Annotated in this window: 58 protein-coding genes and 2 pseudogenes (2 of these 60 running past the window's edge); 5 read left to right on the top strand and 55 right to left on the bottom strand. The window is 63.2% G+C overall.

Features of this window, described 5'->3' with window-relative positions; all coding sequences use genetic code 11:
- The 13 genes from ACNQPL_RS08575 to ccmA form a co-directional block, all read right to left on the bottom strand.
- Nucleotides 1-132, bottom strand: partial view of an FKBP-type peptidyl-prolyl cis-trans isomerase gene (locus ACNQPL_RS08575; RefSeq protein WP_416466439.1) — the 5' portion only. Its footprint begins 207 nt before the window's first position; 132 of the gene's 339 nt are visible here — the first part of the coding sequence; its start codon is at nt 130-132; its stop codon lies off the left edge, out of view.
- A gap of 74 nt (nt 133-206) precedes the next feature.
- The gene (locus tag ACNQPL_RS08570; protein ID WP_387527737.1) at nt 207-614 is read right to left on the bottom strand and encodes a GFA family protein; all 408 of its coding nucleotides are present in this window, start codon (nt 612-614) and stop codon (nt 207-209) included.
- A gap of 102 nt (nt 615-716) precedes the next feature.
- Nucleotides 717-1,655 (bottom strand): 2-hydroxyacid dehydrogenase, encoded by a 939-nt coding sequence (locus ACNQPL_RS08565; protein ID WP_416466438.1) that lies wholly within the window; start codon nt 1,653-1,655, stop codon nt 717-719.
- 441 nt (nt 1,656-2,096) lie between these two features.
- Nucleotides 2,097-2,519 carry a hypothetical protein gene (locus tag ACNQPL_RS08560; protein WP_346614021.1) on the bottom strand — a complete coding sequence of 141 codons (423 nt, stop codon included), beginning with the start codon at nt 2,517-2,519 and terminating at the stop codon, nt 2,097-2,099.
- A 12-nt stretch (nt 2,520-2,531) separates the two neighbouring features.
- Nucleotides 2,532-3,722, bottom strand: a complete 1,191-nt coding sequence (gene ccmI, locus ACNQPL_RS08555) for a c-type cytochrome biogenesis protein CcmI (RefSeq protein ID WP_416466437.1) — start codon at nt 3,720-3,722, stop codon at nt 2,532-2,534.
- Nucleotides 3,715-4,191 carry a cytochrome c-type biogenesis protein gene (locus ACNQPL_RS08550; RefSeq protein ID WP_346614019.1) on the bottom strand — a complete coding sequence of 159 codons (477 nt, stop codon included), beginning with the start codon at nt 4,189-4,191 and terminating at the stop codon, nt 3,715-3,717. Before ACNQPL_RS08550 ends, ccmI begins: the two co-directional genes overlap by 8 nt.
- Nucleotides 4,188-4,724, bottom strand: a complete 537-nt coding sequence (locus ACNQPL_RS08545; protein WP_346614018.1) for a DsbE family thiol:disulfide interchange protein — start codon at nt 4,722-4,724, stop codon at nt 4,188-4,190. Before ACNQPL_RS08545 ends, ACNQPL_RS08550 begins: the two co-directional genes overlap by 4 nt.
- On the bottom strand, nt 4,721-6,709 hold the full coding sequence (locus tag ACNQPL_RS08540; protein WP_346614017.1) for a heme lyase CcmF/NrfE family subunit: 1,989 nt from the start codon (nt 6,707-6,709) through the stop codon (nt 4,721-4,723). Before ACNQPL_RS08540 ends, ACNQPL_RS08545 begins: the two co-directional genes overlap by 4 nt.
- Nucleotides 6,706-7,161 (bottom strand): cytochrome c maturation protein CcmE, encoded by a 456-nt coding sequence (ccmE, locus tag ACNQPL_RS08535; RefSeq protein WP_346614016.1) that lies wholly within the window; start codon nt 7,159-7,161, stop codon nt 6,706-6,708. Before ccmE ends, ACNQPL_RS08540 begins: the two co-directional genes overlap by 4 nt.
- Nucleotides 7,158-7,334 carry a heme exporter protein CcmD gene (gene ccmD / locus ACNQPL_RS08530; RefSeq protein ID WP_346614015.1) on the bottom strand — a complete coding sequence of 59 codons (177 nt, stop codon included), beginning with the start codon at nt 7,332-7,334 and terminating at the stop codon, nt 7,158-7,160. Before ccmD ends, ccmE begins: the two co-directional genes overlap by 4 nt.
- Nucleotides 7,334-8,098, bottom strand: coding sequence for a heme ABC transporter permease (locus ACNQPL_RS08525; RefSeq protein ID WP_346614014.1), 765 nt, complete (start codon nt 8,096-8,098; stop codon nt 7,334-7,336). Before ACNQPL_RS08525 ends, ccmD begins: the two co-directional genes overlap by 1 nt.
- 46 nt (nt 8,099-8,144) lie before the next feature.
- Nucleotides 8,145-8,822, bottom strand: coding sequence for a heme exporter protein CcmB (ccmB, locus tag ACNQPL_RS08520; RefSeq protein ID WP_013973563.1), 678 nt, complete (start codon nt 8,820-8,822; stop codon nt 8,145-8,147).
- Nucleotides 8,810-9,442 carry a cytochrome c biogenesis heme-transporting ATPase CcmA gene (gene ccmA / locus ACNQPL_RS08515; RefSeq protein WP_346614013.1) on the bottom strand — a complete coding sequence of 211 codons (633 nt, stop codon included), beginning with the start codon at nt 9,440-9,442 and terminating at the stop codon, nt 8,810-8,812. The genes ccmB and ccmA overlap by 13 nt, the downstream gene beginning before the upstream one ends.
- Nucleotides 9,443-9,711: 269 nt before the next feature.
- Between ccmA and ACNQPL_RS08510 the strand changes: the two genes are divergently transcribed.
- The 4 genes and pseudogenes from ACNQPL_RS08510 to ACNQPL_RS08495 all read left to right on the top strand — a co-directional run.
- Nucleotides 9,712-11,304 carry a hypothetical protein gene (locus ACNQPL_RS08510; protein WP_416466436.1) on the top strand — a complete coding sequence of 531 codons (1,593 nt, stop codon included), beginning with the start codon at nt 9,712-9,714 and terminating at the stop codon, nt 11,302-11,304.
- A gap of 126 nt (nt 11,305-11,430) precedes the next feature.
- A complete protein-coding gene (locus ACNQPL_RS08505; protein WP_416466435.1) occupies nt 11,431-12,987 on the top strand; it encodes a flagellar hook-length control protein FliK in 1,557 nt (518 codons plus the stop codon).
- Entirely contained in the window at nt 12,984-13,322 is a 339-nt protein-coding gene (locus ACNQPL_RS08500) for an EscU/YscU/HrcU family type III secretion system export apparatus switch protein (protein WP_346614010.1), read from the top strand. The genes ACNQPL_RS08505 and ACNQPL_RS08500 overlap by 4 nt, the downstream gene beginning before the upstream one ends.
- 66 nt (nt 13,323-13,388) lie before the next feature.
- A pseudogene (locus ACNQPL_RS08495) lies at nt 13,389-14,513 on the top strand (dermonecrotic toxin domain-containing protein); the annotation flags it as partial.
- Here the strand turns inward: ACNQPL_RS08495 and ACNQPL_RS08490 are convergent.
- Complete coding sequence (locus tag ACNQPL_RS08490; RefSeq protein ID WP_243567400.1) at nt 14,506-15,225, bottom strand: autoinducer binding domain-containing protein; 720 nt, start codon at nt 15,223-15,225, stop codon at nt 14,506-14,508. The pseudogene ACNQPL_RS08495 and the gene ACNQPL_RS08490 sit on opposite strands and share 8 nt — an antisense overlap.
- Here ACNQPL_RS08490 and ACNQPL_RS08485 point away from each other — a divergent pair.
- Nucleotides 15,224-16,858, top strand: a pseudogene (locus tag ACNQPL_RS08485) (glycosyltransferase); the annotation flags it as partial. The gene ACNQPL_RS08490 and the pseudogene ACNQPL_RS08485 overlap by 2 nt on opposite strands.
- A gap of 177 nt (nt 16,859-17,035) precedes the next feature.
- Here ACNQPL_RS08485 and ACNQPL_RS08480 read toward each other — a convergent pair.
- The 41 genes from ACNQPL_RS08480 to ACNQPL_RS08280 all read right to left on the bottom strand — a co-directional run.
- A complete protein-coding gene (locus ACNQPL_RS08480) occupies nt 17,036-17,431 on the bottom strand; it encodes a DUF2802 domain-containing protein (RefSeq protein WP_346614008.1) in 396 nt (131 codons plus the stop codon).
- A 1-nt stretch (nt 17,432) separates the two neighbouring features.
- Nucleotides 17,433-17,912, bottom strand: a complete 480-nt coding sequence (locus ACNQPL_RS08475; protein WP_003254393.1) for a chemotaxis protein CheW — start codon at nt 17,910-17,912, stop codon at nt 17,433-17,435.
- A gap of 42 nt (nt 17,913-17,954) precedes the next feature.
- Nucleotides 17,955-18,824: a CheW domain-containing protein gene (locus tag ACNQPL_RS08470; protein ID WP_416466433.1), complete on the bottom strand. Its 870-nt coding sequence runs from the start codon at nt 18,822-18,824 to the stop codon at nt 17,955-17,957.
- The gene (locus ACNQPL_RS08465) at nt 18,821-19,612 is read right to left on the bottom strand and encodes a ParA family protein (RefSeq protein WP_387527690.1); all 792 of its coding nucleotides are present in this window, start codon (nt 19,610-19,612) and stop codon (nt 18,821-18,823) included. The genes ACNQPL_RS08470 and ACNQPL_RS08465 overlap by 4 nt, the downstream gene beginning before the upstream one ends.
- A 148-nt stretch (nt 19,613-19,760) precedes the next feature.
- The gene (gene motD, locus ACNQPL_RS08460) at nt 19,761-20,618 is read right to left on the bottom strand and encodes a flagellar motor protein MotD (RefSeq protein ID WP_416466432.1); all 858 of its coding nucleotides are present in this window, start codon (nt 20,616-20,618) and stop codon (nt 19,761-19,763) included.
- Nucleotides 20,619-20,621: 3 nt separating this feature from the next.
- Nucleotides 20,622-21,362 (bottom strand): flagellar motor protein, encoded by a 741-nt coding sequence (locus ACNQPL_RS08455; RefSeq protein WP_346614004.1) that lies wholly within the window; start codon nt 21,360-21,362, stop codon nt 20,622-20,624.
- Nucleotides 21,362-22,501, bottom strand: coding sequence for a protein-glutamate methylesterase/protein-glutamine glutaminase (locus ACNQPL_RS08450; protein ID WP_416466431.1), 1,140 nt, complete (start codon nt 22,499-22,501; stop codon nt 21,362-21,364). The genes ACNQPL_RS08455 and ACNQPL_RS08450 overlap by 1 nt, the downstream gene beginning before the upstream one ends.
- Before the next feature lie 46 nt (nt 22,502-22,547).
- Nucleotides 22,548-24,761 carry a chemotaxis protein CheA gene (locus ACNQPL_RS08445; protein ID WP_416466430.1) on the bottom strand — a complete coding sequence of 738 codons (2,214 nt, stop codon included), beginning with the start codon at nt 24,759-24,761 and terminating at the stop codon, nt 22,548-22,550.
- Between the two features lie 12 nt (nt 24,762-24,773).
- A complete protein-coding gene (locus ACNQPL_RS08440) occupies nt 24,774-25,562 on the bottom strand; it encodes a protein phosphatase CheZ (protein WP_387527678.1) in 789 nt (262 codons plus the stop codon).
- An 18-nt stretch (nt 25,563-25,580) separates the two neighbouring features.
- Nucleotides 25,581-25,955, bottom strand: coding sequence for a chemotaxis response regulator CheY (locus ACNQPL_RS08435; protein ID WP_346614000.1), 375 nt, complete (start codon nt 25,953-25,955; stop codon nt 25,581-25,583).
- 104 nt (nt 25,956-26,059) lie between these two features.
- Nucleotides 26,060-26,800, bottom strand: a complete 741-nt coding sequence (gene fliA, locus ACNQPL_RS08430; RefSeq protein WP_346613999.1) for an RNA polymerase sigma factor FliA — start codon at nt 26,798-26,800, stop codon at nt 26,060-26,062.
- Nucleotides 26,797-27,630 (bottom strand): flagellar synthesis regulator FleN, encoded by an 834-nt coding sequence (gene fleN / locus ACNQPL_RS08425; RefSeq protein WP_054900044.1) that lies wholly within the window; start codon nt 27,628-27,630, stop codon nt 26,797-26,799. The genes fliA and fleN overlap by 4 nt, the downstream gene beginning before the upstream one ends.
- 93 nt (nt 27,631-27,723) lie before the next feature.
- A complete protein-coding gene (gene flhF, locus ACNQPL_RS08420) occupies nt 27,724-29,031 on the bottom strand; it encodes a flagellar biosynthesis protein FlhF (RefSeq protein WP_346613998.1) in 1,308 nt (435 codons plus the stop codon).
- 11 nt (nt 29,032-29,042) lie between these two features.
- Nucleotides 29,043-31,172 (bottom strand): flagellar biosynthesis protein FlhA, encoded by a 2,130-nt coding sequence (gene flhA / locus ACNQPL_RS08415; protein ID WP_346613997.1) that lies wholly within the window; start codon nt 31,170-31,172, stop codon nt 29,043-29,045.
- Between the two features lie 153 nt (nt 31,173-31,325).
- Complete coding sequence (gene flhB / locus ACNQPL_RS08410) at nt 31,326-32,468, bottom strand: flagellar biosynthesis protein FlhB (RefSeq protein ID WP_346613996.1); 1,143 nt, start codon at nt 32,466-32,468, stop codon at nt 31,326-31,328.
- Between the two features lie 2 nt (nt 32,469-32,470).
- Nucleotides 32,471-33,247 carry a flagellar biosynthetic protein FliR gene (fliR, locus tag ACNQPL_RS08405; RefSeq protein ID WP_346613995.1) on the bottom strand — a complete coding sequence of 259 codons (777 nt, stop codon included), beginning with the start codon at nt 33,245-33,247 and terminating at the stop codon, nt 32,471-32,473.
- 7 nt (nt 33,248-33,254) lie between these two features.
- On the bottom strand, nt 33,255-33,524 hold the full coding sequence (gene fliQ, locus ACNQPL_RS08400) for a flagellar biosynthesis protein FliQ (RefSeq protein ID WP_346613994.1): 270 nt from the start codon (nt 33,522-33,524) through the stop codon (nt 33,255-33,257).
- 21 nt (nt 33,525-33,545) lie between these two features.
- Nucleotides 33,546-34,301, bottom strand: coding sequence for a flagellar type III secretion system pore protein FliP (gene fliP / locus ACNQPL_RS08395; RefSeq protein ID WP_346613993.1), 756 nt, complete (start codon nt 34,299-34,301; stop codon nt 33,546-33,548).
- Nucleotides 34,301-34,744, bottom strand: a complete 444-nt coding sequence (gene fliO / locus ACNQPL_RS08390; protein ID WP_416466429.1) for a flagellar biosynthetic protein FliO — start codon at nt 34,742-34,744, stop codon at nt 34,301-34,303. Before fliO ends, fliP begins: the two co-directional genes overlap by 1 nt.
- Nucleotides 34,745-34,756: 12 nt before the next feature.
- Nucleotides 34,757-35,221, bottom strand: coding sequence for a flagellar motor switch protein FliN (gene fliN, locus ACNQPL_RS08385; protein ID WP_346613991.1), 465 nt, complete (start codon nt 35,219-35,221; stop codon nt 34,757-34,759).
- Between the two features lie 47 nt (nt 35,222-35,268).
- Complete coding sequence (gene fliM / locus ACNQPL_RS08380) at nt 35,269-36,237, bottom strand: flagellar motor switch protein FliM (RefSeq protein WP_054900051.1); 969 nt, start codon at nt 36,235-36,237, stop codon at nt 35,269-35,271.
- Nucleotides 36,238-36,246: 9 nt separating this feature from the next.
- Nucleotides 36,247-36,744 carry a flagellar basal body-associated protein FliL gene (fliL, locus tag ACNQPL_RS08375; RefSeq protein WP_346613990.1) on the bottom strand — a complete coding sequence of 166 codons (498 nt, stop codon included), beginning with the start codon at nt 36,742-36,744 and terminating at the stop codon, nt 36,247-36,249.
- Nucleotides 36,745-37,220: 476 nt separating this feature from the next.
- On the bottom strand, nt 37,221-38,513 hold the full coding sequence (locus tag ACNQPL_RS08370; RefSeq protein WP_346613989.1) for a flagellar hook-length control protein FliK: 1,293 nt from the start codon (nt 38,511-38,513) through the stop codon (nt 37,221-37,223).
- Between the two features lie 71 nt (nt 38,514-38,584).
- Complete coding sequence (locus ACNQPL_RS08365; protein ID WP_346613988.1) at nt 38,585-38,932, bottom strand: Hpt domain-containing protein; 348 nt, start codon at nt 38,930-38,932, stop codon at nt 38,585-38,587.
- Between the two features lie 60 nt (nt 38,933-38,992).
- The gene (locus ACNQPL_RS08360) at nt 38,993-40,684 is read right to left on the bottom strand and encodes a fused response regulator/phosphatase (protein WP_346613987.1); all 1,692 of its coding nucleotides are present in this window, start codon (nt 40,682-40,684) and stop codon (nt 38,993-38,995) included.
- An 8-nt stretch (nt 40,685-40,692) separates the two neighbouring features.
- Nucleotides 40,693-40,998 carry an STAS domain-containing protein gene (locus ACNQPL_RS08355; RefSeq protein ID WP_416466428.1) on the bottom strand — a complete coding sequence of 102 codons (306 nt, stop codon included), beginning with the start codon at nt 40,996-40,998 and terminating at the stop codon, nt 40,693-40,695.
- 76 nt (nt 40,999-41,074) lie between these two features.
- A complete protein-coding gene (gene fliJ / locus ACNQPL_RS08350; protein ID WP_346613985.1) occupies nt 41,075-41,527 on the bottom strand; it encodes a flagellar export protein FliJ in 453 nt (150 codons plus the stop codon).
- A gap of 3 nt (nt 41,528-41,530) precedes the next feature.
- Nucleotides 41,531-42,892 (bottom strand): flagellar protein export ATPase FliI, encoded by a 1,362-nt coding sequence (gene fliI, locus ACNQPL_RS08345; RefSeq protein ID WP_387527645.1) that lies wholly within the window; start codon nt 42,890-42,892, stop codon nt 41,531-41,533.
- Complete coding sequence (gene fliH, locus ACNQPL_RS08340; protein ID WP_416466427.1) at nt 42,882-43,646, bottom strand: flagellar assembly protein FliH; 765 nt, start codon at nt 43,644-43,646, stop codon at nt 42,882-42,884. The genes fliI and fliH overlap by 11 nt, the downstream gene beginning before the upstream one ends.
- 144 nt (nt 43,647-43,790) lie before the next feature.
- Nucleotides 43,791-44,810 (bottom strand): flagellar motor switch protein FliG, encoded by a 1,020-nt coding sequence (fliG, locus tag ACNQPL_RS08335; protein WP_346613982.1) that lies wholly within the window; start codon nt 44,808-44,810, stop codon nt 43,791-43,793.
- Entirely contained in the window at nt 44,803-46,581 is a 1,779-nt protein-coding gene (gene fliF, locus ACNQPL_RS08330; protein WP_346613981.1) for a flagellar basal-body MS-ring/collar protein FliF, read from the bottom strand. Before fliF ends, fliG begins: the two co-directional genes overlap by 8 nt.
- Nucleotides 46,582-46,596: 15 nt before the next feature.
- The gene (gene fliE / locus ACNQPL_RS08325) at nt 46,597-46,929 is read right to left on the bottom strand and encodes a flagellar hook-basal body complex protein FliE (RefSeq protein WP_346613980.1); all 333 of its coding nucleotides are present in this window, start codon (nt 46,927-46,929) and stop codon (nt 46,597-46,599) included.
- Nucleotides 46,930-47,035: 106 nt separating this feature from the next.
- Entirely contained in the window at nt 47,036-48,412 is a 1,377-nt protein-coding gene (locus tag ACNQPL_RS08320; protein ID WP_416466426.1) for a sigma-54-dependent transcriptional regulator, read from the bottom strand.
- A complete protein-coding gene (locus tag ACNQPL_RS08315) occupies nt 48,412-49,626 on the bottom strand; it encodes a sensor histidine kinase (RefSeq protein WP_416466425.1) in 1,215 nt (404 codons plus the stop codon). Before ACNQPL_RS08315 ends, ACNQPL_RS08320 begins: the two co-directional genes overlap by 1 nt.
- Nucleotides 49,627-49,818: 192 nt before the next feature.
- Nucleotides 49,819-51,294 carry a transcriptional regulator FleQ gene (fleQ, locus tag ACNQPL_RS08310; RefSeq protein ID WP_416466424.1) on the bottom strand — a complete coding sequence of 492 codons (1,476 nt, stop codon included), beginning with the start codon at nt 51,292-51,294 and terminating at the stop codon, nt 49,819-49,821.
- Between the two features lie 165 nt (nt 51,295-51,459).
- The gene (fliT, locus tag ACNQPL_RS08305; RefSeq protein ID WP_346615069.1) at nt 51,460-51,756 is read right to left on the bottom strand and encodes a flagellar protein FliT; all 297 of its coding nucleotides are present in this window, start codon (nt 51,754-51,756) and stop codon (nt 51,460-51,462) included.
- Nucleotides 51,757-51,770: 14 nt separating this feature from the next.
- Complete coding sequence (fliS, locus tag ACNQPL_RS08300) at nt 51,771-52,166, bottom strand: flagellar export chaperone FliS (protein WP_346615068.1); 396 nt, start codon at nt 52,164-52,166, stop codon at nt 51,771-51,773.
- 133 nt (nt 52,167-52,299) lie between these two features.
- Complete coding sequence (gene fliD / locus ACNQPL_RS08295; protein WP_346615067.1) at nt 52,300-53,709, bottom strand: flagellar filament capping protein FliD; 1,410 nt, start codon at nt 53,707-53,709, stop codon at nt 52,300-52,302.
- An 81-nt stretch (nt 53,710-53,790) separates the two neighbouring features.
- Entirely contained in the window at nt 53,791-54,150 is a 360-nt protein-coding gene (locus tag ACNQPL_RS08290; RefSeq protein ID WP_346615066.1) for a flagellar protein FlaG, read from the bottom strand.
- Nucleotides 54,151-54,220: 70 nt separating this feature from the next.
- Nucleotides 54,221-55,069, bottom strand: a complete 849-nt coding sequence (locus ACNQPL_RS08285) for a flagellin domain-containing protein (RefSeq protein WP_346615065.1) — start codon at nt 55,067-55,069, stop codon at nt 54,221-54,223.
- Nucleotides 55,070-55,317: 248 nt separating this feature from the next.
- A protein-coding gene (locus tag ACNQPL_RS08280) for a ketoacyl-ACP synthase III (RefSeq protein WP_346615064.1) crosses the window boundary here: on the bottom strand, nt 55,318-55,843 show its 3' portion. It continues 410 nt past the right edge of the window; only the last 526 of its 936 coding nucleotides appear in the window; the start codon falls outside the window, past its right edge; it ends in the stop codon at nt 55,318-55,320.

Here is a 55,843-nt window from a genome sequence, read left to right as displayed (position 1 = left end):
GCGCGACCAGGATGAATCGAACTCGCTGCCATCGGCCAGCCAGCCGGTGTACTGGGTGGTGATGAGGGCACCTTTGACGGCGGCTTTACCCTCGCCTTCGACGAGGTCGGTGATCTGCAGTTCGCTGCTCATGGGCATCCTCCAACGGTGAAAAATCATGGCCGCCCTTTTCTCAGGAATCCACGTGTTTGGCAAGCAGGCGCCGCTCAACCCAGCTGCTCGAACGCTTGCTCCCCGGTCAGCTCGGTGGTCTGGTTGGCGAAGCAGTACCAAGCGGGTTTCTGTTCGACGAAGATCTGCAAGTCGAAATCCCAGGCATCATCGCCGTCGAGCAGGCCCACCGGCACCGCATAGGCGTCATTGGCCTTGAGCCGGTAATAAAGGTGAGTACCGCAGCGCCCGCAGAAGCCGCGCTGGGCCCAGTCAGAGGAGTCATAGACGCTGGGCGTGCGTCCCTCGACCTGCGGCGGCTGGCTGCAATGGACGACCAGCAACGGCCCACCGGTCCATTTGCGGCACATGCTGCAATGGCAGGCACAGATGCGGGTGTTGTCGACAGTGACGTGCATCCGGGTGTCGCCGCAGAGGCAACTGCCGTGCTTTTCCAAGGTCATGGTGGGGCTCCTCGCGTTGGCTGGGAGGGCAAGTATAGATCGCCCCCGCACAACGGCTCGCAGCCCCGGCGGGCCAGCGCCGGCCTGGATCGAAAGCGAGGGTTACGATTTGACCGGGGTGAGCACCGGCTCGCCGGCAAAAAAGGCCTGCAGGTTACGCAGCACCAGGGCGACCGTGTCACGCGCAGCCTCCGGCGACTGGCCGGCGACATGGGGCGTGAGCACGGTGTTGTCGAGGGCCTTGAGGGCATCGGGGACGGCCGGTTCGTCATCGAACACGTCCAGTGCAGCGCCAGCCAGTTGGCCACGCTGCAATGCTTCGACCAGCGCCTGGGTGTCCACCACGCTGGCACGGGCGATATTCACCAGGTAGCCCTCGGTGCCCAACGCTTGCAGCACCTGCGCATCGACCAGATGACGCGTATTGGCACCGCCAGGGGTGGCCACAACCAAGATGTCGACGGCACCAGCCAGTTGCACAGGGCTCTCGTACCAGGCGTAGGGTACGTCCTGGCGTGGTGTGCGGCTGTGGTAACTGACGGTCATGTCGAAGCCGAGATTGGCACGTTTGGCAATGGCCAGGCCCACTGCGCCCAGGCCGAGAATGCCGAGCCGTTTGCCGCTCACAGAGGGGCTGATCACCCGGTTCCACTCGCCCCGCCGTGTGCTGGCATCGGCACGCGGGATGTCGCGCAGCAGCGCCAGCAGCATGGCCAGGGTGTGATCAGCCACAGCCGCGGCATTGGCGCCGGCGCCGTTGGTAACGGTGATGCCACGGGCAGCGGCGGCGGCCAGGTCTACTTGTTCGTAACCGGCGCCGATCACGCAGATGATCTGCAGCTTGGGCAAGGCTTCGATTTCGGCAGCGGTCAGGCCCAATGGGCCGCGAGTGAGCACGGCATCGATTTCGGCGGCATGGCGCTGGATGGCGTCGGCGCGCAGTTGCGGGGACGGGGCGCGTATCAGGCGGTAGCCGGCCTGTTCCAGCAGCGGCAGGTAATCGTCGACGGTCTCCACCAGTACCAGGACTGTTTTCCTCATGCTCACCCTCCGGCTCGAATTCGAAGGGGCATTATGGGGAGTCTGTGAGCGCTTGCCGATGTTTTTGTGTGGCCCTTGAGATCCAGCGCCGCCCGCGCGGCGCATCGCTAAGCGCTTGCCTTGGGATCTTCAGTGCTCTTGAGATCGAGCGCCGCCCGCGCGGCGCTTCGCGGGTCAAGCCCGCTCCCACATTTGTTGCAACGTGCCATGGCCTGATAGGCCATAGTTGTCAGCCTTGTTGGCATGACGCGATGTTTCGACTGGCGCTGCCGGCGCCCCGCCTGTCTTCAGCCATGCGCCAAGGCTGACAACCATGGCCTGACTGGAACGGCGCGTTGCAACAAATGTGGGAGCGGGCTTGCCCCGCGAAGCGCCGCGCGGGCGGCGCTCGATCTCAAGGGCCACACAAAAACATCGACGAGCACTTACAAGCCCACACGTTTACTGCGCGAACGCCCGCCCAAGCCCGCCCGGCACGCCACTGCTGTCGGTTTCCTGCCACGGGCCATCCGGGCTCAGCGACCAGCTCCAGCCACTGTTTTCATAGCGGTAATAGGTGCGCTGCCGGTAGAAGGTGTTGGGCTTTTTCTCCAGCACATACACACCCAGCTTAGGGTCCCAGTGGCTTGCCCCACCCGGTGGCGGGGCAAAGCTTGCGGACGTGCGCGGCATCGGTTTGGGGATCGCCGCAGGCTTGCTCGGCTGGGTGGAAGGCTGGCTGCCCGGCAACGGCTTGACCACCGGCCCCTTTTGCGGCGGCACCGTCTCGATCGGCGGTGCCGGCTGCTCGTACGGCTCACGCACCGTACACGCGGACAAACCCAAGGCCAGGGTGATCAGGGTCAGGCGGACGGCGTTTCGCATGGCAGTGTTCTCTTACGGGTCGGGGCTGTCGATGGTCAGGTGCTGAAGGGCCTGGGTAGTGTTGGCCAGCGGTGCGCCCTGGCCGATCCACTCGCCATGGGTGGGCTGGCCCGCGCGCGATACGCGTGCAACCAGTTGGACTTCGGCAAAGTCGGACAGTTTCATCTGCGGCATCATCGCATCGGCGTCGGACAACTCGACTTCCAGTGGCAACTGCGCCACGGTCACTCGCTTGGCCGCCAGCGGCATGGGCGGGCCGTTGCTGGCACGGGCGAAGATGAACACGGTGTCGTCGGGTTTGACCTTGTCCTTCAGGGCGGCTGCCAGTTCAACCCGCACTTTCAGGCGCGCAGCTACCGCTACCGAAGGCTTGGAACCGGTGCTGCCCAGGCGCTCAGCCGCGCGGTCGATGCCGCCTTGCAGCGCTGCCCGCGAGGCATCGCCTTCAGGCAATTGCGCCAGCAGGCGCTTCCAGTAATCGATAGCCTCCTGATAACGCTCGCCCTCGAATGCGGCGATGCCACGCAGGCCGAGGCTGGTGACTTCGTTCGGGTCGGCCTTGAGCGCCTCGTCGGTCAGCGCCTGCACCTGCGGGCTCCATTGCTTGTTGGCGGCAAAGTACTGAGCCTGGGCCCACTGGCCCAGCAACTCGGGCTGGCGGCCGGCCAGGGCGACGGCGCGCTCGTAGGCCTTGGCGGCATCTGCCGGGCGCTGCTCGGCCATGTAGGCGCGGCCAAGGAAGTACAGGCCTTCGGCGGAGTCCGGCTGGGCCTGGACGGCGCGCTCCAGGCGCGTGGTCATTTCTTCCATCGACTTGGGCGCTGCGGCGAACTCCTGCGTCAGCTCGACCTTGTCGGCGGCGCCAAAGTGCAGGTACAAGCCAAGCGCCATGGCTGGCACCAGCACCGCGGCCAACAGGGGCAGCACCTTGCCCAGGTGGCCCTGGCGCGGCGCCTCGGCACCCTCGGTGTCGGCCAGCAGCTCACGCGCAGCTTCATCGCGGCCGTTGGCCAGTTGCGTTGCGTCCAGTACACCAGCGGCCTGCTGGGCCGCCAATTCGGCGACACGCTCCTGATACAGGGCAACGTTCAATGCGGTGCGGTCTTCTTCCTGCTGGCGGCTCCGGCCACGCAGGATCGGGATCAGCAAAAAGCCGAGGGCGGCGAGCAGCAAGAGGCCCGCGCTTAGCCAGAATTCAGTCATGGTTCTGTTCTTTATCCAGCAGTTTGGCGAGACGCTCGCGTTCTTCGACGGACAGCTCATGCGAGCCTTGGGCAGCCGGCACGCGACGCCGACGGACAATGACCGCCAGCGCCACGAAGCCCCCCACCAGCAGAATGCCCGGGCCGAACCAGAGCAACCAGGTACGCCCACTGAGCGCCGGCTTGTAGCGCACGAAGTCGCCATAGCGGTCGACCATGAAGTCGACGATCTGCTGGTTGCTCTTGCCTTCGCCAAGCATGCGGAAGATCTCGCGGCGCAGGTCGGCGGCTATCGGCGCGTTGGAATCGGCGATGTCCTGGTTCTGGCATTTGGGGCAGCGCAGTTCCTTGGTCAATTGCTGATAGCGCTCGCGCTCGGCGTCGTCGCGGAACTGGTAGGTATCGATGGCTGCCCTGGCCATGCCAGCCACACTCAAGCCGAGCACGGCGGCAGCAAGCCAGCGCTTCATGGCTTGGCCTCGTCCACCAGGCCCTGGTACAGCGGCGCCAACTGCTCGCGCCACACCGTGGCATCGACGATGCCGACGTGCTTGTAGCGGATGATGCCCTTGGCGTCGATCAGGAAGGTTTCCGGCGCACCGTATACCCCCAGGTCCAGGCCCAGGCCGCCCTGCTCGTCGCGGATGTCCAGCTGGTACGGGTTGTGGAACTCGGCCAGCCACTTCACGGCGGCGGCGTTGTCGTCCTTGTAGTTGATGCCATGGATCACCACGCCCTGCTGGGCCAGTTGATTCAGGTACGGGTGCTCGACCTTGCACGACGGGCACCAGGTGGCCCATACGTTGACCAGCGCCGGGCGGCCGAGAAGGTCGGCCTGGGTCAGGTTGCGATCGCCTTGAGTCGAGGCGAGGGAGAACGCCGGGAACGGCTTGCCGATCATTGCCGACGGCAACTCATCCGGCTTGAGAAACAGCCCTTTGTAGAGGAAAACCGCCATCAGCAGGAATACTGCCAGTGGCACCACCATGATCCAACGCTTCATGCAGCTGCTCCAGACACGCCCAGGACATCACGCACCCGGGTCTTGACCTTGACGCGGTAGCGCCGGTCGAAGGCCGCCAGCAAACCGCCCAGGCCGGTCAGCAGACCACCCAGCCAGATCCAGCGGACATAAGGCTTGATATGCACACGTACGGCCCAGGCGCCGTTTTCAAGCGGCTCGCCAAGGGCGACGTACAGGTCACGGGTGAAGCCGGCATCGATGCCCGCCTCGGTCATCATCGACTGCTGCACGGTGTACAGGCGCTTTTCAGGGTGCAGCGTGGTCACTTCACGGCCGTCACGGCTGACTACAACGGTGCCCTTGTCGGAGATGAAGTTCGGGCCTTCGAAGTGCTTGGCCCCCTGGAACAGGAACTGGTAACCACCCAGCTCGACGCTTTCGCCCGGTGCCAGGCGCAGGTCACGCTCGGCACTGTTGTTGCTCGACAGCACCACGCCCAAGGCGCACACCGCCAGGCCCAGGTGCGCCAGCTGCATGCCCCAGTAGCTGCGGGTAAGGCCACGCACGCCCTTGGCCAGGCCCTTGTGGCGGGTTTTGTCGAGCACGTCGCGCAGCCCGCTGAGCACCACCCAGGCCGCCAAGGCGAAGGCGGTCAGGGTCGGCCAGTCGAAGTCATCGACGATGAAGCCTGCCACGGGCGCCAGCACGGCGCTGCCGATCAGCACCGGGGTCAGCATGCTGGCCAGCCATTTGCCGGGGGTGTCCTTCCAGCGCACCACCACACCCACGCCGAGCACGATCATCAGCAACGCCATCAGCGGCAGGAACAGCGCGTTGAAGTACGGCGGCCCCACCGACAGCTTGGCGCCGGTGAGCGCATCGAGCACCAACGGGTAGAGGGTGCCGAGCAGGATCATCGAAGCCGCCACCACCAGCACCAGGTTGTTGGCCAGCAGCAGCGTTTCGCGGGACCACAGGGCAAAGCCGACCTGGCTTTTCACCACCGGGGCGCGCAGGGCGAACAGGGTCAGCGAGCCGCCGACCACAAACAGCAGGAAAATCAGGATGAACACGCCGCGCGACGGGTCGGCAGCAAACGCATGCACCGAGGTCAGCACGCCGGAGCGCACCAGGAAGGTGCCCAGCAGGCTCAACGAGAACGCGGCAATCGCCAGCAGCACGGTCCAGCTCTTGAACACGCCGCGCTTTTCCGTCACCGCCAGCGAGTGGATCAGCGCCGTGCCCACCAGCCAAGGCATGAACGAGGCGTTTTCCACCGGGTCCCAGAACCACCAGCCGCCCCAGCCCAGCTCGTAATAGGCCCACCAGGAGCCCAAGGTGATGCCCACGCCGAGGAACGCCCAGGCGACGATGGTCCACGGCCGCGACCAGCGGGCCCAGGCCGCATCCAGGCGCCCGCCCAGCAAGGCGGCGATGGCGAAGGCGAAGGCGACGGAAAAACCCACGTAGCCCATGTACAGCATCGGCGGGTGGACGATCAGGCCGAAGTCCTGCAGCAATGGGTTGAGGTCGCGGCCATCGGTCGGCACTTGCGGCAACAGGCGCTGAAAGGGGTTGGAGGTGATGATCAGAAAGCTCAGGAACCCCACGCTGATCATGCCCATCACCGCCAGCACCCGCGCCAGCATCACTTGCGGCAACTGGCGCGAGAACACCGAGACGGCGAAGGTCCAGCCACCCAGGATCAACGCCCAGAGCAGCAACGACCCCTCGTGCGCGCCCCACACGGCGCTGAACTTGTAGTACCAGGGCAAGGCGCTGTTGGAGTTGCTGGCCACATAGGCGACCGAGAAGTTGTCGGTCATGAAGGCGTGGGTGAGGCAGGCGAAGGCAAACGCCAGGAAGGCAAATTGCCCCCAGGCGGCCGGGCGTGCCAGGCTCATCCACAGGCTGTCGCCACGCCATGCGCCGAGCAACGGCACCGTGGCCTGAACCACGGCAAAGCAGATGGCCAGAATCATCGCCAACTGGCCGAGTTCAGGGATTACCAGCGCTGCGTTCATGGCTTGGCCTCCGTACCGGTGGCCGCCTGGCCGCTTTCCTTCAGGGCTTTGGTGACTTCCGGCGGCATGTACTTTTCATCGTGCTTGGCCAGCACTTCATCGGCCACCACCACGCCCTCGGCATTCAGCTTGCCCAGCGCGACGATGCCCTGCCCTTCGCGGAACAGGTCGGGGAGGATACCGCGGTAAGTGATCGGCACCGACTTGTTGAAGTCGGTGACCACGAAGCGCACATCGAGCGAATCGGCCGAGCGCTCGAGCGAGCCCTTCTCGACCATGCCACCGGCGCGAATGCGCGTGTCCAGCGGCGCTTCGCCATTGGCGATCTGCGTCGGGGTATAGAACAGGTTGATATTCTGCTGCAGGGCGCTCAAGGCAAAGCCGACGGCAACCGCGACCCCGACCAACAGGCCGAGAATCAGGAACAGGCGTTTCTTGCGCTGCGGATTCACTGGTTGTTCTCCCGGCGCAAACGGCGCGCCTCTTCTTGCAGATAGCGACGGCGGGCCAGCAATGGCGCGGCGACATTGAGCGCCAGCACCGCCAGGCAGATGCCGTAGGCCGACCAGACGTACAGGCCATGGTGGCCCATGGCGAGAAAATCGCCGAATGAAGAAAAGCTCATCACGCGGCCCTCCGACCCAGGCTGTTCAACACCTCTTCCCTGACCCAGCTGGCGCGCGCTTCGCGCTTGAGCACTTCAAGGCGCATGCGCAGCAGCAGCACGGCGCCGAAGAAGCAATAGAAGCCCAGCGCCGTGCACAACAACGGCAGCCACATCTCGGCGGGCATGGCGGGCTTTTCGGTCAGGGTGAAGGTGGCGCCCTGGTGCAGGGTGTTCCACCATTCAACCGAATACTTGATGATCGGAATGTTGATCACCCCGACGATGGCCAGCACCGCGCAGGCCTTGGCCGCGCTGTCACGGTTACTGATCGCCTGGCCCAGGGCGATGATGCCGAAGTACAGGAACAACAGGATCAGCATCGACGTCAGCCGCGCATCCCACACCCACCAGCTGCCCCAGGTCGGCTTGCCCCAGATGGCCCCCGTGACCAGCGCCACGGCGGTCATCCAGGCGCCAATGGGCGCAGCGCACTGCAGGGCAACATCGGCCAGCTTCATCTTCCACACCAGCCCCACCACCCCGGCGACCGCCAGCAGCACGTAGCAGGACTGCGCCAGCATGGCGGCCGGCACGTGAATATAGATGATGCGGAAACTGTTGCCCTGCTGGTAATCCTCAGGGGCAAACGCAAGGCCCCAGACCACCCCGGTGGCCAGCAGCAGGATGGCGGAGACGGTCAGCCACGGCAGCATGCGGCCGCTGATGGCATAGAACCATTTGGGGGAGCCCAGTTTGTGGAACCACGTCCAGCTCATTTTCATCAGGGTACATCCAGGGTATTAGCCGGGCTTGAGAGCCCGGGACTCGTTATTCACCGACGCTGATCTTCAGGCCGGCCGCTATCGCAAAGGGTGCCAGTGTGACTGCCAGGGCCGTGAGGCTGGCCAGCCAGAGCAGATGGCCGGTGGCCGGCATATTCTGCAATGCCGCCTGCAACGCACCACTGCCCAGGATCAACACAGGGATATATAACGGCAGAATCAGCAACGCCAGCAGCAACCCGCCGCGCTTCAGGCCCACCGTCAACGCCGCACCAACCGCGCCCAGCAGGCTCAACACCGGCGTGCCCAGCAGCAGCGAGCCGAGCAACACCGGCAGGCAATGGCTCGGCAGCCCCAGCATCAATGCCAGCAGTGGCGCCAACAATACCAGCGCCAGCCCGGAAAAGATCCAGTGTGCCAGGACCTTGGCCAGCACCAGCAGCGCCAGCGGGTGCGGTGACAACACCCATTGCTCCAGGGAGCCGTCCTCGAAATCGCTGCGGAACAGCCCGTCCAACGACAGCAGCACGGCCAGCAAGGCCGCGACCCAGACCAAGCCTGGCGACAAGGTTTGCAACAATTGGCTTTCCGGGCCAACCGCCAGCGGGAACAGCGCCACCACGATGGCGAAGAACACCAGTGGGTTGGCCAGCTCTGCCGGCCGGCGGAACAACAGCCGCGCTTCGCGGCGCAGCAACAGAATGAATACGCTCATGCCGCCCATTGCCCCAGGTTCAATTCGCGGTAGCCGGAAGGCTTGCGATCGAGACTGTGATGGGTGGTCAGCACCACGGTGCCGCCCTGCTCGCAATGGGCCGCCAGGTGCGCTTCGAGCTGAGCCACGCCCTGCTTGTCGAGGGCCGTGAACGGCTCGTCGAGAATCCACAGTGGCGGGCTGTCCAGGTACAGCCGGGCCAATGCCACCCGGCGCTGCTGGCCGGCAGACAGGGTATGGCAGGGTACGTCTTCGAAACCGCGCAGGCCGACGGCCGCCAGCGCAGCCCAGATCACCTCGGTGCTGGCCGGCTGGTGCAGCGCGCACAACCACGCCAGGTTTTCCTCGGCGGTGAGCAGGTCCTTGATGCCCGCAGCATGGCCGATCCACAGCAGGATGCTGGCCAAGGCATGCCGTTGTTCGGCCAATGGCTTGCCGCCCAGCAGGATCTGCCCGGCGGTCGGCTGCATCAGCCCGGCCAACAGGCGCAGCAGGCTGGTCTTGCCGCTGCCGTTGGGGCCACTGATCTGCAGCATGTCGCCCGGGCGCAACTCGAAATCGAGGTGCTCGAACAGCAGGCGCCAGTCGCGCTCGCAGGCCAGGCCTGCGGCTTGGAGGTGAAGGGTCACGGATTCGCCTTATGCAAATTGAACGAACGGTCGATGCATTTACCTGCGCTTGCTTCTGGGCTGAGAAGGGCAGCACGCATTATTACATCCATGGCAACGCTGCCAAGCGATAGATCCGCATGATTGTATACAGTCATGCCTGAGATCAACAAAACCATTCGTTGCACCAGGCATGCGCAACAAGCACAGCCTGACCTGACAATTCTGACAGTTGTGCCGTTTTTTTGCGCCGGTCATGCTCGAACTGGGCCATTCATCGGAGAGACGAAATGAACTCGGTACCTCAGCAGACTGCGGATGACATCATCAACTGGGCGCAGGGCCGTCCTTCGGAAGGAAGCTTTCTCAGGGGCAGTATGGCAATAGTTGCCTACGACACCGATACGCTTAACCTTCTACTGACAAGGCTCCAGGAATCCCAGCACGATTGGCCGGAAAAAGTGATCAACGGCATCGACACGATTACCCCAGGGCAAACCTGGCGAGCCGTTTCTTCGACGCTCGGCCGGGGCCGTCTGATCGTCGACAAAACGACGCTGGCGGACACCATACTGACCATACGCGAACCGATCACCTGGCGTATGGAGACGGAGCTGTCTCGATCGGATGGCCATCCTTTGCGAACCCCCTTCAAGATCACGATTCTTCCCAGCGGGGGTCAGTATCTCAATACCGAATACTACGCAGCTGAAAACAGCGCCATCCTTGCGGAGGATGGTGCCATAAGCCTGGGCTGGGGCCACGCACCACGTTTTTTCCTCAGCGATGCGCAAGGCAGTAATCGTGACGAGGAGGGTGCAAGGGGCCTGGCCACACACTTGCGCAATGCCCCTGACCAGACGTTCACGCTGAAGAAAGGCCGACCCTTTGCCGGCGTGAAACCCGTGAACCTTTTCATACGCACGCATCGGGCCAGCGCAGACGCCCACCAGACACTGGTACATGTGGCCGCACCCGACGCCAATCCCACGCTACCTGACCCTAACGGCCAGAAATACCTTATCGTTACCAAGAATCTCTTAATTCCATGGCGGCTCCCCTACCTGGCTACCACGTTTTTCTCCACGTCCCAGATGCGTGCGTCAGGTTTCAGCACGGAAGGTATTGAGTACCTGTGCGACCTGTTGGCTGGGGGCATGGTCGAGTCATTCAAGCTTGCTGAAAGGGATACCGCTGTTAGGCAAGAAAGTGTGGGCATTTACGCATATTCTGAGCCACTCCTTGAGAGTAACACCCGGCGGCGCGCGGATTATGCTGCCAATCCTGTCTTCATCGTACACAATGAAGGCGCCGGGGCCTATAAACTGGAGACTTTCCCTCCCACCGATTCAGCGACTTGGGAATTGCGCAATCCAGCAGTGGGAACCTTGCTGAATACTGATAAGCAATGGAAGTACGTTCCGCCTGCTCCCGACGCTTCGACGGCTTACGACGAGGGTAAAACCAACGTGCCCTGCGCACTTAAAGCCAGTCTCCCAGAGCTTCCCCTGAGCGTCGACACCCTGGTATGCAAAGTCGGCCAGGAGCCATCTCTTTGCTATCACACGGTGTTGCATACCGCACCGACCCACTTCTTTCAAGCCGACGAACATCAGGGCAACTTGCGTTTATCAATGTTCTATCACCCGCGCGGTGGGGGGAATCCAGTGGTGGTGGACCCCGCTACCATTGAATGGACGTTTCTCGTCGGTGAAGGCACAGTCGATGAACGAGGCGTCGTCATCCTTTCCGACAGCGCAGCTACTCGCTTGACGGTGCTGGCGGCCATTGAACCTGACGAACGTAAATGGTACTGGTGTTGGATAGTAATCCCGGCCCAGTTCAGCGTGAGTGAACTCATCGAACTGTACAAGGGATCGTGACCTATCATCACTCTCCCAAGCAACGCTTCAAGTCATCGATCTTGCTGCCGTTACCCTGACAAGAATGCTCCAGATTCGTGGGGTCGCCGCTTGGCCGCCCCACTCGACAAATTGCGGTAAGCAAAAATGACTGACATCAATGGCCTCAACGCATCAACCGCCATCGGTCACCAGGCGGTCAAGGTCGCAATGGCCGGTGAGTTGTTAAGGTTGTCCCAGGCCCAACCCGGCCTGCTGAAACCCGGTGAGACGGCGCAGGCCGAAGTGCTGACCTTGCGTCAGACCGGTAGCACCTTCCAGCTGGTGCTGCAGGTGATCCAGGCCAATGGCACCCAGACCCAGGTCCAGGCCAATGCCAGCCAGCCGATTGCGCCAGGCAGCCAGATCACCGTCAGCCAGCCGCAAAGCAACCGCCTGGCGGTGATGGTGCAACAGGCCAGTGCCAGCAATGTCGCCACCCTGGTCCAGCTCGATACCAGCAAGGTCCCAGTGGGCACCTTGCTGCAGGGCAAGGTCCTGACCAACCAGCCGTTGCCGCAAAACCCAGGGCAAGCTGCCAGCTTCCGCTCGCTGGTGAGCCTGCTCAACACCGCCCAGGCCGGCGCCACACTGACCATCGACAGCCCTCGCCCGCTGCCGGTCGGCAGCCTGCTCAGCGCCCTGGTGCAAGGCGACCAGTCGCTGCGCTTCATGCCGCTCAGTGGGCGCCAAGGCCAGTTGAACATCGCCCAGCAGTTGCTCACCCAGCAAGGCCGCCAGGCGTCCCTGCCCGGCCTGCTCAACGCCCTGCAGCAGCTTGCCAGCAGCGCGAGCAGCGATGGCGAAGTGCGCAGCAGCGCCAACAGCCTGCTGGCAAGCCTGCCGGATGCTCGCCAGCTCAGCGACGGTAGAGCACTCGCCCAGGCCCTGAACAACAGTGGCGTTTTCCTTGAGGCCAAGCTGCTCGGCGGCTTCAGCGCCGACATGGCCAGCGACCTCAAGTCTCAACTGCTGCGGCTGGTGGCCCAGGCCTCGGCGAACGCGCCGAGCAACCCGCTGACCGCCTCCGCCACCCTGGCCCAGGCCTTGCCGGCCATGGCCCGCAACGCGCTAGGCATGCTCGACCGGGTCAGCCCGCGGACACCGTCCGGGGCCTTTCCGCTGCCCTCGCGGCTGCTGCAGGCCATGGAATACGAAAGCGATCTGCAGCAACTGTTGCGCCTGGCCGCTGCTGCGATTTCGCGCCTGCAAAGCCACGCCCTGAGCAGCCTGCAGCAATCAGGCACGCTGGATAACGGCAATCTGCAGACTACCTGGCAGACGGAGATCCCGGTACGCCACGGCCAAGACTTCATCCCCTTGCAGATGAAGTTGCAGCGCGAACAAACGCCAGAGCAGCAGGCCGAGCGCAAGCGCGGGCGACAAGACCCACTGCAGGCGCTGTGGCGCATCGACCTTGCCTTCGACCTGGCTCCGCTTGGCCCCCTGCAAGTCCAGGCGCAACTGAGCCAAGGGCGGTTGTCGGGCCAGCTGTGGGCTGAACGTGAACAGACCGCGCAACTGATAGACAAACAGCTCGGTGAACTGCGTGGATGCCTGCTGGCTCGCGGCTTGGTTGTCGGTGACCTGGAGTGCCATGCAGGCATCCCACCGCAGGGCCCGCACACCCGGGTGGAACAACGCTGGGTGGACGAAACCGCATGAGTGACACCACACTGCGCCAGGCCATCGCCTTGAGCTACGACGGCCAACAGGCGCCAACGCTCACCGCCAAAGGCGACGACGATCTGGCCGAGGCCATCCTCGCGATCGCCCGAGAGCATGAAATTCCAATCTATGAAAACGCCGAGCTGGTTCGCCTGCTGGCGCGCCTTGAGCTGGGCGAGCAGATCCCCGAGGCACTGTACCTGACCATCGCCGAGATCATCGCCTTTGCCTGGCGACTGCGCGGCAAAGTGCCGGTCGGCTTCGACGATGCGCCTGCAGCCGAGCGCGATATCACCCCGGCACCGCCGCTGCTGCCTGGCGCTGGGCTTTAACTATCTACCGCCACCCGGCACTGCCATGCGCCCACCCTTGTCAGCCTCGCAAACAAGGTGACCGCCATGATCGACAGCAAAATCAACGCCGACGGCGTGCAGTTCGTAGTAGACCATCTGGCCAATGTGCCACGCCCGGACCGTGAAGCCAACCGCCTGATCCGCCAGTGGCTGGCCGGGCAAGGTGTGGATATCGACCCCGATCAGGTCGATGTGGTCACACTCCATTACCGGCCCGATGAACAGGGCTACCTGGCAACGGTCCAGCAGGCCCAGAGCATGACCCAGGCCCTGCTCGGCAACTGGCAGGGCGAATCCGCCAACAACCTGTTCGGCGCCTTGTTCGCAGCGCCGTGGGCTGGGGCTTTTCCGCAAGGGCCGCTGAGGCTGGTCGAGCGCCTGCCGGCGCCGAGCTTCAGCTATCAGGGTGCTGCATTCGAAGTCTACAACGGGCTGTTCAAGCGCACCGAGCCCGCCCGTTACGATGCCTCGACGCACGTGCAGATCCCGGCCGAAGCCTTCCAGCGCTTCATCGAGCAACTGGATTTTCATGGCCCGTTCAAAGCCATGCTCGACACCTACTGGCAGCAGCACCAGGACAATCATCGCCTGGCCGGTAAGCTCAATTTCATCGCGGCCTGCAACGCCCAGGTCAGCCAGGGCCGCCTCAGCGATGCCGCCCGCAAACTGGCCTGGCGAGCCGCCGGGCTCATGCCGCGACGCCGCAAAATTCGGTTGAGCACGCTGAACATCTATGGCTACGCGGCCACCGATCTGTTGTACATCAATGACCCCGACAGCGATCTGACCCTGCTGTACATGCCAGGTAACAGCTCGCCTTTGCTTGAATTCGAAAGCGAAAACCTACTCAAGGACTGGGTGGGCGATCAGTGCAAGGACCCTACCCGGCGCGAGGCACTCAAGCAGCACTTCAGGCTCGCCGACCGCCCCCCAGGCCTCGATTTCAGTGGTCTGGACACGGCCCTCGAGGGCCTTGGCGATTATCCAAACCGGCACCGACTGCCGCCTGAACATGGCTTTTTCAACGATGATGGCGTCTGGGCACCCAGAACCTATGTGAACTACAAACCTGGCAAATACAACCCCAAACTGACCGGGGATATGTTCGCGGCCTTGAGCGAGCGCCAGCGCCAGCGCAGTTACGACGATGCAGACTTTGTCATCAGAACATATCGATGAGCCCCGCCGAGACCGCCTTGACGACCGCCTGCACCTTGTTGGTCGCGCCAAGCTTCACGAGGACGTTGTTGACGTGAAAAGTCACCGTCCGCTCCGCGATGCCGAGGATCTGACCGATCTCGCATGCCGTCTTGCCTTCGGCGGTCCAGCACAGCACTTCGCGTTCCCGCGCCGTCAGCACGACGCTTGCCGCTGGCGCGAGCTTCGGCACCATGAAGCCGCTCATCAGCGAATGTGACAGGTTCGCGAGCCAGTGGGTCTGCAGCGTGAGCATGTCGATTTCGGCAGGCGTGAGGCGATCCGCATGGCGCGCGATGCTCAGCAGGCCGAACGCGCCGCGCGCGGCCCAGCTCGACTGCGCGATGCCGACCGACAACCCGGCCTCGCGCGCATCTTCCCACAACGGGCATGGCGCGACCTCGTCGACGTCCGGCCAGACGATCATGTTGGTGGTGAGCGCACCGTCGCGGACCGTCGAATCGATCTTGATGTAGTCCTGCGCCTGATAGTGCGCCATCCAGCCGTCCGGATAGGTGTCGAAGATCGCGACGGCCGATTTCGACACGGGCAGCGGCACCCGGATTCCGTAACAGCAGTATTCGAAGCCCAGGCGCTTCGAATACGCGGCGATCCGCTGGAAGAGCTGCTGCTCGTTCTCCGCGGCGCTGAATTGATGGTAGGCGTCCTGCCAGCGCAGCTCCATTACCACCGATAGCCAGGTAACCAAGGGCAAATGGCGTGGCTACCTCACCAATACCCTCAACCTGCTGGCACCCCTGTGCCTGGTAGTTCCAGGGCTGGCACCGCTGCTGGCGATCGGAGGCATTGCCCAGCTGGGCCTGGGCCTGGACCAGGTGATCAATGGCGGCAGCCTGAAAGCCAAGCAGGACGGTGTTGGCGACATAGCCTGGGGGCTGTTCAACGCCGCACCGCTGGCGATAGAAGGTACGGCAAGCATCAAGGCACTGTTCGAATTCAAAAGTGACGGTTTTGTCATGCCACGCGAGGTCAACGGGCAGTTCGGCTATCCGTTGAGCCCGACCAGTCCACCGCGGCTACCAGAGCCAGAGGGAGCGGTCTATTTTCACAACCACTACCCCATCGCGCCGCTTGCCGAAGGCGACCCGGATATTGCCGGAGCAGTGGTACGTGTACCGCGCTACGATGGCGAACTCGATACCCTCGACGCCAGCATCGAGGGCTACAACGCGCATGTGGTCTACGACCTGGAGCGGGATGCATTCATTCGCGAGGGCGACCTGAACGACGTCAACCCGCCAGCATTCATCGCCGTCCCCAACAGCCGCGACCTGGTCGCCCTCAAAATGCCCCGCCCAGTGACCGACGCCATGCGCACCCGCAGCCTGCGTGCCATGGGTATCGATTTGCCGCTGCCGGTGCATGTCCCGACACTGGCGCCAGAAAGCGCGCCAATTCCCAAACGGATATCCAGCCTGTGGGTCGGCGACAACGTCATCAGCGAACCATTACTGGCGAACCTTGCCGCCAACGCTGAGCGCCTCAGCGACAGTGAATACAGCCTACGGCTGTTCCTGTCGAAGGCCTCGCCTACAGCCTATGAACAAAATGCAAGCCTGCTGGCAGCCCGGGCGCCCGGCCTGCAGGTGCTTCCACTTGAAGAGCAGGCTTTCTTCCGAGCGTTCCGCCAGAGCCGCTATCACGCGCAATACGAGGCAGCACTGGATGGCAATGGGGGCATTGCGACCAACTACGCCTCGGCCTCCGATGTTCTGCGTTATCCGATGCTGCATCACGAAGGCGGTTTGTACATGGATGTCGACGATTCGTTGCTGGCAGCCGGGGAGCACCCCGAGATCATCAATGGACAGCCGGTAGGGCAGCCCAGCGAATCGATCGATCAGGTGGCGCTGCACACCGGGCCCAGTGGCCTGCTGCTGGCACCCCCCATGTCCAACGAGAAAATGAGCATGAACTGTCTGTACAACACCAGCCTCATCGGCAGTCACCCAGGCAACCCAGTGCTCGAGGCGATTTCCGAGGAAATGCTCGCACGTTATCAGACCGCCACAGACTTCTACGACAGCCGCCCGAGCCTGGCGCAGGACCCGGCGGGTTTTTACCGCTATGCCAGCAAACTCAGCTATATGACCGGCCCAGCGCTGGTCACCGAGGTCGTCGACCGCCACCTGCTGGGCCTGCGTACCCTGCGCCAGATCATCAACCTGCACACCATGCCGCGTATCAATACCTATAGCTTCATCGACGTTGCACAGGCCAACGCAGCGCTGAGAAAGCTCCTGCCCCTGAACCGTTTTGCCAAGGTCGGCGGCAACCACTCGTGGGTGAATAACTGAGATGACGTCCGTAACGCTTCCCTCCACCCCCTCGTCAGCGATTGGCCAGGCAGGCGTACGTCATGTCACGTCTCTGCTCAGCCGTGTGCCCCGTCCCGATCGTCAAGCCGGCGCTGCAATAGGCGCGGGGCACGACAGCAGAACCTCGACCTGGCCCCCGATACCTCCCAACCGCCGTCAAGGAGCCCGGTGCAGCTTGCTCATCAGCTCCGCCTCGGCCTGGGTCAGCCCGCAGGTTTCGGTCAGTTCCGAAATGCTCGCGCCCATGCCCACCAGCTTGGCTGCCTGGCTGAAGGTGACATTGCTCGGGTCACGTTGCTCCAGGCGCTCCAGCCGGTCGGGCACAGTGGCCACCTCGGTGCGCAATGCGTGGATGGCTTCGCCCATGCGCACGGTGCCGTTCTGGTAGTCATCCAGGCGCTTGGCCAGGTCCTTGATGCGCTGGTCACGCAGCGCATCACCCTGGGCCTGCTGGGCAGCCAGCTCGCGCTGGCGCTTGCTGTAGTTGAGGAAAAACCACAGGCTCAGCGCCCACAGCAGCGCCAGGAAGATGACAGCAACCTCGAAAATCAACTCAGATGTTCTCCAGCTCGGACCACTCTTCCTCGGTCATCATCTTGTCCAGCTCTACCAGGATCAGCAGCTCGCCGTTCTTGTTGCACACGCCCTGGATGAACTTGGCAGACTCTTCATTACCCACGTTCGGCGCAGTCTCGATCTCCGACTGGCGCAGGTAGACCACCTCGGCCACGCTGTCGACCAGGATGCCGACCACTTGCTTGTCGGCCTCGATGATGACGATACGGGTGTTGTCGGTCACCTCGGTGGGCATCAGGCCGAAGCGCTGACGGGTATCGATCACCGTCACCACGTTGCCACGCAGGTTGATGATGCCCAGCACGTAGCTGGGCGCGCCCGGTACCGGGGCGATCTCGGTGTAACGCAGCACTTCCTGCACCTGCATCACATTGATGCCGTAGGACTCGTTGTCCAGCCGGAAGGTTACCCACTGCAGGATCGGATCTTCAGAACCCTGTGCAGACGACTTTTTCATTCCCCTAGCCCTCAAAATCCGCCAATGGCGGTGTGTTCGCAGTTATTTGTGTTTGGCATGCAGCTGTTTGACCGCGCCACTGGCGATCAGCTCGGCCAGTTCGGCGACGTCCAGCAGCGCACACATGTGTTCGATCACCGTGCCGGCCAGCCACGGGCGCTGGCCACGCTGGCTGCGCCACTTGATCTCGGACGGGTCCAGGCGCAGCGAGCGGCTGACCTGGTGCACCGCCAGCCCCCATTCATAGCCCTGGACGGAAATCACGTAATGCAGGCCCTGGCGAAAATCGTCGCGGTAGCGGTCGGGCATCACCCAACGTGCGGTGTCCAGTACCTTCAGGTTGCCCGCCTGGCAGGTCAGGATGCCGAGAAACCAGTCAGGCTGGCCGAACAGCGGCGTCAGCTCCTGGCCTTGCAGGCTGTAGATCGAACCCAGGCACACCAGCGGCACCGCCAGGGTCAGCCCGGCGACGTCGAACAGCAGGCACTCGAACGGCTCGGCAGCCCAGGCCGGTCGACCGTCGAGCGTGGCGGGCGGTGCTGGCACATCCGGCGCAGGCAGGTACACTTCGACCAGCGGCGCGACCGGTTCAGGGGCCCGGACCTCAGTCAGGACGGGGATGCTGGCCTCGGCCACCACCTCGGCCTCGACCACCGCCACCACCGGCTCTTCGACAGGCAAAACCGTTGGCAGAACCTTCAGCTGCGGTTCGGCGAAAGGCTTCGCAACGCTGCTGGCAACAGGGGCCTGCTGGCGCACATCACGGGCCTGCTCCTCGCGCACGGCGGCGGCAAACTCGTCGCTCGCAGCGGGCAGATCAAGAATGTCCTCAGCCTCGGTGGCTTCCTGCAGCAGGCCATCGAGATACGACTGCAGCGCCAGTTGCGGCCGGGTGCCGGTCTTCACGGTCATGACGCCACCTGCACGGCAGTCTTGTAGGTGAGCAGGTGCTTGAGCAGCGCCCGGTAGGCGATCACGCCGCGGCTCTTGCCATCGAACTGTGACGGCGTGACGCCGTTGCGGCTGGCATCGCGCAAGCGTGTGTCGACCGGGATATAGCCCTGCCATACCTGCTGTTCATAGGTATCGCGCAGCACCTTGAGGGTGCCCAGCGAGGCCTGGGTACGGCGGTCGAACAGGGTCGGCACGATCTGGTACGGCAAGGCCTGCTTGCGCGAACGGTTGATCATGGCCAGCGTGCCGATCATCCGCTCCAGGCCCTTGACTGCCAGGAACTCGGTCTGCACCGGGATCACCAACTGCTGGCTGGCAGCCAGGGCATTGACCATCAGCACGCCGAGCAGCGGCGGGCTGTCGATCAAGGCAAAGTCGAAATCCTGCCACAACTGCGCCAGACTCTTGGCGACCACCAGGCCCAGGCCACTCTGCCCGGGCGACTGACGCTCCAGCACCGCCAGTGCGGTGCTCGACGGCAGCAGCGAGATGCGCTCGTGACTGGTAGGCAGCAGCAGTTGCCCGGGCAGGCCGTCAGGCACCTGGCCCTTGTGCAGGAACAAGTCGTAGCAGCTGTGCTCCAGGGCATCGGGGTTGTGCCCGAAATAGCTGGTCATCGAGCCGTGGGGGTCGAGGTCGACGACTACCACGCGCTTGCCCGCCTCGGCCAGCAGGCCGGCCAGGGCGATGGTGGTGGTGGTCTTGCCGACCCCGCCTTTTTGATTGGCTACTGCCCAGACTCTCATAGGACAACTCTTGATTCATTGATGCCGCGGCCCCCTGTGGGAGCCGGCTTGCCGGCGATCACCGGCAGCGCCGGTGCCACATACCGCGTTGCCTGCATCGCCGGCAAGCCGGCTCTCACCGGGTATGGGGCGACAGAGAATTGACGAGTCACTGCCCCGCCGTCGTTACTGGCGTTGCCGGTGCACTTTGTGTGCCAGCACGGCGCAAGGCGGCGTCCGGGGTGGCGTTGGCCGTGCCGGAGCCGGTCAAACTGCGGCGTACTTCGAGGTTGCGGGAAATCACCAGCACCACTCGGCGGTTGCGCGCACGGCCTTCGGCCGTGTCGTTGCTGGCCACCGGCTGATATTCGCCATAACCTACCGACGCCATGCGCCCGGGGTTCACCCCTTCCATCGCCAGCAGGCGCACGATGCTCGCTGCACGCGCCGACGACAACTCCCAGTTGGTCGGGTACTGCGCCGTGCGGATCGGCAGGTTGTCGGTAAAGCCCTCGACGTGCACCGGGTTGGCGAACGGTTTGAGGATGTTCGCGACCTTTTCGATGATGTCGAACGCCTTGTCGCTGGGCATGGCATCACCGCTGCCGAACAGCAACGACGAGTTGAGCTCGATCTCCACCCACAGCTCGTTGCCGCGCACGGTCATCTGGTCGGACTTGATCAAGTCGCCGAACGCATCGCGCACGTCGTCGCTGATGGTTTTCAGTGGGTCCACGCTGTTCTGCGCAAGGCCCGCATCAATCTGTTCGCTGTCCTTGATCAACGGCTCGGCCGGCTTGACGCTAAGCGGCTGCTCATCGCCGATGGGGATCGGCTTCATGCTCCGCTCAGGGTCGTTGAACACCCCCAGCAGCGCTTGCGAGATGACCTTGTACTTGCCCTCGTTGATCGAGGAAATCGAATACATGACCACGAAAAAGGCGAACAGCAAGGTGATGAAGTCGGCGTACGACACCAGCCAGCGCTCGTGGTTTTCGTGTTCCTCGGTATGACGACGGCGACGCATGGGTTACTCCATGAAGCCTTGCAGCTTCAGCTCGATCGAGCGCGGGTTTTCACCCTCGGCAATCGACAACAAGCCCTCAAGCAGCATCTCGCGGTAGCGCGACTGGCGAATGACGATGGCCTTGAGCTTGTTGGCGACGGGCAGCAGGATCAGGTTGGCGCTGGCTACGCCGTAAATGGTGGCAACGAAGGCCACGGCAATGCCGTTACCCAGCTGAGAAGGGTCGGCCAGGTTGCCCATCACATGGATCAGGCCCATGACCGCACCGATGATACCGATGGTCGGCGCGTAGCCGCCCATGCTTTCGAACACTTTGGCTGCCTGGATATCGCGGCCTTCCTGGGTGAGGAAATCCACCTCCAGGATGCTGCGGATCGATTCGGGTTCGGCGCCATCGACCAGCAACTGCAAGCCCTTGCGCGCGTACGGGTCGGGCTCGGCATCGGCCACGCCCTCCAGGCCCAGCAGGCCCTCCTTGCGTGCCGTCAGGCTCCAGTTCACCACGCGGTCGATGCCGCCAGCCAGGTCGACCCGCGGCGGGAAGATGATCCAGCGCAAGATCTGCAAGGCACGCTTGAACGACGCCAGCGGCGACTGCAACAGCGCCGCTGCAAGGGTACCGCCAAGCACGATCAACGCCGCCGGGCCATTGAGCAGCGCACCCACGTGCCCGCCTTCGAGGAAGTTGCCGCCGACAATGGCAACGAACGCCAGAATCAGGCCAATCAGGCTCAAAACATCCATCAGACGCAGGCCTCGACCAGGTGCTTGCCAATTTCATCCAGGCTGTACACCGCATCGGCCAGGTTGGCCTTGACGATGGCCATGGGCATGCCATAGATCACGCAGCTGGCTTCATCTTGGGCCCACACGGTGCTACCGCCTTGCTTGAGCAGGCGCGCGCCTTCCCGGCCGTCGGCACCCATGCCGGTGAGCACCACCGACAGTACCTTGTCGCCGTACGACTTGGCCGCCGAGCCGAAGGTGATGTCCACGCACGGCTTGTAGTTCAGGCGCTCGTCACCGGGCAGGATCTTCACCGTGCCACGCCCATCGATCATCATCTGCTTGCCGCCGGGCGCCAACAGGGCCAGGCCCGGGCGCAACACGTCGCCATCCTCGGCTTCCTTGACGCTGATCCTGCACAGCTTGTCGAGGCGCTCGGCAAATGCCTTGGTGAACGCCGCCGGCATGTGCTGGATGAGCACGATCGGCGCCGGGAAGTTGCCAGGCAGCTGCGTCAGCACCCGTTGCAGGGCGACCGGGCCGCCGGTGGACGTACCGATGGCCACCAGCTTGTAGGGCTTGCGCTTGGGCGCTGGCGAATGCGTTGGCGAGTGTGCGGGTGCCGGGGCCGTTGCACGGGCTGGCGCTGCCGCACGCGCCGGGGCGTGGCTGGCAAGGCTGCTGGCCGGGGCGTGGGCTACGCTGGCCGGGGCTGGCGCGGTGACCGGCGCGGGGCTTGCGTAACCGCCAAAGCGGCGGTTGCTGCGCGAAAGGGTATGTACCTTTTCGCACAGCATCTGCTTGACCTTTTCCGGGTTGCGCGAAATGTCTTCGAAGTTCTTCGGCAGGTAATCCACCGCACCGGCATCCAGCGCGTCGAGGGTTACCCGGGCGCCTTCGTGGGTCAGCGAGGAGAACATCAACACCGGCGTCGGGCAGCGCTGCATGATGTGCCGCACGGCGGTGATGCCATCCATCATGGGCATTTCGTAGTCCATGGTGATGACATCAGGTTTGAGCGCCAGTGCCTGGTCGATCGCTTCCCTGCCATTGGTCGCGGTACCCACGACCTGGATCGTCGGGTCCGCCGAGAGGATTTCCGAGACGCGGCGGCGGAAGAAACCGGAATCATCCACCACCAGGACCTTGACTGCCATAAACACTCCATTAGGTGGCGCAGCCCGCCAGGGCGCGCCACCGAAATCAAATACGCCGCGCCGCGTAACGCTTGAGCATGCTCGGTACGTCGAGGATCAGCGCAATGCGACCGTCACCGGTGATGGTGGCGCCGGACATGCCCGGGGTGCCCTGCAGCATCTTGCCCAGCGGCTTGATCACCACCTCTTCCTGGCCCACCAACTGGTCGACCACGAAGCCGATACGCTGGGTACCGACCGAGAGGATCACCACATGGCCCTCGCGCTGTTCTTCATGCACCTGGCCCTGGACCAGCCAGCGCTTGAGGTAGAACAGCGGCAGTGCCTTGTCGCGCACGATCACCACTTCCTGGCCGTCGACCACGTTGGTGCGCGACAGGTCGAGGTGGAAGATCTCGTTGACGTTGACCAGCGGGAAGGCGAACGCCTGGTTGCCCAGCATCACCATCAGGGTCGGCATGATCGCCAGGGTCAACGGCACCTTGATGACGATCTTCGAACCCTGGCCCTTGGCCGAGAAGATGTTGATCGAGCCGTTGAGCTGGGAAATCTTGGTCTTAACCACGTCCATGCCGACACCACGGCCGGACACGTCGGAAATTTCCGTTTTGGTCGAGAAGCCTGGGGCGAAGATCAGGTTGTAGCAGTCCGACTCGCTCAGGCGCTCGGCGGCGTCCTTGTCCATCAGGCCCTTTTCCACGGCCTTGGCACGCAGGATGTTCGGGTCCATGCCCTTGCCGTCGTCCGAGATCGACAACAGGATGTGATCGCCTTCCTGCTCGGCCGACAGCACCACACGGCCCGTGCGCGCCTTGCCCGAGGCTTCACGCTCGTCAGGCATTTCGATACCGTGGTCGACCGCGTTGCGCACCAAGTGCACCAGCGGGTCGGCCAGGGCCTCGACCAGGTTCTTGTCCAGGTCGGTTTCTTCACCGACCAGCTCCAGGTTGATCTCTTTCTTGAGCTGGCGAGCCAGGTCACGAACCAGGCGCGGGAAGCGGCCGAAAACTTTCTTGATCGGCTGCATGCGGGTTTTCATCACCGCGGTCTGCAGGTCGGCAGTGACCACGTCGAGGTTCGACACGGCCTTGGACATGGCCTCGTCGCCGCTGTTCAGGCCCAGGCGTACCAGGCGGTTACGCACCAGCACCAGTTCGCCGACCATGTTCATGATCTCGTCCAGGCGCGCGGTGTCGACGCGTACCGTGGTTTCCGCTTCGCTGACCGCATGCTTCTCGGCCGCCGGTGCCGGGGCACGGGCGGGTGCGGCGGGCTTGGCTGCAGCGGCAGGTGCCGGTTTGGCCACGGGCTGGCTTTGCGGCTTGGCAGCCACGGGCGCAACAACGGCAGCTGGCGCCTCGGAGGCGACGGTGTCGCCGGAGAACTTGCCTTTGCCGTGCAACTGATCGAGCAGCGCTTCGAACTCGTGCTCGCTGATTTCTTCGCTGCTGGCAGCCGCCGGCGCATCGCTTGCCACCGCTGGGCTGGCGGCCGGCAACGCATCGGCCTGGAACGTGCCTTTGCCATGCAGCTGGTCGAGCAGCGACTCGAATTCTTCGTCGGTGATCTCGTCACTTGCCGGGGCGCTGGCAGTGACCACCACCGGCTCGCTGGCGACGACCTCGGGCGAGAACTGGCCTTTGCCATGCAATTGGTCGAGCAGCGATTCGAACTCGGCGTCGGTGATCTCATCGCCGGCGCCGGTCAGGGTTTCGCCCTGCAGCTGCTGTTCGGCAGCGGCGGCTTCGGCCTTGACGGCGTCAAGCGAGTCGAGCAGCTGTTCGAATTCGGTATCGGTAATATCCGCCTCGGCGGCAGGCTCCGCCTGCACAGGTGCAGCCTCCACCACCGGCGCAGCGGCCTGGGCACTGCCCGGCTCGGCGAGCCGCGCCAGGGCTGCCAGCAACTCGGGCGTGGCCGGGGTCACTTCGCTGCGTTCGCGCACCTGGCCGAACATGCTGTTGACCGTGTCCAGTGCTTCGAGCACCACGTCCATCAGTTCAGCGTCAACCCGGCGCTCACCCTTGCGCAGGATGTCGAATACGTTCTCGGCGATATGGCAGCACTCCACCAGCTCGTTGAGCTGGAGGAAGCCGGCGCCCCCTTTTACAGTGTGGAAACCGCGAAAAATGGCATTGAGCAGGTCGGCATCGTCGGGCCGGCTTTCCAGCTCGACCAGTTGCTCGGACAGTTGCTCAAGTATTTCGCCGGCTTCTACCAGGAAATCCTGAAGGATTTCTTCATCGGCGCCGAAGCTCATCAAAGGTGCTCCTTAAAAACCCAGGCTGGACAGCAGATCATCGACATCGTCCTGACCGGACACGACGTCTTCACGCTTATCGGCATGAATCTGCGGACCTTCACCCCGAGCCGGATATTTTTCTTGATCTTTTTCAGCACGCAGCTGTTGGTGGTCATGTTCGATACCGGCAAAACGGTCGACCTGACTGGCCATCAGCACGAGCTTGAGCAGATTGCTTTCGACTTCGGTCACCAGCGCAGTCACGCGCTTGATCACCTGCCCGGTCAGGTCCTGATAGTCCTGGGCGAGCAGAATGTCATTGAGGTGGCCAGCGACCTTGCGGTTACCTTCGGCGCTGTGCGTCAGGAAACTGTCGACGCGTTTGACCAGCTCACGGAATTCCGGCGCGGCGACCTCGCGGCGCATGAAGCGCTGCCAGTCGACGCTCAGGCTCTGCGCCTCAGCGGCCAGGTCACCCAGCACCGGCGTACTTTCCTCCACCAGGTCCATGGTGCGGTTGGCAGCCCCTTCGGTGAGCTTGACCACATAGGACAAACGCTCGGTGGCGTCGGTAATCTGCGAAACTTCCTCGGCCTGCGGCATGTGCGGGTCGATCTGGAAGCTGACGATCGCGCTGTGCAGCTCGCGGGTCAGCTTGCCGACTTCCTGGTACAGGCCACGGTCGCGGGTCTGGTTGAGCTGATGAATCAGCTGCACCGCCTCGCCGAACCGCCCCTTCTCCAGGCTTTCGACCAACTCCTGGGCATGCTTCTTCAGGGTCGATTCGAACTCCCCCAAAGACGTTTGTGTTGATTCCATGGCGCCCCCTGACCGGACTCAGCCGTTGACGCGTTCGAAGATCTTCTCGATCTTTTCTTTGAGCACCTGAGCGGTGAACGGCTTGACCACGTAACCATTCACCCCGGCCTGGGCCGCTTCGATGATCTGGTCGCGCTTGGCTTCGGCAGTCACCATCAGCACTGGCATGGCCTTCAGGCGCTCGTCCGCGCGCACCTTGCGCAGCAGGTCAATGCCGGACATGCCAGGCATGTTCCAGTCGGTCACCAGGAAGTCGTAATGCCCGGCCTGCAGCATCGGCAGCGCCGTGGTGCCGTCATCGGCTTCGTCGGTATTGGTGAAGCCCAGATCACGCAGCAGGTTCTTGATGATCCGCCGCATCGTCGAAAAGTCGTCAACGATGAGGATTTTCATGTCTTTGTTCAATTAGACCTCCAAGCAGTCTCAAACGCGCTCGGCCCCGAGCGCGCATTCAATCAATTCGGTACAACGTGAAAACGACTGCAACGACCCCGGGCTCAGCGCGCCCGCCATTCCCCCAGGCGGCTGCGCAGGCGCGCGGCGCACTGGCTGTGCAGCTGGCTGACACGCGACTCGCTGACGCCCAGCACCTCACCGATTTCCTTGAGGTTCAGCTCTTCGTCGTAGTACAGCGCCAGGACCAGCCGCTCCCGCTCGGGCAGGTTGGCGATGGCATCGGTCAGGGCAGCCTGGAAGCGCTCGTCTTCCAGGTCGCGCGACGGCTCGACCTGGCCACTGGCGCCGTCCTCGTGCAACCCTTCATGCTCGCCGTCCTGCAACAGGTCGTCGAAACTGAACAGGCGGCTACCCAAGGTATCGTTCAAAATCCCGTAGTAATCATCGAGACTCAACTGGAGTTCGGCAGCAACTTCATGATCTTTAGCGTCGCGGCCGGTTCTGGATTCCACGGCGCGCATCGCGTCGCTGACCATGCGGGTGTTGCGGTGCACCGAACGCGGTGCCCAATCACCCTTGCGCACCTCATCGAGCATCGCCCCGCGGATGCGGATACCGGCGTAGGTCTCGAAGCTGGCGCCCTTGCTGGCGTCATACTTGTTGGCGACTTCCAGCAAACCGATCATGCCGGCCTGGATCAGGTCTTCGACCTGCACGTTGGCCGGCAAACGCGCCAGCAGGTGATAGGCAATGCGCTTGACCAGCGGGGCGTAGCGTTCGATCAGTTCGTACTGGGCGTCCTTGGACGCCTTGCTGTACATCTTGAAACCGCTCGCACTCATAGCACTGGCCCTGCACTGGTGGGTTGCACCAGGCGCTCGACGAAGAACTCCAGGTGCCCGCGCGGGTTGGCCGGCAATGGCCAGCTATCGACCTTCTGCGCAATGGCCTTGAAGGCCAGCGCGCACTTGGAACGCGGGAACGCCTCATAGACTGCCCGCTGCTTCTGCACCGCCTTGCGCACGCACTCGTCGTACGGCACGGCGCCGACATACTGCAGGGCGACGTCAAGAAAACGGTCGGTGACCTTGGTCAACTTGGCGAACAGGTTGCGCCCTTCCTGCGGGCTTTGCGCCATGTTGGCCAGCACGCGGAAACGGTTCATTCCATAGTCGCGGTTGAGCAGTTTGATCAACGCGTAGGCGTCGGTGATCGAGGTCGGCTCGTCACACACCACCAGCAGCACTTCCTGCGCCGCGCGGACGAAGCTGACCACCGAATCGCCAATGCCTGCCGCGGTGTCGATCACCAGCACATCGAGGTTGTCGCCGACTTCGCTGAATGCCTGGATCAGCCCGGCATGCTGGGCCGGGGCCAGGTGCACCATGCTCTGGGTGCCGGAGGCGGCCGGCACGATGCGCACACCGCCAGGCCCCTGCAACAGCACATCGCGAAGCTCGCAGCGCCCTTCGATGACATCGGCCAGGGTGCGTTTCGGGGTCAGGCCCAGCAACACGTCGACATTGGCCAGGCCCAGGTCAGCGTCCAGCAGCATGACCCGGCGGCCGAGTTCGGCCAGCGCCAGGGACAGGTTCACTGAAACGTTAGTCTTGCCGACGCCACCTTTACCACCGGTTACGGCGATCACCTGTACGGGATGCATGCTACCCATGTTCGTTGTTTACCTTGTCTCGCTTGGACCCAAGCCACACGAGGGGGATTACTGCAGCCCCCTTGGTGTAGGTATTTTGCAAACGCTTCATCATCAACCCGCTCGTCGTGGGTTGTGATAGAGATCAGCGAACATATCGGCCATGGCCTCTTCGCTGGGCTCGTCCTGCAACTGCACATTCACCGCCCGGGTCACCAACTGGTGCGCCCGCGGCAGGTGAAGGTCGTCAGGAATGCGCGGGCCATCGGTGAGATAGGCCACGGGCAGTTCATGACTGATGGCCAGGCTCAGCACATCGCCGAGGCTTGCCGTTTCATCGAGTTTACTCAGGATGCAACCGGCCAGGCCGCAGCGTTTGTAGCTGTGGTAGGCCGCGGTCAGCACCTGCTTCTGGCTGGTGGTGGCCAGCACGAGGTAATTCTTCGAGGCAATGCCTCGGCTGGCCAGGCTTTCCAGTTGCATGCGCAGGGCCGGGTCGCTGGCCTGAAGGCCTGCGGTATCGATCAGCACCACGCGCTTGCGCAGCAGCGGCTCGAGCGCCTGGGCCAGCGACTGGCCCGGGTCGACATAGGTCACCGGCACATTGAGGATGCGGCCCAGGGTCTTGAGCTGTTCCTGCGCGCCGATGCGGAAGCTGTCCATGCTCACCAGGGCCAGGTTCTGCGGGCCATACTTGAGCACATAACGCGCCGCCAGCTTGGCCAGGGTGGTGGTCTTGCCCATGCCGGCGGGGCCGACCATGGCGATCACACCACCCTCTTCGATCGGCTCGATCTCGGGCACTTCGATCATCCGCGCAAGGTGCGCCAGCAACATGCGCCAGGCCTGGCGCGGCTCTTCGATCTCGGCGGTGAGCTCGAGCAGTTCGCGGGCAATCGGCCCGGACAGGCCGATGCGCTGCAGCCGGCGCCAGAGGTTGGCCTGTGCCGGCTTGCTGCCTTGCAGCTGGTTCCAGGCCAGTGAGCCGAGCTGCACTTCGAGCAGTTCGCGCAGGCCCGACAGTTCAGAGCGCATGGCGTCGAACAGGCGCGGGTCGACCGGGGCCGGGGCAGCGGCAGCAGCAGCGGCCGGCGCCTCCACGTGCGGCTCGATCAATGGCTCCGAGGCGGTCAGCGATTGCCCGGCAAACAATTGGCGGTCGCCTTCACTGGCCTCGCTGCGGTTGTCCAGTTCGGCCTGGGCAGTGGCGATGCGAGTCTGGGTCTTGCGCAGCTCTTGTTCGAGCTCGGGGTTGGGCACGCGCGGGGCCAGGGCGGACAGCTTGTAGTCCAGCGCGGCCGTCAGCTCGACACCGCCGGCGATGCGGCGGTTACCGATGATGGCGGCGTCGGAGCCCAGCTCATCACGAACCAGCTTCATGGCCTGACGCATATCGGCGGCGAAAAAACGCTTAACTTGCATAACCCACTACCTCAGCCGTTGGGGCCCACGGTGGCAACGATGGTGACTTGCTTGTTATCCGGTATTTCCTGATACGCCAGAACATGCAAATTCGGTACAGCCAGGCGACCGAAGCGCGACAGCATGGCGCGGATCGGGCCTGCGACCAGGAGGATGGCCGGTTGGCCTTGCATCTCCTGGCGCTGGGCGGCTTCGATCAGCGAACGCTGCAGCTTTTCGGCCATGCTCGGTTCAAGAAGAACACCGTCTTCCTGACCTTGCCCGGCCCTTTGCAGACTATTGAGCAAAATCTGTTCCAACCTTGGCTCAAGGGTGATCACAGGCAGCTCGGACTCAACGCCGACAATGCTTTGCACGATGGCGCGACACAATCCGACGCGCACTGCCGCCACCAGCGCGGCGGTATCTTGACTCTTGCCGGCATTGTTAGCGATAGCCTCGGCAATGCTGCGGATGTCGCGCACCGGCACTTGCTCGGCAAGCAACGCTTGCAGGACCTTGAGCAGCCCCGACAAGGAAATGACACCCGGCACCAGCTCTTCAGCAAGTTTAGGCGATGCCTTGGACAGCACCTGCAGCAATTGCTGAACCTCTTCGTGGCCGATCAGCTCGTGACAGTGCTTCTGCAGGATCTGGTTGAGGTGCGTGGCGACCACAGTGCTGGCATCGACCACGGTATAGCCCAGCGACTGCGCCTGGGCACGCTGACCGATGTCGATCCACACCGCTTCCAGGCCGAACGCCGGGTCACGTGCAGCGATGCCGTTGAGGGTGCCAAACACCTGGCCTGGGTTGATCGCCAGCTCCCGGTCCGGGTAGATCTCGGCCTCAGCCAGGATCACGCCCATCAGCGTCAGGCGGTAGGCGCTGGGCTGCAGGTCGAGGTTGTCCCGAATGTGCACGGTGGGCATGAGGAAGCCCAGGTCCTGGGAGAGCTTCTTGCGCACCCCTTTGATCCGCGCCAGCAGTTGGCCACCCTGGTTGCGGTCGACCAGCGGGATCAGGCGGTAGCCGACTTCCAGGCCGATCATGTCGATCGGCGTCACGTCGTCCCAGCCCAGCTCCTTGGTGTCCATCGCGCGCTGTGGCGAGGGCAGCAGGTCCTGCTGGCGCTGCGCTTCCTGCAGCGCGTCGGCCTTGGCCTTCTGCTGCTTCTTCCACACCAGGTAGGCGCCACCACCAGCCAGCAGGCCGAGGCTGAGGAAGGCGACGTGCGGCATGCCCGGCACCAGCCCCATGACGATCATCAGCCCCGCCGACACCGCCAGCGCCTTGGGCGAGTCGAACATCTGCCGGTTGATCAGCTTGCCCATGTCTTCGGAGCCCGAAGCACGGGTGACCATGATTGCAGCGGCGGTAGACAGCAGCAGTGATGGCAATTGCGCCACCAAACCGTCACCGATGGTCAGCAGGGCATAGACCTTGCCCGCATCGCTGAACGACATATTGTGCTGCAGCATGCCGATGAGCATGCCGCCAATCAGGTTGATGAACAGGATCAGCAAGCCGGCGATGGCGTCGCCGCGCACGAACTTGCTGGCACCGTCCATCGAACCGTAGAACTCGGCCTCCTGGGCCACCTCGGCGCGGCGCGACTTTGCCTGCGCCTGGTCGATCAGGCCGGCATTGAGGTCGGCGTCGATGGCCATCTGCTTGCCGGGCATGGCGTCGAGGGTGAAGCGCGCGCTCACCTCGGAAATACGCCCGGCACCCTTGGTCACTACCACGAAGTTGATGATCATGAGGATGGCGAACACCACCGCACCGACGACGTAGTTACCGCCGATCACGACCTCACCGAAAGCCTGGATCACCTTACCTGCAGCGCCATGCCCCTCTTGACCGTGCAGCATGACCACCCGCGTGGACGCCACGTTCAGCGCCAGGCGCAGCAATGTTGCCACCAGCAGGATGGTCGGAAACGCGGCGAAATCGAGCGGGCGCAGTGCGTACACGCAGACCAGCAGGACCACGATCGACAGGGCGATGTTGAAGGTGAAGAACACGTCGAGCAGGAACGGCGGTATCGGCAACATCATCATTGCCAACATCACCAGCAGCAACAGCGGCACACCCAGGTTGCCCCGACCGAGGCCGGCCAGGTTATGGCGCGCGTTGCTGATTAACTGAGTGCGATCCACCGCGATTCCTCTTCATGCAAAACTTTGACGCCCAAGGGGCGCTTGGGCGTGGCTCTGCAAGAAGCTTTCCAACTTTGTGTATGGCTCGGAATCTTGGGTGTTCTTGCGATCGACATAGAACCACCGCCAGGCCCACAACATACACCGCAGCCCTCAACTATCACGCCGCAAATCCGGCGGAATCGGCAGTTCATCCTTCAACGGCTCCGGCCGCTTGCCCTTGCCCGCCCGGTACTGCCGGATCTGGAACACATACGCCAGCACCTGCGCCACCGCCAGGTAGAGCCCCGCGGGGATCTCCTGTTCAATTTCGGTGGAGTAGTAGATCGCCCGCGCCAGCGCCGGCGATTCGAGGATCTGCACCTTGTGCTCCACGCCGATCTCGCGAATCTTCAAGGCAATGAAGTCGGTACCCTTGGCCAGCAGCAACGGCGCCGCCCCACCCTTCTCGGGGTCGTACTGCAGGGCCACGGCATAGTGCGTCGGGTTGGTGATGATCACATCCGCCTCGGGCACTGCGGCCATCATGCGCCGCTGCGATACTTCGCGCTGCAGCTGACGAATACGTTGCTTGACCTCGGGCTTGCCCTCGCTGTCCTTGTACTCGTCCTTGACCTCCTGCTTGGTCATCTTCAGCTTCTTGTGGGTCTGATATAGCTGGAATGGCACATCTGCCGCCGCGATGATCAGCAGCCCTGCCGCCATCCACAGCGCACTCCAGCCCACCACCTGCACACTGTGGATGATCGCCTGCTCCAGCGGCTCGTTGGCGATGGCCAGCAATGCCTGGCGATCGTTGCTCAGCACAACCAGCGCAACGATCAGAATCATGAAGAACTTGGCCAGCGCCTTGAGCAGCTCGGTCAATGCGTTCATCGAAAACATCCGCTTGATCCCCGACAATGGGTTCATGCGGCTGAATTTTGGCTGCAGCAGGCTGCCCGAAAAGATGAACCCACCTAGCGCGATGGGCGAGATCAGCGCAATGAAGAACAGCAGCACCAGGATCGGCTGCGTTGCCCAGATCGCCATCTTGCCCGAGGCGAGCAGGAACTGGCCCATGGAGCGCTCATCGGTCAGCACCTCGCGGGTTAGCGAAAAGTTCAGGCGCATCAGCGCCAGCAGCGTCTCGGCCAAGTGCCCACCAAAGGCCAATAACGCACCCGCACCGGCCAGCGTCACTGCCACCGTATTCAGCTCCTTGGAGCGGGCAATCTCACCTTTTTCGCGCGCATCGCGCTTGCGCTTGTCGGTGGGGTCTTCCGTCTTGTCGGCACCGCTCTCGCTCTCTGCCATGTTCAGCGCGCCCTTGCCAGATCACGCAGCCATTGCAGCGCCTCACTGGCCAATGCCTGGTAGTGGGAAAGCACATCGGCCAGGCCCACCCAGAAAATGCCCAGGCCCAGCACCAGGGTCAGCGGGAAGCCGATGGAAAAGATGTTCAACTGCGGCGCGGCACGGGTCATCACGCCGAAGGCAATGTTCACCACCAGCAGCGCTGCAATCGCCGGCAGGATCAGCAGCAGACCGGCGCCGAACACCCAGCTCAGGCGCCCGGCCATCTCCCAGAAATGGTTGACCACCAGCGCATTGCCGACCGGCAAGGTGGTAAAGCTCTCGGTCAGTACCTCGAACGCCACCAGGTGGCCGTTCATGAGCAAGAACAGCACGCTGATCAGCATGGTCATGAACTGGCTGACCACCGCCACGTTGACACCGTTGGCCGGGTCGACCATCGAGGCGAAGGCCATGCCCATTTGAATCGCGACGATTTGCCCGGCGATGACAAAGGCCTGGAACAGTAACTGCAATGAGAAGCCGAACAATGCCCCGACAATTATCTGCTCGCCACACAACAACAGGCCGCGCAGGCTTAGCGGGTCGAACTCGGGCAATGGCGGCAAGGCCGGCACGATCACCACGGTGATAGCCACCGCCGCGTACAGGCGAATGCGCGCCGGCAGCATGCGGGTGCCAAAGATCGGCATGGTCATCAGCACCGCGGTCACCCGGAACAGCGGCAGCATGAAGGTGGCGACCCAGGTGCCGATCTGCGCGTCGGTCAGCTCCAGCATGGCTGCTTCAACCGATCAGCTGCGGGATGCTGGTGTACAGGCCGGTGATGTACTCCATGAACTTCTGCGTCAGCCACGGCCCGGCAACGATCAGCGTCACTAGCATCACCAGCAGGCGTGGCAGGAAGCTCAACGTCTGTTCGTTGATCTGCGTGGCGGCCTGGAACATCGCCACCACCAGGCCGACCAACAGGCTCGGCACCACCAGCACGGCCACCATCAGCGTGGTCAGCCAGAGGGCGTCGCGGAACAGGTCGACGGCTACTTCAGGTGTCATGCAAGGCTCTCCTTGGCAGCGTCAGACGCCGCCGAAACTGCCGGCCAAAGTGCCCATGATCAGCGCCCAGCCATCGACCAGGACGAACAGCATGATCTTGAACGGCAGCGAGATGATCAACGGCGACAGCATCATCATGCCCATGGCCATCAGCACGCTGGCGACCACCATGTCGATGATCAGGAACGGGATGAAGATCATGAAGCCGATCTGGAACGCGGTTTTCAGCTCCGAGGTGACGAACGCTGGCACCAGAATGGTCAGCGGCACCTGCTCGGGCCCGGCGATATCGGTGCGCTTGGACAGGCGCATGAACAGGTCCAGATCGCTCTGGCGGGTTTGTGCCAGCATGAAGTCCTTCAGCGGCCCCTGGGCCTTGTCGATGGCCTGCTGGGCCGTCATCTGCTCCTTCAAATACGGCTGCACGGCGTCCTGGTTCACCCGGTCGAACACCGGCGCCATGATGAACAGGGTCAGGAACAGCGCCATACCGGTCAACACCTGGTTCGACGGGGTCTGCTGCAGGCCCAGCGCCTGGCGCAGGATCGAGAAGACGATGATGATGCGGGTGAAGCTGGTCATCAGGATGACGAACGCTGGAATGAAACTCAGCGCCGTCATGATCATCAGGATCTGCAGGCTGACCGAGTATTCCTGCTGCCCGTCCGGCCCATTGGACAGGGTAATGGCCGGGATCGACAGCGGGTCGGCGCCCAGGGCCAACGGCGCGGCCAAGAGCAGCGCCAGGGTGAACATGATGCGCAGCGCGCCGATCATCACTTCTTGTCCTTCTGATCCTTGCCCATCAGCTCCATCAGCCGCTGGGCGAATTCCGGCGTCGCCTGACGGGCGCTGGCGGCTACTTCCACAGGTTCGGCCATGACGTGCAAGGCCTCGATGCTGCCAGGGGTATGGCCGATGAGGATCTGCTCGTTGCCGACCTGCACCAGCAACAGCCGGTCGCGCGGGCCAAGGGCGCGGCTACCGACGATCTCGATCACCTGGCCTCCCTTGGGCGCAGCGCCCTGCATGCGGCGCAGCAGCCAGGCCAGGAAGAAGATCAGGCCCACCACCAGCAGCAGGCCGAACACCATCTGCGCCAGCTGCCCACCCAGGCTGCCGGGTGTGCCTGGCGGTGGCGTTACCGGCACCGCCGGTGCGGCAGCGGCAATCACCGCTTCGCTGGCGAGCAGCGTGGCCAGGGCCGTCAGGGCCCGCATCGTACCCTTCACTCAGCGCAGCTTCTTGATACGTTCGCTGGGGCTGATCACGTCGGTCAGGCGGATGCCGAACTTCTCGTTGACCACCACCACTTCGCCATGGGCGATCAGCGTGCCGTTGACCAGCACGTCGAGCGGCTCACCGGCCAGGCGGTCGAGCTCGATGACCGAACCCTGGTTCAGCTGCAGCAGATTGCGGATGTTGATTTCGGTGCTGCCCACTTCCATGGAGATGTTCACCGGAATGTCCAGGATCACGTCCAGGTTCGGGCCTTCGAGGCTGACGTTTTCCTTCGGCCGCGGCGAGCTGGCGAACTCTTCCATCGGCAGCCGGCCAGCGCCGGCATTGCCGCTGTCGCCGCCCAGCAGCGCATCGATGTCAGCCTGGCCGGCATCACCGGTTTCTTCCAGCGCCGCGGCCCATTCGTCGGCCAGGGCCTGGTCTTCTGGGGAGGTGATCTCGTTTTCGTTAGCCATGATGTCCTCGACAGGCATTCAATTCGTAGTGAGCGACCGGCACGCCGTCAGCGGCGTTCGATCGGGTCGATGATCTGCAGCGCCAGGTTGCCCTTGTGCGAACCCAGGCGCGCCTTGAACGACGGCACGCCGTTGGCGCGCAGCACCAGGTGCTCCGGCAGCTCCACCGGGATCACGTCGCCAGGCTGCATGTGCAGCACATCGCGCAGTTTCAGCTGGCGGCGGGCAACCGTGGCGCTCAGCGGCACAGAGACGTCCAGCACGTCCTCGCGCAGGGCCTTGACCCAGCGCTCGTCCTGGTCGTCCAGGTCGGACTGGAAACCGGCATCGAGCATTTCGCGCACCGGCTCGATCATCGAGTACGGCATGGTCACGTGCAGGTCGCCGCCGCCGCCGTCCAGTTCGATATGGAAGGTTGACACCACCACCGCCTCGCTCGGCCCGACGATGTTGGCCATGGCCGGGTTGACCTCGGAGTTCATGTACTCGAAGTTGACCGGCATGATCGCCTGCCAGGCTTCCTTGAGGTCGACGAAGCACTGGTCCAGCACCATGCGCACCACCCGCAGCTCGGTGGGGGTGAATTCGCGGCCTTCGATCTTGGCGTGACGCCCGTCACCGCCGAAGAAGTTGTCCACCAGTTTGAACACCAGCTTGGCGTCGAGGATGAACAGCGAGGTGCCGCGTAGCGGCTTGATCTTGACCAGGTTGAGGCTGGTCGGCACGTACAGCGAATGCACGTACTCGCCGAACTTCATCACCTGCACGCCGCCAACCGCCACGTCCGCCGAGCGGCGCAGCAGGTTGAACATGCTGATGCGGGTATAGCGCGCGAAACGCTCGTTGATCATCTCGAGGGTCGGCATGCGACCGCGCACGATCCGATCCTGGCTGGTCAGGTCGTAGCTTTTGATGCTGCCAGGCTCGGCAGCGCTCTCGGTCTGTACCAGCCCATCATCGACGCCGTGCAACAGGGCATCGATCTCATCCTGGGACAGCAGGTCCTGTACGGCCATAACGGACTCCTACTGCAATACGAAATTGGTGAACAGCAGCTGGTCTACCACCGGCTTGCCGACTTCCTTCTGCGCCACTTCCTGCACCACTGCGGTGGCTTTCTGGCGCAGCATTTCCTGGCCCACGGGGCTGCTGGCCAAGGTGTCGAAGCCTTGCCCGGAGAACATCATCACCAGGTTGTTGCGAATCACCGGCATGTGCACCTTCAGGGCGTCCATGTCAGCCTGGCTGCGGCCTTGCAGGGTGATGCTCACCTGCATGTAGCGCTGGCGACCGTTCTGGTTGAAGTTGACCACAAACGCCGGGGACAGGGCCTCGTACAGCGCCGCTGGCTTGACGTTCGCTGCTGCCGGGTCGGTCTGTGTGGCGGGTTCGCTCTTGTGCATGAAGAACCAGGTAGCGCCCACCGACAGGCCGACCGCCAGCAACAGGGCCAGTACCAGCAGCAGGATCAGCTTGAGTTTGCCTTTAGTGGCGGGGTCTTTCACTGCGTCGCTCTTCGCCATGCCAATAATCCGTCGTCCATCTGGGTTTCAAAGGAGGATGACGTGGCTTGAGCAAGTGTTATGCCAGGTTTGTGGGCGCATGGCATGTATGTTGTGGCGACGGTGAGACGAGCGCCGCCCGCGAAGCGCTTGCCTTGAGATCTTTAGCGCCCTTGAGATCGAGCGCCGCCCGCGCGGCGCATCGCGGGCAAGCCCGCTCCTACATTTGTTGCAACGTGCCATTCCAGTCAGGCCATGGTTGTCCGCCTTGGCGCATGACTGTAGACAAATGGGGCGTCGGCAGCGCCAGCCGAAAAATTGGGTCATGCCAACAAGGCTGGCAACTATGGCCTCACAGGCCATGGCACGTTGCAACAAATGTAGGAGCGGGCTTGCCCGCGATGCGCCGCGCGGGCGGCGCTCGATCTCAAGGGCGCTGAAGATCCCAAGGCATGCGCTTCGCGAAGCGGCGCTCAATCTCAATCCCACCACACCCTTCAAGCGTAAAAATCTACCGCACTGTCACCAATCACCACCTGCTGCTCGACCGGACGGGCGGCATCGGCAAGCTCACCCTGCTCGCCACCGGCACCACCTTGGGCCCGCCGCGCCGCCACCCCGGACAACTGCGAGCCATCCGGCTGCGCCTGCTGCTGTTGCTGCCCGCGCGACTGGTCGGCGACGTTGACGTCCGGCTGCGCCAGCCCCTGCTGGGCGAACAGTTCGCGCAGGCGATGCACCTGGCTGTCCAGCGCATCACGCACACCGGCGTGGCCGCTGATGAAGGTCACCTGGGTTGCCTGGTCCGCCGCCAGGTTGACACGAATGTCCAGCCGCCCGAGCTCGGCCGGCTCCAGCTGGATGTCGGCCGACTTGAGGTTTTGGCTGGACAAGTACATGACCCGGTTGACCAGGCCTTCGGCCCAGGCGTTCTGGTTCATCGGCAACGGCTGATGCAACGGGTTGCTGCTCACCGGCACGGCATTGGCGGTCTTGGCCGTGGCAGCCTGGGTCAGGCTGGCCAGGCGGTTGGCGAAATCGTCGATACGGGTATCGCTGCCCGCGCTCTTGGTGTCTTTGAGGCCGTCGTCCAGCAGTGCACCGAATGCCTTGTCACCGGTCTCCGACTGCCCCGCCTCGGCTTCGATCTTGTCCATCAGGGTCGCCAATGGATTGACGGCGGCTTGGCCATCGTCGGCTTGCGCAGGGTCGGTGGCATGGGCCGAGGTCGTGCCTTTGGCCTGGGCGCTTTGCTCCAGCGCCAGGCGCAGGGCGGGCATATTGGCCAGGGCGTCTGCGTCGGGGTCGAAGGTTTGCGCCGCCGGTTCTTCCGGCAACGCCTCGCTGATGGGCTGCTGGACAGCCGCCAGCACTGGGGCTACCGCTTCGGCCTGAGCCTGCAGCAGTTGCGCCCCCGGCTGCGCATCAGTGACCTGCCCCGCCACCAGGTTGGCGTCGAGGGAAGTGGATTCTTCGCCCGCTGCAGCATCCGTGCTGGCCTGGGCCTGATCGTCTGCTGGCAATTTCTTGCCGTCATCGGCAACCGTCGGTTTGTCGACAGCCTCCTTCTTGCCGGCTTGGGCAACGTCGGGCTTGTCCTTGGGCTTGGCCTGAGCGACCTTGTCATCGCGCCCCACGCCTTTGTCACGCCCCTGCCCGGCCATGACCTGGTCGAAGCCGCCGCCCTGCCCGCCCGCCGCCTGCAGGGGCTTGTCCACCAGCGAGGAACCCGCACGCGACGGCTTGCTCAGCGTGTTGGCTTGCAGTAATGGATTGGGTGCGACAGGCATTGATGGGTCTCCGCGCCAGAAACTGGAATATCGTCTGGACACAGACAGGCAAAAGTCACGCCAACTACGCGTCAGCCTGCAGAAACCCGCGCGCGCTCACCCCGGTAGAACCGCTGTACCTCCAGGTATTCCTGGTCGATCCGGTTGATCAGGTCCTCGATGCCGTACAGTGGCCGCTCCTTGACCCGTTCTTCGAGCTGATGACACAGCTGCGCCAGGCCAACCGCACCCATGTTGCTGCTGCTGCCCTTGAAGCTGTGCGCGGCCATGCCGAGCTCATCGGCATTCCTGGCACCGTGCAACTGGCTCAGGCGCCGCTCGGAATCTTCCAGAAAGGTTTCCAGCAATTGCAGGTAGCCATCTTCCATGACCTCCTGCAGGTCACTGAGCACCTTGTGGTCAATATGCATGTCAGTCACTTGTTCACTCCTTGATCAAGCCGGATTATGCCTCAACCGCCAAACTGCCGGCCAGGCGGCCTACCAGTCGAACTGCACCCAGGCGCAACGGCCGCCTTCGCGCCAACCGGCATCGCTGCCAAGCTGCCCTACGAGTTTCAGGCCGCGACCGCTCAAGCCTTGCTCGCGGGCGGGACGCGACAGCACCTGCTGCACATCGAACCCCGCACCACTGTCGCGAACCTCGATGATCAGACGCCCACCTGAAGCCAGCGGTTCCACTTTCAGGTCGATGCGCACGAAACCGTCGACCAAGGCATCCAAACGCCGGGCGCGCTCCTGATAGTAGTCGGCAAAGCCATGCGCATCACGCTTGAGCCGCGAATCCAGGCCCAACACGCCATGTTCCAGGGCATTGGAGTACAACTCGCTGAGCACGCTGTGCAAGGCGCCGGTAAGCGGCCGCAGGCCATGGATTTCCTGCAGCAACTGCACAAGGTAAGGCACCGGGTTGAAGCGCTTCAGGCTTTCGCCGCGCAACGCGAACCCCAGCGACCAGTCCAGCGGACTGGAGCGCCCACTGTCAGAATAGAGGGTCGGCGCCGGCACGCGCTCCTCGACGGTGAACATGCGAATGTCGCACAGGCTGATGTCATCCCGCGGGGTCCCGCCAAAGCGTTCCAGCGCCTGCATCACCTCGTCGAACAGCTGCACCGGGTCGCGGTTGGCCGCCAGCACCGCGCGCAGGCGCTCGACACCGAACAGGCGCTCCTGTTCGTCCGCCGTATCCACAACACCGTCGGACAACAGCAACAGGCGCTCGCCCGCCGCCAGTGGCAGCACTTCGGTGCTGTCATCGAAGCGCTCCGCCGCCAGGACGCCCAACGGCAAATGGCGTGAGGCAAGGCTTGCAATCACTTCGCCGTCGGCCGACAGCCGGTAGCCATCCGGCATACCACCGTTCCACACCTCCACGGTGCCGCGCTGCACGCTCAAGTTGAGCAACAGCGCGCAGCAGAACATGTCCACCGGCAGGATGCGCTTGAGCTTGGCGTTCATCTCGCGAAGCATGTGCGCCAGGCCGTAGCCCTTTGCGGTCATGCCGTAGAACACCTCCGCCAGCGGCATGGCGCCGACTGCGGCCGGCAGCCCATGGCCGGTGAAATCCCCGAGCAGCACATGCATGTCGCCCGACGGGGTAAACGCCGCTAGCAGCAGGTCACCGTTGAACAAGGCATAGGGCGATTGCAGGTAACGAATGTTCGGCGCCGTGATGCAGCCAGAATGGGCGACCTTGTCGAACACCGCCTTGGCCACGCGCTGCTCGTTGAGCAGGTGATGGTGATGCCGGGTGATCAGGTCGCGCTGTGCCAGCACGGTCGCCTGCAGCCGCCGCAGGCGGTCCATGGCGCGAATCTTGGCGGCAAGAATCACCGCACTGTACGGCTTGGCCATGAAGTCGTCGCCGCCAGCCTCCAGGCAGCGCACCAAGGCCTCCTCTTCGTTCAGCGAGGTGAGGAAGATGATCGGCACCAGCGCTTCGCCGGCCAGTGCCTTGATCTGCCGCGCCGCTTCAAAACCGTCCATCACTGGCATCAAGGCATCGAGCAGCACCAGCTGCGGGCGCTTTTCGGCAAACAGCGCCACCGCCTGTTCGCCGTTTTCGGCGGTGAACACCTGATGGCCCTGGCGCCGGACGATTTGCGCCAGCAACAGGCGATCCGTGGCGCCATCTTCGGCCACCAGCACGGTCAGCGGCTGCTCAGCCGACATCGGGGCGCTCAACTGATGTCGAACAGTTTTTCAAAATTGGAGATAGCGAGGATCTTGCGCACGTCGGAGCTGGCGTGCACCACGCGCACGTCCGAATTATCGCCGCCCGCGTGATCGCGCAACAGCAGCAACATGCCCAGCGCCGAGCTGTCCAGGTAGGTGGTGTCCTTGAGGTCGACGACCACCGAGTCCGGTCGCCTGGGCTGGCTTTCATAAGCATCGCGAAACTCCTGATGCTTGCCGAAATCGAAGCGCCCCTTGATCTTGATCGTGAGCTTTTTCCCGTCCTGCGAACAATCAGTTTCGACTGCCATGCTAGCGATTCCTTCGATGATGGCGAATGCAACTCTTCAAGGTTTAGCAGGCGGCAGGGGCCGCTGCAAGCCGCAGCTAGATGTGCCCCTGCCTGGGCAGCCGCTGCGACAACTCATCCAGCAAGCGCTGCTCGCGCTTGTCTTCCGCGCGCCGCGCCTCGTCCAGGTAACGCTGCACCAGCTTGCGCAGTCCTTCCACCCGGGCGTAGGCCTGCTGCCAGGTACCACGGGCGTTCTTGAGGTTGTTCTGGTGCCAGGTCAGGCTCTGGCGCTGTTGGGTCATGGCCGTTTCCAGCTGGGCCAGAAAACGCTGGTAGTTGAGCAGCCAGCTACCGTTGACGCCCTGGCCACCGCGGCTGATCCACTGCGCCTGGTAACCCTCGCGAAACGACTCCAGCTCCGCAAGCTTGGCCTGCGCCTGCACCACCAACTGCTGAAAATGCCCCACACGCTGCGCCGCCTTGCGCTCGGCTTCCTCGGCCATGTTCACCACCGGCACCAGGCGCGCGGCACGGCTTTGCACGCTCATGGCTTAGCCGCCGTTCGCCGGGGGCATGAAGATCGCCCCCAGCTGCTGACGGCTCTGGCCCATGCCGACGTTCTCGTCGAGCGCCTGGCGCAGGAAGTCCACCAGTTTAGGCTGCAGGGCAATGGCCAGGTCGGTTTCCGGATCGCCGCCGGCCACATACGCACCCACACTGATCAGGTCGCGGCTTTGCGACAACCGCGACCACAACTGCTTGAACTTCTGAGCCTGGCGCAAATGGTCGGCATCGACGACTTGGGGCATGACCCGGCTGATCGACGCTTCGATGTCGATCGCCGGATAGTGGCCTTCCTCAGCCAACCGGCGTGACAGCACGAAGTGGCCATCGAGCACACCCCGCGCGGCGTCGGCAATCGGGTCCTGCTGATCGTCGCCTTCGGACAGCACGGTGTAGAACGCGGTGATCGAACCACCGCCCGGCTCGCCGTTACCGGCACGCTCCACCAGCTTGGGCAGCTTGGCGAACACCGACGGTGGGTAGCCACGGGTGGCCGGCGGCTCACCGATGGCCAGGGCGATTTCACGCTGGGCCTGGGCAAAGCGGGTCAGCGAGTCCATCAGCAGCAGGACATTTTTGCCCTTGTCGCGAAAGTACTCAGCGATACGCGTGCAATACATGGCGGCACGCAAACGCATCAGCGGCGCATCGTCAGCCGGCGATGCGACCACCACGGAGCGCTTGAGGCCTTCTTCACCCAGGATGTGCTCGATGAATTCCTTCACCTCACGGCCCCGCTCACCGATCAGGCCAACCACGATGATTTCGGCTTCGGTAAAACGGGTCATCATGCCCAGCAACACCGACTTGCCCACACCGGTACCGGCGAACAGGCCTAGGCGCTGGCCCCGGCCGACCGTCAGCAGGCCGTTGATACTGCGGATGCCCACGTCCAGCGGCTGGCTGATCGGGTCACGGTTGAGCGGGTTGATGATCGGGCCGTCCATCGGCACCCAATCCTCGGCCTTCATCCCGCCCTTGCCGTCCAGGGCGCGACCGGCGCCGTCCAGCACCCGGCCAAGCATGCTCATGCCCATCGGCAGGCGACCGCTGTCATCCAGCGGCACCACCCGTGCGCCGGGTGCGATGCCGGCAATGCTGCCGACCGGCATGAGGAAAATCTTGCTGCCAGCGAAGCCCATGACTTCGGCCTCGACTTGCACCGGGTGGTACGTGTCGTCGTTGATCACCAGGCAGCGCGCGCCCACGGCGGCGCGCAGGCCCTCGGCCTCCAGGGTAAGGCCAACCATGCGCAGCAGTCGGCCTTCGACCACCGGCTGCACCGGCAACTTGATCGCCTCGGCGTAGCCGCCCAGGCGTTTGCCGAAGCTGGTACGGTCAAGGCGCATCGTTGGCGCCCAGCTCGATCGAGACATCCGGCGCTGCCGGGTGCAGGGCCTGGTCGTGCAACTGGTCGAACAGCTGTGCCACGGCCTTTTCGATGCGCGTTTCCATGGTGGCGTCGATGCGGCTGTGCGCCGTCTCGATACGGCAACCACCCGGCAGCAGGGCGTCATCCTCGAGCAGCTTCCAGCTTTCCTCATGGCGCTCGCGCAAGGCCTTGGCCAGCTCGAAGTCCTGCGGGTTGAGGTGAATGCGGATGTTGTCCGCGCCCATCGGCAGCAGCTTCAGGGCTTCACGCAGCACGTGGGTGATCTGGCTGGAATCGCTGCGCAATTCGCGGCCGATGACCTGGCGGGCCATGTGCGCGACCAGGTGCACGAGGGTCTTTTCAATCTGCGTGTCCTGCTCGGCGATGGGCTCGAGCAAGTGCGCCATCAGCTGTTCAAGGCCGGCGAGCTTGGCAGCAAGGGCCTCTTCGGCCTCCTGGCGAACTTTGAGCTGGGTGCTGTGAAAACCTTCGCGCTCGCCCGTGGCGAAGCCTTCGTTGTAGGCCTCCTGGCGAATCGCTTCGAGTTCTTCGAGGGTCAGCGGCTGGACTTCCTCCAGCGGCACTTCCTCGACTTCTTCTTCGATGATTTCCGGCTCAGGCTCGGGTACCGGCTCGGGCTCGGGATCGAAGCTGGGCAGCGCCCAGATGTCGACACCTTCGAGGTCGCGGGCACGGATCAGGTCGCTGGGGTGGGACTCTTTGGTGGGCATGTTCTCAGGTACTCAACAACTGCCGATGCAGTGTTTGTGGGAGCGGGCGTGACCCGCGAACACCGGCAAAGCCGGTGCCATTCACCGCGGCGCCTACTTCGCGGGGCAAGCCCGCTCCCACAGGAGGGCGCATTGCCCGATGGATCAGATCATTTCCTCGGCGCCCTTGCCACCGAGCACGATCTCGCCGGCCTCGGCCATGCGTCGGGCGATGGTGAGGATTTCCTTCTGCGCCGTTTCCACGTCGCTGACGCGCACCGGGCCCTTGGCTTCGAGGTCGTCGCGCAGCAGCTCGGACGCACGCTTGGACATGTTCTTGAAGATCTTGTCCTTGACCCGCTCGTCGGCGCCCTTGAGCGACACCACCAACACATCGGAAGACACTTCGCGCAGCAACGCCTGGATGCCACGGTCGTCGACGTCGGCCAGGTTGTTGAAGACGAACATCAAGTCTTCGATCTGCTCGGACAAGTCGTTGTCGATTTCGCGGATCGAGTCCATCAGTGCACCTTCCACAGAGCTGTCGAGGAAGTTCATGATGTCGGCGGCACGCTTGATGCCACCCAACGTGGTACGGGCAGCATTGGAGTTGCCCGAGAACTGCTTCTCGAGGATCTGGTTCAGCTCCTTCAGCGCCGCCGGCTGCACGGTATTGAGCGACGACACGCGCAGGATGATGTCCAGGCGCACCTTGTGGTCGAAGTTGCTCAGCACTTCACCGGCCTGGTCGGGGTCGAGGTACGCCACCACGATGGCCTGGATCTGCGGGTGCTCGTAGCGGATGACATCGGCCACGGCACGCGGCTCCATCCACTTGAGGCTGTCCAGGCCGCTGGTGTTGCCCCCCAGCAGGATGCGGTCGATCAGGCCGTTGGCCTTGTCCTCGCCAAGGGCCTGGTTGAGCATCTTGCGGATGTAACCGTCGGAGCCCACGCCCAGGCTGGTCTGGTCGCCGACGATCTCGACGAACTCGCTCATTACCTGCTGCACCTGTTCACGGTGCACGTTGCCCATCTGCGCCATGGCCACGCCAACCCGCTGCACTTCTTTCGGGCCCATGTGGCGCAACACCTGGGCGGCATCGGTCTCACCCAGCGAGAGCAGGAGAATCGCCGCCTTGTCGGTGCGGCTCAGCTTGGCGGTAACGGCTCGGTTGTCACTCATCGGCGTTGATCCACTCTTTCACGACCTGGGCCACGCGGCCCGGGTCTTCGGCCACCAGGCCTTTGATTGCGTTGAGCTGTGCCTCGTAACCCTCGCTCGGGCTTGGCAACAGAATGCTTGTAGGGCCACCCAGGCTGACGCGGTCGTTGGCCAGTTCGCCATCCAGACCGATCATGCCGCCCAGTTCCATGTCGCTGTCCGTCGCAGCAGCTTGCTTGCCACCGCCAGTGATGTTGTTGAGTACCGGGCGCAGCACGCCGAACACCAGTACCAGGATGAACACCACGCCCAACACTTGCTTGACGATGTCCCAGAACCACGGCTGCTGGTAGAAGGCGATGTCGGCGATTTCTTCGCCACGGTCGGCGGCGAACGGCACGTTGATCACCGTGACGCTGTCGCCACGGCTGGCATCGAAGCCCACGGCGTCCTGCACCAGGCGGGTAAAGCGTGCCAGGTCTTCGGCGCCCCATGGCGCGCGGGTAGCTTCACCGCTGGCGTCGAGCTTGACCTGGTCATCGACCACCACCGCGACCGACAGGCGGGTCAGGCGACCCTGCTGCTGGCGGGTATGGCTGATGGAGCGGTCCAGTTCGAAGTTCTTGGTGGTCTGCACGCGCTTGTCGGCCGGGTATGGCGCAAGCATCGGCTGGCCGGTGGCCGGGTCCATGATCTGTTGGCCGTTGGCATCCACCAGCGGCTGGCCTGGCTGGACGGCACCGGCGGCAGGGGCTGCGGCGGTGGCATTTTCCGGCGCTGCTGCACCTGCCGGCGGTTGGTTGCTCAGGGCACCGGGCACGCCTTGCGGGCCGGAGCTGCTGGCACGCTGTTCGTTGACGGCCTGCTCGCTGCGCAGCGCCGGCTGGTCCGGGTTGAACTGCTCGGAGGTGGATTCCACCGCACTGAAGTCCAGGTCGGCGGACACTTCGGCCTTGTAGCGGTCGTTGCCCAGCACCGGCTGCAGAATGTTGTGCACACGTTGGGTCAGCATGCCCTCCATGCGCCGGCTGTAGTCGAACTGCTTGCCGGCCATGGTCAGCGCAGTGTCCTGCAGCTGCTCGGAGAGCAGGTTGCCCTTCTGGTCGACCACGGTGACTTGCGACTTGTCCAGCTCCGGCACACTGGTGGCAACCAGGTTGACGATCGCCATTACCTGGCCGGCTTCCAGGGCCCGGCCCGGATACAGCTCGACCAGTACCGAGGCGCTTGGCTTGCGCTCGTCACGCACGAACACCGAGCTTTTCGGGATCGCCAGGTGCACGCGGGCCGCCTTGACGTTGTTCAGGCTGGAAACGGTGCGCGCCAGCTCGCCTTCAAGGCTGCGGCGGTAACGGGTAGCCTCCATGAACTGGCTGGTACCCAGGCCCTGTTCCTTGTCGAGCAGCTCGAAACCGACATTGCCGTCGCCTGGCGCCACGCCCGCAGCTGCCAGCTTCAGACGGGCACGGGAGAGGTCGTCGGCCTTGACCAACAGGGCACCGGAATTGGGCTCGACGTTGTAGGGGATGTCTGCAGCGGCCAGGGTATCCATGACCTGCTTGGTGTCCATGCCGGCCAGGCTGCCGTAGAGCGGCCGGTAATCAGGCTGCTGCGACCACAGCACCACGGCGAAGCCGATCGCCACGCTCGCAGCCAACCCGACCAGCAGGCCGACCTGACGCAGCATGGGCATCTGCGAGATGTTTTCCAGGAACGACATGCCGAACAGCGGCGGCTTGGACGCTGGCGGGCCACTCTTGGCGGGTGCGTTATCGACGACTGCTTCAGCCATGGTTTACATCCGTCCTCAAACCGGCATCTGCATGATGTCTTGGTACGCCTGGACCAGCTTGTTGCGTACCTGGGTCAGCGCCTGCATCGAAACGCTGGCTTTCTGCGAAGCAATCATCACGTCGGTGAGGTCGACACCGCTCTTGCCGATTTCGAAGGCATTGGCGAGTTGGGTCGACGCCTGCTGGGTTTCATGGACCTTGCCGATGGCCTGGCCAAGCATGTCGGCAAAGCTGCTCTGGCCAGGCGCCAGTTCAGGCGCAGCAGTGGCTTTGGGCAACGACATGGCATCGGCCTGCATGGCCCGCATGTCCAGCATCAGACGATTGAATTCAACACCTTGGCTCATGACCTTCTCTCTCCGGCGGCCGCATTTTTTTGACACTCATGCGGCGGATAGCCCTGAGCTAGCAACAAGAGTGCCAGCCCGCCCCGCGATCGGTTAATTCAATGCATCAGCCGTACAGGCTGGCTTCCACATCAAGCCCCGCATCGCGCATTTGCGCCAGCTTGTAGCGCAGGGTTCGGGGGCTGATACCCAGGCGCTCGGCAGCCTCCTTGCGGCGGCCGCGCTCGGCACGCAGGGTGTCGATGATCATCTGGAATTCATGGCGGCGCATGTCATCACCCAGGCCAGCGGAATCACCTGCATCCTCGACCACCGCAGGCGTGACCGCGGCGGGCGCAACCGCCGACAACGGAATGGCGCCGGCCAGACAAAAATCTGCCGCCTCGACCACCCCGCCCTGCTGCAGGATCAACGCACGCTGCAAGGCGTTATCCAGTTCGCGCACGTTGCCCGGCCAGGCATAGGCCTGCAGGCAGGCCTGCGCCGCAGCCGAAAGGCGCACAGGTGCGTGCTTCATCTTCGCCACATGCCGCGCCAGCAAGCGCTCGGCCAGCGGCAGAATATCGCCACTGCGTTCACGCAGCGGCTGCCAGGCCAGGGGGAAGACCGAAAGGCGGTAGTACAGGTCTTCGCGGAAGCGCCCCGCCGCCACCTCGCCAGCCATGTCGCGGTTGGTCGTGGCCAGCACGCGGATATCCAGGGCAATCGGCTTGCGCCCACCTACCCGCTCAACCTCACGTTCCTGCAGCACGCGCAGCAGCTTGGCCTGCAGGCCGAGGGGCATTTCGGAAATCTCGTCGAGCAGCAAGGTACCGCCTTCGGCCTGCTCGAATTTGCCGGCCTGCGCGGCAATGGCACCGGTGAAGGCGCCCTTCTCGTGGCCGAACAACGTGGCCTCGAGCATGTTGTCAGGGATCGCCGCGCAGTTGATCGCAACGAACGGCTGCGTGGCGCGTGGCGACTGCTGGTGAATGTAGCGCGCCAGGACTTCCTTGCCCGTGCCCGATTCACCCGAGATAAGCACGGTCGAATCGCTGCGTGCGACCCGTGCGGCCAGCTCCAGCAACTGTCGGCTGGCCGGCTCGCAGGCCACCGGCCCCTCGTCGTCAGATGCGCCCAGGCGCCCGGCGGCGTGGCGCTCGACCAGGCTCAAAAGGGCCTTGGGCTCGAAAGGCTTGACCAGATAATCGGCAGCGCCCTGGCGCATGGCCTCCACCGCGCGCTCCACGGCAGCATGGGCGGTCATCAGCAGCACCGGCAAGTGCGGGTGGTGGCGGCGCAGCCGGGCCAGCAACTGGTGCCCGTCCATGCCCGGCATGTTCACGTCACTGACCACCAGGCTGTACGCGTCGTCGACTACAGCCTGCAACGCCTCCTCGGCACTGCCCACGGCATGGTAGGCAAAGCCGCCGATTTCGAGGGTGTCGCCCAACGCCTGGCGCAATACGCGGTCATCCTCGACCAGCAGCACCTTGATGACCATTACAGCGCCTCCGTCTGGCCGCCGATCAGCGGCAACTCAACCGTCACACAGGTGCCACGCCCCACCTTCGAACGCAGCCGCAGCGTGCCCTGGTGCGCACGCACCACGGCTTTGACCACGGCCAGGCCCAGCCCGGTGCCGGTGGCCTTGGTGGTCAGAAAGGGTTCACCCAGCCGCCCCAGCAGATCGGCATCGATACCGCTGCCGGCGTCGCTGACGCACAAATGCAGGGTGTGCTCGCGGCGGAACAGGTGCACCTTGAGCCGGGCCGGGCCATCGCTGGCCTGCAGGGCATTCTCGATCAGGTTGAGCAAGGCACCGACCAGGGTGTCGCGGTTGCACAGCAGCTCACCCAGGCGGCTGTCGCACTGCCAGCGCACGGCGTGCCCCTGAACATGGGGCTGGGCAGCCTGCTGCAACGCCTGGAACAGGCTCTTGGGGGTCAAGCGGTCACCCAGCGGCAGCTCGCCGCGGGCGAACACCAGCATGTCGCGCACCTGATGCTCCAGTTCGTGCAGGCGCTCCTTGAGGCTGCCAGCGAACCGCTGGCGGGTTTCTGGCGCAAGCTCGCGTTCGCTATCGGCCAGATGGCTGGCATAGAGCATGGCCGCCGACAGCGGCGTACGGATCTGGTGGGCCAGCGAGGCGACCATGCGCCCCAACGACGACAGGCGCTCATGGCGTGCCAACTGATCCTGCAGGCGACGGGTTTCAGTCAGGTCATTGAGCAGCACCAGCTGGCCGGGTTCGGCATCCAGCGAACGGGTGGCGATGGACAGGCGCCGGCCGTCGCGCAGCGATACCTCATGCCCGTCATCCTTGCGCGGCGCAAAGCTGCGGGCGATCACCTGGCGCCACAGCTGGCCCAGCAAGGGCTCACCGAGCAGCTCGCAGGCCGCCGGGTTGGCTTCGCGCACCAGGCCCTGACCATCGATCACGATCACCCCACCGGGCAGCAGGTCGAGCAGGTTCTGCAGGCGATTGGCCAGGCGCTCCTTCTCGTTCAGCTCGGCCATGCGCTGGGCGCCGACCACCGCCAGCTCACCTTTCAGCTCGCTGACGCGGGCTTCGAGCATGCTGTAGGACTGGTTGAGCTGGGTGGATACCTGGTTGAACAGGGCAAATGCCTGCTCCAGCCCCTGTCGACTCTCCTGTTCGACCGGGGTACGCCCCTGCGGATCAGGGACTCGGGAAAAGTGGGCGGCCTGGGGCATCGTGCTCTCTCGCGTGGCTGACCGTCATAAAAACGGTGTGGTGCCAGCGGTGTAGCAATAGCCGTGCCGGGGATGGGGGTTTTAGCTATCGGGGAATTGGGCGCTTGTCTTGAGGGTTGCAGTGATGCGCAGATCGAGCGCCGCGCGGGCGGCGCTCGATCTGAAGGGCGCCAGAGCACTTAAGCCAGCACCTCAATCCTCCGCCTGCTCCTCACCACCCTGGCGGCTCATGCCGTACTTGCGCATTTTCTCGACCAAGGTGGTGCGGCGAATACGCAAACGTTCAGCGGCGCGCGCCACGATACCGTTGGCATCGTCCAGCGCCTGCTGGATCAGACCCTGCTCCAGGCTACCGAGGTAGTCCTTCAGGTCCAGGCCCTCAGGCGGCAGCATGGCGTGGCTGGAAAAACTCGGCGCGTGGCCATTGATCGCCACCCGCTCTTCCAGGTCGCTGCGCAGGCTGTCGACCAGCTGCTCGTCTTCGTCGTCGATATAGCGGAATTTCTTCGGCAGCTCCGACACACCAATCACCCCATACGGGTGCATGATGGCCATGCGCTCGACCAGGTTGGCCAGCTCGCGCACGTTGCCCGGCCAGCCATGCCGGCAGAGCGACATGATTGCTGCGGAGTTGAAACGGATCGAACCGCGCTTCTCGTGCTCCATGCGCGAAATCAGCTCGTTCATCAGCAGCGGGATGTCTTCCACGCGCTCACGCAGCGGCGCCATCTCGATGGGGAACACGTTCAGGCGGTAATACAGGTCTTCGCGGAAGGTCCCATCCTCGATCATGGTCTCGAGGTTCTTGTGGGTCGCGGCGATGATGCGCACATCGATGCTCTGGGTCTTGTTGCTGCCGACCCGCTCGAAGGTACGCTCCTGCAGTACGCGCAGCAGCTTGACCTGCATCGGCAGCGGCATGTCGCCGATTTCGTCGAGGAACAGGGTGCCGCCATTGGCCAGCTCGAAGCGCCCTGCGCGGCTGGTGATGGCGCCGGTGAAAGCCCCCTTCTCATGGCCGAACAGTTCGCTTTCCAGCAGCTCCGCCGGAATCGCCCCGCAATTGACCGGCACGAACGGCGCATCCCGGCGCTTGGAGTGGTAATGCAGGTTGCGCGCCACCACCTCCTTGCCGGTGCCGGATTCACCCAGGATCAGCACGCTGGCGTCGGTATCGGCCACCTGCTGCATCATCTGCCGCACATGCTGGATGGCACGGCTGGTACCGACCAGGCTGCGGAACAGGTTGGGCTCGCGCTGGCGCCCGCGCTCACGGGCCTGGTCGTACATCTCGCGATAGACCTGGGCACGGTGCAGGGAATCGAGCAGCTGACTGTAGCTCGGCGGCATTTCGAGGTTGGACAGCACGCGACGGCGAAGCTCCTCCGGGTAATCCGCAGAAGAAATTTCACCAATCAGCAACACCGGAAGGAACTCATCCCACCCAGCCACTGTCTTAAGCAACCCCAGCACATTGCCTGGAGCGTTTACGGTTCCGATCAGCACGCAGAGCACTTCACGGCTCGAAGACAACGGCTCTACCGCCTGCTGCCAGTCCTGGCTCGCGCAGGGCAGGTTTTCTTCGCCGAGGAAGTTCAGAACCACCGCCAGATCGCGGCGGCGGGCGCTGTCGTCATCGATCAGGAGAATCTTGGTTTCACGCCACATGCAATAGCAACTTCCCTAGTCATATCGGCGCCCGAAGGCGTGCTCGACATCATTCTGACTGAATGGTCAGTGGTCGGACGTCTGAAATTCGAAAACAGCCACTAGTAAAGTCAAAAAAACACATACAGTCAAATTAATGGCGCACGACTTTTAGGACATCTGTGGTCAACTGAACAGATGGTATACCTTAGCCGCATTTTTCGCCTGACGGATTTGGGTCATCTCGTCGACTATTGATTGACGTTCGCCACTTGCAACCTCGATTAACTGCCGGTAGACGTCCAGCAACTGCTCCAGGCTGTCGCGCACATCCGCCTCCTGCCCTTGCGCCTCGGTAAGCACATCGTTGATACGCAGGCGGCATTCCAGGTCCAGTTCACCCACCGCATCCCAGTCTCGGTTCGCCAGGGCGCCCAGCAGCAATTCGCGGGTCTGTTCGATACGGGTGATCACATCGCTCATGGCATCCTCCTTGTTCAGGGGGCCGGCGACTGGTCGCCGATCGCATCCCAACCTTCCTTGACGGTAATCAGCAGGCGCGCGACTTCGTCGATGATCGCCGGGTCGCTTTTGGCGTTGGCCTCAACCAGGCGACGGCTCATGTAGGTATACAGGCTGTCCAGTTCGGCCAGGCTGTCGGCATGGTTTTCCAGATCCAGACCTTCGCGCAGCCCCCCGATGATGTCGATGGCCTTGCCCAGCAGGATGCCCTTTTGGGCGATGTCCTTGCGCGCAATGGCACCCTTGGCTTGGGCCAGGCGATCAAGCCCGCCCTGCATGAGCATCTGCACCAGACGGTGCGGGCTCGCTTCGGAAGTTTGTGCCGCACCATTGACTTTTTGGTATTGCCGAAGGGCCAACATCGGGTTCATGTATCTACCTCGTTGCAGCGAAAAAGGTTGCTTGTAACCTGTGTATCGCCGGCACGTCAAAAAACTTTAGGGCCAAAACAAAAAGCCCGGCGCGTCGCGAGACACTACCGGGCTTATTGTCACGCCACGCCGATCAGGAATTCTTGGCCTGGGCGTTGATAGCTTCGAAAATCGAAGTGATCTGGCTGGCCTGCGCCTTCATCTTGCCCAGCGCGGTATCCAGTGCCACATACTGCTTGGTCAGCGACTCGGTCAGGGATTCGACACGACGGTCCAGAGCCGCCTGCTGACTGGCCAGCAACGAAGCGGTCTTGTCCAGATTCTGCTTGCGCGTCGCCAGGCTGCCATCGGTCTTGTTGTAGGGATCGATAGCCTTGTTCATCCGCTCGAAGATGCCGTTGGTGCCGGTGAAAAGCTCCTGCACCTGCGACCCCAGCTTCTTGTCGTTCATCGCCGCGGTGAACTTGGTGCTGCTGAACTCGAGCGTGCCGTCCTTCTGCGTGTTGATACCCAGCTGGCTGAGGCTGGTCAGTTGATCACCCGCCCCGACTTCACTCAACACCTTGCGCACATCGCCGAGCAACGAGCGCGTCGTCGGGTCGTTGGTCAAGGCACCGAGGACCAGGTTATCGTCCTCGTCACGGCTGGTCGAAGTGAGCGAAGTGATGGCTTTCTGCAGAGTGTTGTAGGCATCCACAAAGCTCTGGACAGACTTTTTAAGCCCGTCGTTGTCCGCCGCTACCGTGACCTTGGTAGCCGTGCCCGATACGCCGCTGGCCGTGGCCCCGGTCAATTCCAGGGTCATGCCGCTGATGGCGTCGCTGACCGTGTTGCTGGCACTTTTCACGCTCAGGCCATCAATGGTGAGCTGGGCATCCTTCGCCAGATCAGTGATGTAGCCGGCACCCGAGCCGGTCATCTTGGCGGTGCCATCGATCTCGAGTTCGGCGATGCCGCTGACCGAGATATCGGAACCGGCGCCAGTCGTGGTGGAGCCCAGCACCAGGCGGGAGCCGCCCTCTTCGTTGACGATGTTGGCGGAAATACCGTTGCTGCCCAGCTCTTTGTTGATCTGGTCGCGCACGCTCTGCAACGTGGCCCCGGAAGCCACTTGGATCTTGTAATCCTTCCCGCCCTGCGAAATGGTCAGCTCTCCATCGGAGACCGCACTTGCAGCGCCGCCGGCAAACGCCTGGCTCGCGACCTTCGACCCGGTCGCCAGGTTGAGAACCTTGATGTCGTAGCTACCCGCCACAGCCGAGTTGCTCGATTTGATCTTCACGATCGACTCATTGCCCGACGTTGCCGCGTAGGCATTGAACGATGGGGCATCTTTGTCGTTGAGTTTCTTCATGGCGTCCTGGAACGCCGTCAGAGCACTGCGCAGCGAGCCAATGCCCGAGATCATCGCACTGTTGTTGCTGGTCTGACGGGCGATCTGCGACTTCTTGGCCGCCGTGTCGGCGTTTACCAGCGTCTCGACGATCGTGCCGATTTCAAGACCGGAACCCAGGCCAATCGAGGAGGAAATTGGACTTGCCATGCTGTGTCCCTCTTACCGTGATACGTCGCCCCCATTCCTGCGGGCACGACATTCATTAGCAGCTTTGATGCTTGCCGCCAATCATACCTTGGCGTCAAACAGAATACTGTTGACATCACTCAGACTATGGGCAATTCGCAGCGCCTCTTCGGAAGGCAACTGACGAATCAGCTCACCGCTGTCGGTAGCGATGACTTTGACAACAATTTTGCCGGATTCTTCATCCGTGGAAAATTGCAGATTGCGTTGCGACGCTTTCAGAAACTTTTCGATGTCCGAGACGGCGCTCTTGACCTCATCGACATGCTGCACTGCTTTGGGCTGCTGCTTGTCGTCCTTGGGCTGCGCATCGTCTGCTGGCCGGACAATCGGCTTGTCAGCGTTTTGCTCGGCCGGACGGGCGGCCGCATAAGACAGGTTCAGCTTGACGCTCATGTCCATGACCACTACCTCGCAATGAGAAAGCGGGGAAGCGCCTCAGCAGCGCTTCCCCGCCAGCAACCAGGGCAGATTAGCCCAGCAGCTTCAGTACTGCCGATGGCAGCTGGTTGGCCTGGGCCAGTACCGAGGTCGAAGCTTGCTGCAGAGTCTGCTGCTTGGTCAGCTGGGCAGTTTCAGCAGCGAAGTCGGTGTCCTGTACACGGCCACGGGCAGCTTCGGCGTTCTCGTTGATGTTTTGCAGGTTGTTGATGGTGCTGGTCAGACGGTTCTGCGAAGCACCCAGGTCAGCACGGTTGGTGTTGATGGTCTGCAGAGCGGTGTCGATGGCAGCTACAGCGGCGCTGTAGTTGGTTTCCGACAGGGTGCTGCTGGAGCCCTGGATGTTGATGCCCGAGCCGATGCCCAGCGAGGTGGCGTCGAACTTCTGGTTCAGGTTGATGGTGATCTGGTTTACGCCGCCGGTGTTCGAGCCGACCTGGAAGGTCATGGTCGAAGCGGAGCCGTCCAGCAGGTTCTTGCCGTTCAGCTGGGTGCTGTTGGCGATACGGGTCAGTTCCGAGGACATCGACTGGAATTCTTTGTCCAGGGCGATACGGTCGTCGGCGCTGTTGGAGTCGTTTCGCGACTGGATGGCCAGTTCACGCATACGCTGCAGAATGTTGGTTTGCTCTTGCATCGCGCCTTCAGCGGTCTGGGCGATGGAGATACCGTCGTTGGCGTTTTTGATCGCCATGGTCTGGCCACGGATCTGCGAGGTCATGCGGGTAGCGATCTGCAGGCCGGCAGCGTCGTCTTTGGCGCTGTTGATTTTCAGGCCCGAGGACAGGCGGGTCATCGAGGTAGCCAGCGCGTCGGTGGCACGGTTCAGGTTCTTCTGGACGCCCAGGGAGGTGGTGTTGGTGTTAACAGTCAAAGCCATGACGAATTCCTCGTTGGATTGTGTACTACGGCTTCCGGCCTTGGCAATTTGCCGGGTGTGGCACAGAGAACCTTCGTAATGGTTATCGTCGTCAGGGCGGGTTGCTTTAGGGGAATTTCAAAAAAATTTACTGGCATCCTGCCAGCCCAATGAAATCAAGGGTTTGACGCCAGATTCCAGGGGGCTGAAAAGGCCGGTAAACAAAAACGCCGCCCATGGGGCGGCGCTTGGCTTTTACGGGCTCGCGATCACCCCTGGCGCTCGATGATCGCCGACCCCCAGGACAGGCCAACTCCGAAGCCACTGAGGGCAACGCGCTTGTGCGCCGAGCCGAGCACGTGCTTTTCCAGCAGTAACGGAATGCTCGAAGACACGGTGTTACCCGTTTCGACCATGTCCTTGATGAATTTCTGCTTGTGCTCACCCTCGTCAAAGCGCGCAGACACCGCGTCGACAATCGCCGCGCTGCCCTGATGCAGGCAGTACAGGTCGACATCATCAGAGGTCAGGTTGCTGGCCTCAAGCAACTGCTGCAGGTGGGCAGGCACCTTGACCAAAGCGAAGTTGTACACCTGCCGGCCGTTCATGAAGAACTTGCCGTCGGTGGTGCGAAGGTGTTCGGCACCGGCACCATCGCTGCCGAACAGCGACTTGCCTAACTGCCAGGTAGCGTCCTCACCCATCCAGGTCGCGGTCGCCGCATCGCCGAACAGCATCGTGGTGTTTCGGTCCTCTGGGTCGACAATCTTCGAATAGGGGTCGGCGGTGATCAGC

Origin of the sequence: Pseudomonas sp. LFS044, from assembly GCF_047978245.1 — a bacterium.
Lineage (GTDB): Bacteria > Pseudomonadota > Gammaproteobacteria > Pseudomonadales > Pseudomonadaceae > Aquipseudomonas.
The sequence above is the reverse complement of the archived record's forward strand: the minus strand, read 5'-3'. Positions and strand labels throughout refer to the sequence as shown.

Coding starts and splice junctions, on each gene's coding strand:
- ACNQPL_RS08570 (WP_387527737.1), bottom strand. CDS start 614: ATGACCTTGGAAAAGCACGGCAGTTGCCTCTGCGGCGACACCCGGATG.
- ACNQPL_RS08565 (WP_416466438.1), bottom strand. CDS start 1,655: ATGAGGAAAACAGTCCTGGTACTGGTGGAGACCGTCGACGATTACCTG.
- ACNQPL_RS08560 (WP_346614021.1), bottom strand. CDS start 2,519: ATGCGAAACGCCGTCCGCCTGACCCTGATCACCCTGGCCTTGGGTTTG.
- ccmI (WP_416466437.1), bottom strand. CDS start 3,722: ATGACTGAATTCTGGCTAAGCGCGGGCCTCTTGCTGCTCGCCGCCCTC.
- ACNQPL_RS08550 (WP_346614019.1), bottom strand. CDS start 4,191: ATGAAGCGCTGGCTTGCTGCCGCCGTGCTCGGCTTGAGTGTGGCTGGC.
- ACNQPL_RS08545 (WP_346614018.1), bottom strand. CDS start 4,724: ATGAAGCGTTGGATCATGGTGGTGCCACTGGCAGTATTCCTGCTGATG.
- ACNQPL_RS08540 (WP_346614017.1), bottom strand. CDS start 6,709: ATGAACGCAGCGCTGGTAATCCCTGAACTCGGCCAGTTGGCGATGATT.
- ccmD (WP_346614015.1), bottom strand. CDS start 7,334: ATGAGCTTTTCTTCATTCGGCGATTTTCTCGCCATGGGCCACCATGGC.
- ACNQPL_RS08525 (WP_346614014.1), bottom strand. CDS start 8,098: ATGAAAATGAGCTGGACGTGGTTCCACAAACTGGGCTCCCCCAAATGG.
- ccmB (WP_013973563.1), bottom strand. CDS start 8,822: ATGGGCGGCATGAGCGTATTCATTCTGTTGCTGCGCCGCGAAGCGCGG.
- ACNQPL_RS08510 (WP_416466436.1), top strand. CDS start 9,712: ATGAACTCGGTACCTCAGCAGACTGCGGATGACATCATCAACTGGGCG.
- ACNQPL_RS08505 (WP_416466435.1), top strand. CDS start 11,431: ATGACTGACATCAATGGCCTCAACGCATCAACCGCCATCGGTCACCAG.
- ACNQPL_RS08500 (WP_346614010.1), top strand. CDS start 12,984: ATGAGTGACACCACACTGCGCCAGGCCATCGCCTTGAGCTACGACGGC.
- ACNQPL_RS08490 (WP_243567400.1), bottom strand. CDS start 15,225: ATGGAGCTGCGCTGGCAGGACGCCTACCATCAATTCAGCGCCGCGGAG.
- ACNQPL_RS08475 (WP_003254393.1), bottom strand. CDS start 17,912: ATGAAAAAGTCGTCTGCACAGGGTTCTGAAGATCCGATCCTGCAGTGG.
- ACNQPL_RS08470 (WP_416466433.1), bottom strand. CDS start 18,824: ATGACCGTGAAGACCGGCACCCGGCCGCAACTGGCGCTGCAGTCGTAT.
- ACNQPL_RS08465 (WP_387527690.1), bottom strand. CDS start 19,612: ATGAGAGTCTGGGCAGTAGCCAATCAAAAAGGCGGGGTCGGCAAGACC.
- motD (WP_416466432.1), bottom strand. CDS start 20,618: ATGCGTCGCCGTCGTCATACCGAGGAACACGAAAACCACGAGCGCTGG.
- ACNQPL_RS08455 (WP_346614004.1), bottom strand. CDS start 21,362: ATGGATGTTTTGAGCCTGATTGGCCTGATTCTGGCGTTCGTTGCCATT.
- ACNQPL_RS08450 (WP_416466431.1), bottom strand. CDS start 22,501: ATGGCAGTCAAGGTCCTGGTGGTGGATGATTCCGGTTTCTTCCGCCGC.
- ACNQPL_RS08445 (WP_416466430.1), bottom strand. CDS start 24,761: ATGAGCTTCGGCGCCGATGAAGAAATCCTTCAGGATTTCCTGGTAGAA.
- ACNQPL_RS08440 (WP_387527678.1), bottom strand. CDS start 25,562: ATGGAATCAACACAAACGTCTTTGGGGGAGTTCGAATCGACCCTGAAG.
- ACNQPL_RS08435 (WP_346614000.1), bottom strand. CDS start 25,955: ATGAAAATCCTCATCGTTGACGACTTTTCGACGATGCGGCGGATCATC.
- fliA (WP_346613999.1), bottom strand. CDS start 26,800: ATGAGTGCGAGCGGTTTCAAGATGTACAGCAAGGCGTCCAAGGACGCC.
- fleN (WP_054900044.1), bottom strand. CDS start 27,630: ATGGGTAGCATGCATCCCGTACAGGTGATCGCCGTAACCGGTGGTAAA.
- flhF (WP_346613998.1), bottom strand. CDS start 29,031: ATGCAAGTTAAGCGTTTTTTCGCCGCCGATATGCGTCAGGCCATGAAG.
- flhB (WP_346613996.1), bottom strand. CDS start 32,468: ATGGCAGAGAGCGAGAGCGGTGCCGACAAGACGGAAGACCCCACCGAC.
- fliR (WP_346613995.1), bottom strand. CDS start 33,247: ATGCTGGAGCTGACCGACGCGCAGATCGGCACCTGGGTCGCCACCTTC.
- fliQ (WP_346613994.1), bottom strand. CDS start 33,524: ATGACACCTGAAGTAGCCGTCGACCTGTTCCGCGACGCCCTCTGGCTG.
- fliP (WP_346613993.1), bottom strand. CDS start 34,301: ATGATCGGCGCGCTGCGCATCATGTTCACCCTGGCGCTGCTCTTGGCC.
- fliO (WP_416466429.1), bottom strand. CDS start 34,744: ATGCGGGCCCTGACGGCCCTGGCCACGCTGCTCGCCAGCGAAGCGGTG.
- fliN (WP_346613991.1), bottom strand. CDS start 35,221: ATGGCTAACGAAAACGAGATCACCTCCCCAGAAGACCAGGCCCTGGCC.
- fliM (WP_054900051.1), bottom strand. CDS start 36,237: ATGGCCGTACAGGACCTGCTGTCCCAGGATGAGATCGATGCCCTGTTG.
- fliL (WP_346613990.1), bottom strand. CDS start 36,744: ATGGCGAAGAGCGACGCAGTGAAAGACCCCGCCACTAAAGGCAAACTC.
- ACNQPL_RS08370 (WP_346613989.1), bottom strand. CDS start 38,513: ATGCCTGTCGCACCCAATCCATTACTGCAAGCCAACACGCTGAGCAAG.
- ACNQPL_RS08360 (WP_346613987.1), bottom strand. CDS start 40,684: ATGTCGGCTGAGCAGCCGCTGACCGTGCTGGTGGCCGAAGATGGCGCC.
- ACNQPL_RS08355 (WP_416466428.1), bottom strand. CDS start 40,998: ATGGCAGTCGAAACTGATTGTTCGCAGGACGGGAAAAAGCTCACGATC.
- fliJ (WP_346613985.1), bottom strand. CDS start 41,527: ATGAGCGTGCAAAGCCGTGCCGCGCGCCTGGTGCCGGTGGTGAACATG.
- fliI (WP_387527645.1), bottom strand. CDS start 42,892: ATGCGCCTTGACCGTACCAGCTTCGGCAAACGCCTGGGCGGCTACGCC.
- fliH (WP_416466427.1), bottom strand. CDS start 43,646: ATGCCCACCAAAGAGTCCCACCCCAGCGACCTGATCCGTGCCCGCGAC.
- fliG (WP_346613982.1), bottom strand. CDS start 44,810: ATGAGTGACAACCGAGCCGTTACCGCCAAGCTGAGCCGCACCGACAAG.
- fliF (WP_346613981.1), bottom strand. CDS start 46,581: ATGGCTGAAGCAGTCGTCGATAACGCACCCGCCAAGAGTGGCCCGCCA.
- fliE (WP_346613980.1), bottom strand. CDS start 46,929: ATGAGCCAAGGTGTTGAATTCAATCGTCTGATGCTGGACATGCGGGCC.
- ACNQPL_RS08320 (WP_416466426.1), bottom strand. CDS start 48,412: ATGGTCATCAAGGTGCTGCTGGTCGAGGATGACCGCGTATTGCGCCAG.
- ACNQPL_RS08315 (WP_416466425.1), bottom strand. CDS start 49,626: ATGCCCCAGGCCGCCCACTTTTCCCGAGTCCCTGATCCGCAGGGGCGT.
- fleQ (WP_416466424.1), bottom strand. CDS start 51,294: ATGTGGCGTGAAACCAAGATTCTCCTGATCGATGACGACAGCGCCCGC.
- fliT (WP_346615069.1), bottom strand. CDS start 51,756: ATGAGCGATGTGATCACCCGTATCGAACAGACCCGCGAATTGCTGCTG.
- fliS (WP_346615068.1), bottom strand. CDS start 52,166: ATGAACCCGATGTTGGCCCTTCGGCAATACCAAAAAGTCAATGGTGCG.
- fliD (WP_346615067.1), bottom strand. CDS start 53,709: ATGGCAAGTCCAATTTCCTCCTCGATTGGCCTGGGTTCCGGTCTTGAA.
- ACNQPL_RS08290 (WP_346615066.1), bottom strand. CDS start 54,150: ATGGACATGAGCGTCAAGCTGAACCTGTCTTATGCGGCCGCCCGTCCG.
- ACNQPL_RS08285 (WP_346615065.1), bottom strand. CDS start 55,069: ATGGCTTTGACTGTTAACACCAACACCACCTCCCTGGGCGTCCAGAAG.